This is a genomic window from Microbacterium resistens, assembly GCF_031456305.1.
Taxonomy (GTDB): Bacteria; Actinomycetota; Actinomycetes; order Actinomycetales; family Microbacteriaceae; genus Microbacterium; species Microbacterium resistens_A.
In genome coordinates, this window is record NZ_JAVDUM010000012.1 from 57672 (window position 1) to 115342 (window position 57671).

General features: G+C 71.0%; 52 protein-coding genes and 1 tRNA gene (2 of these 53 cut by a window edge). 29 read left to right on the plus strand and 24 right to left on the minus strand.

Features of this window, described 5'->3' with window-relative positions:
* The 3 genes from nusG to J2Y69_RS13425 form a co-directional block, all read right to left on the minus strand.
* A protein-coding gene (gene nusG, locus J2Y69_RS13415; RefSeq protein ID WP_310021573.1) for a transcription termination/antitermination protein NusG crosses the window boundary here: on the minus strand, positions 1–353 show its beginning. It extends 676 nt beyond the left edge of the window; only the first 353 of its 1029 coding nucleotides appear in the window; it begins with the start codon at positions 351–353; its stop codon lies off the left edge, out of view.
* A 41-nt stretch (positions 354–394) separates the two neighbouring features.
* Positions 395–670, minus strand: a complete 276-nt coding sequence (secE, locus tag J2Y69_RS13420) for a preprotein translocase subunit SecE (protein ID WP_310021576.1) — start codon at positions 668–670, stop codon at positions 395–397.
* Positions 671–710: 40 nt separating this feature from the next.
* Positions 711–783: transfer RNA gene (locus J2Y69_RS13425), tRNA-Trp, on the minus strand.
* 255 nt (positions 784–1038) lie between these two features.
* Between J2Y69_RS13425 and J2Y69_RS13430 the strand changes: the two genes are divergently transcribed.
* A complete protein-coding gene (locus J2Y69_RS13430) occupies positions 1039–2868 on the plus strand; it encodes an HSP90 family protein (protein ID WP_310021577.1) in 1830 nt (609 codons plus the stop codon).
* A gap of 76 nt (positions 2869–2944) precedes the next feature.
* Positions 2945–5740, plus strand: a complete 2796-nt coding sequence (locus tag J2Y69_RS13435; RefSeq protein ID WP_310021579.1) for a hypothetical protein — start codon at positions 2945–2947, stop codon at positions 5738–5740.
* Positions 5741–5910: 170 nt separating this feature from the next.
* Here the strand turns inward: J2Y69_RS13435 and poxB are convergent, their stop codons facing one another.
* The 7 genes from poxB to gabT form a co-directional block, all read right to left on the minus strand.
* On the minus strand, positions 5911–7635 hold the full coding sequence (poxB, locus tag J2Y69_RS13440) for a ubiquinone-dependent pyruvate dehydrogenase (RefSeq protein WP_310021581.1): 1725 nt from the start codon (positions 7633–7635) through the stop codon (positions 5911–5913).
* A 181-nt stretch (positions 7636–7816) separates the two neighbouring features.
* Positions 7817–9178, minus strand: coding sequence for an NAD-dependent succinate-semialdehyde dehydrogenase (locus J2Y69_RS13445; protein ID WP_310021584.1), 1362 nt, complete (start codon positions 9176–9178; stop codon positions 7817–7819).
* A 51-nt stretch (positions 9179–9229) separates the two neighbouring features.
* Positions 9230–10696 (minus strand): NAD-dependent succinate-semialdehyde dehydrogenase, encoded by a 1467-nt coding sequence (locus J2Y69_RS13450; RefSeq protein WP_310021586.1) that lies wholly within the window; start codon positions 10694–10696, stop codon positions 9230–9232.
* Between the two features lie 53 nt (positions 10697–10749).
* Positions 10750–12312, minus strand: a complete 1563-nt coding sequence (locus tag J2Y69_RS13455; protein ID WP_310021588.1) for an APC family permease — start codon at positions 12310–12312, stop codon at positions 10750–10752.
* Positions 12312–13196, minus strand: coding sequence for a universal stress protein (locus J2Y69_RS13460; RefSeq protein WP_310021590.1), 885 nt, complete (start codon positions 13194–13196; stop codon positions 12312–12314). Before J2Y69_RS13460 ends, J2Y69_RS13455 begins: the two co-directional genes overlap by 1 nt.
* Positions 13196–14560, minus strand: a complete 1365-nt coding sequence (locus tag J2Y69_RS13465; protein WP_310021750.1) for a flavin monoamine oxidase family protein — start codon at positions 14558–14560, stop codon at positions 13196–13198. Before J2Y69_RS13465 ends, J2Y69_RS13460 begins: the two co-directional genes overlap by 1 nt.
* Positions 14561–14646: 86 nt before the next feature.
* The gene (gene gabT, locus J2Y69_RS13470) at positions 14647–16005 is read right to left on the minus strand and encodes a 4-aminobutyrate--2-oxoglutarate transaminase (RefSeq protein WP_310021593.1); all 1359 of its coding nucleotides are present in this window, start codon (positions 16003–16005) and stop codon (positions 14647–14649) included.
* Between the two features lie 143 nt (positions 16006–16148).
* On the opposite strand from gabT, the gene J2Y69_RS13475 reads away from it, so the two are divergent.
* A complete protein-coding gene (locus J2Y69_RS13475) occupies positions 16149–17705 on the plus strand; it encodes a PucR family transcriptional regulator (RefSeq protein WP_310021595.1) in 1557 nt (518 codons plus the stop codon).
* Between the two features lie 150 nt (positions 17706–17855).
* Here the strand turns inward: J2Y69_RS13475 and J2Y69_RS13480 are convergent, their stop codons facing one another.
* Positions 17856–18584: an MBL fold metallo-hydrolase gene (locus J2Y69_RS13480; protein WP_310021597.1), complete on the minus strand. Its 729-nt coding sequence runs from the start codon at positions 18582–18584 to the stop codon at positions 17856–17858.
* 23 nt (positions 18585–18607) lie between these two features.
* Here J2Y69_RS13480 and J2Y69_RS13485 point away from each other — a divergent pair, with 23 nt between their 5' ends.
* Both J2Y69_RS13485 and J2Y69_RS13490 read left to right on the plus strand, forming a co-directional pair.
* Positions 18608–19204 carry a TetR-like C-terminal domain-containing protein gene (locus tag J2Y69_RS13485; protein ID WP_310021599.1) on the plus strand — a complete coding sequence of 199 codons (597 nt, stop codon included), beginning with the start codon at positions 18608–18610 and terminating at the stop codon, positions 19202–19204.
* A 133-nt stretch (positions 19205–19337) separates the two neighbouring features.
* The gene (locus J2Y69_RS13490; RefSeq protein WP_310021601.1) at positions 19338–19997 is read left to right on the plus strand and encodes an amino acid deaminase; all 660 of its coding nucleotides are present in this window, start codon (positions 19338–19340) and stop codon (positions 19995–19997) included.
* Positions 19998–20024: 27 nt separating this feature from the next.
* Here J2Y69_RS13490 and J2Y69_RS13495 read toward each other — a convergent pair whose 3' ends face one another.
* Positions 20025–21476, minus strand: coding sequence for a helix-turn-helix domain-containing protein (locus tag J2Y69_RS13495; RefSeq protein WP_310021603.1), 1452 nt, complete (start codon positions 21474–21476; stop codon positions 20025–20027).
* A 133-nt stretch (positions 21477–21609) separates the two neighbouring features.
* Here J2Y69_RS13495 and aceA point away from each other — a divergent pair, with 133 nt between their 5' ends.
* From aceA to J2Y69_RS13515, 4 genes are all read left to right on the plus strand, one after another.
* On the plus strand, positions 21610–22923 hold the full coding sequence (gene aceA / locus J2Y69_RS13500; RefSeq protein ID WP_310021607.1) for an isocitrate lyase: 1314 nt from the start codon (positions 21610–21612) through the stop codon (positions 22921–22923).
* Positions 22924–23150: 227 nt separating this feature from the next.
* Positions 23151–24803 (plus strand): malate synthase A, encoded by a 1653-nt coding sequence (aceB, locus tag J2Y69_RS13505; protein ID WP_310021609.1) that lies wholly within the window; start codon positions 23151–23153, stop codon positions 24801–24803.
* A gap of 233 nt (positions 24804–25036) precedes the next feature.
* Positions 25037–25501, plus strand: coding sequence for a ribonuclease E activity regulator RraA (gene rraA / locus J2Y69_RS13510; RefSeq protein ID WP_310021610.1), 465 nt, complete (start codon positions 25037–25039; stop codon positions 25499–25501).
* Between the two features lie 62 nt (positions 25502–25563).
* Positions 25564–26763, plus strand: a complete 1200-nt coding sequence (locus J2Y69_RS13515) for a pyridoxal phosphate-dependent aminotransferase (protein ID WP_310021613.1) — start codon at positions 25564–25566, stop codon at positions 26761–26763.
* 85 nt (positions 26764–26848) lie between these two features.
* On the opposite strand, the gene J2Y69_RS13520 is transcribed toward J2Y69_RS13515, so the two are convergent.
* On the minus strand, positions 26849–27244 hold the full coding sequence (locus J2Y69_RS13520; protein ID WP_310021615.1) for a VOC family protein: 396 nt from the start codon (positions 27242–27244) through the stop codon (positions 26849–26851).
* Positions 27245–27330: 86 nt separating this feature from the next.
* Between J2Y69_RS13520 and J2Y69_RS13525 the strand changes: the two genes are divergently transcribed.
* The 10 genes from J2Y69_RS13525 (at position 27331) to J2Y69_RS13570 (ending at position 38682) form a co-directional block, all read left to right on the plus strand.
* Positions 27331–28551 carry a CaiB/BaiF CoA transferase family protein gene (locus tag J2Y69_RS13525; RefSeq protein ID WP_310021617.1) on the plus strand — a complete coding sequence of 407 codons (1221 nt, stop codon included), beginning with the start codon at positions 27331–27333 and terminating at the stop codon, positions 28549–28551.
* Entirely contained in the window at positions 28548–29423 is an 876-nt protein-coding gene (locus J2Y69_RS13530; RefSeq protein WP_310021619.1) for an HpcH/HpaI aldolase/citrate lyase family protein, read from the plus strand. The genes J2Y69_RS13525 and J2Y69_RS13530 overlap by 4 nt, the downstream gene beginning before the upstream one ends.
* A 505-nt stretch (positions 29424–29928) precedes the next feature.
* Entirely contained in the window at positions 29929–30951 is a 1023-nt protein-coding gene (locus J2Y69_RS13535; RefSeq protein ID WP_310021621.1) for a LacI family DNA-binding transcriptional regulator, read from the plus strand.
* Positions 30948–31904: a carbohydrate ABC transporter permease gene (locus J2Y69_RS13540; RefSeq protein WP_310021623.1), complete on the plus strand. Its 957-nt coding sequence runs from the start codon at positions 30948–30950 to the stop codon at positions 31902–31904. Before J2Y69_RS13535 ends, J2Y69_RS13540 begins: the two co-directional genes overlap by 4 nt.
* Entirely contained in the window at positions 31901–32731 is an 831-nt protein-coding gene (locus J2Y69_RS13545) for a carbohydrate ABC transporter permease (protein ID WP_310021625.1), read from the plus strand. Before J2Y69_RS13540 ends, J2Y69_RS13545 begins: the two co-directional genes overlap by 4 nt.
* Positions 32732–32789: 58 nt before the next feature.
* Positions 32790–34082, plus strand: coding sequence for an ABC transporter substrate-binding protein (locus tag J2Y69_RS13550; RefSeq protein ID WP_310021627.1), 1293 nt, complete (start codon positions 32790–32792; stop codon positions 34080–34082).
* Positions 34083–34136: 54 nt separating this feature from the next.
* Positions 34137–35288 carry an ADP-ribosylglycohydrolase family protein gene (locus J2Y69_RS13555; protein ID WP_310021629.1) on the plus strand — a complete coding sequence of 384 codons (1152 nt, stop codon included), beginning with the start codon at positions 34137–34139 and terminating at the stop codon, positions 35286–35288.
* Positions 35285–36640: an ADP-ribosylglycohydrolase family protein gene (locus tag J2Y69_RS13560; protein ID WP_310021631.1), complete on the plus strand. Its 1356-nt coding sequence runs from the start codon at positions 35285–35287 to the stop codon at positions 36638–36640. Before J2Y69_RS13555 ends, J2Y69_RS13560 begins: the two co-directional genes overlap by 4 nt.
* Positions 36641–36697: 57 nt before the next feature.
* Positions 36698–37693 carry an ADP-ribosylglycohydrolase family protein gene (locus J2Y69_RS13565; protein WP_310021634.1) on the plus strand — a complete coding sequence of 332 codons (996 nt, stop codon included), beginning with the start codon at positions 36698–36700 and terminating at the stop codon, positions 37691–37693.
* Entirely contained in the window at positions 37690–38682 is a 993-nt protein-coding gene (locus J2Y69_RS13570; RefSeq protein ID WP_310021636.1) for an ADP-ribosylglycohydrolase family protein, read from the plus strand. The genes J2Y69_RS13565 and J2Y69_RS13570 overlap by 4 nt, the downstream gene beginning before the upstream one ends.
* Before the next feature lie 98 nt (positions 38683–38780).
* Here J2Y69_RS13570 and J2Y69_RS13575 read toward each other — a convergent pair whose 3' ends face one another.
* The 5 genes from J2Y69_RS13575 to J2Y69_RS13595 form a co-directional block, all read right to left on the minus strand.
* Positions 38781–39917 carry a UDP-N-acetylmuramate dehydrogenase gene (locus J2Y69_RS13575; protein WP_310021638.1) on the minus strand — a complete coding sequence of 379 codons (1137 nt, stop codon included), beginning with the start codon at positions 39915–39917 and terminating at the stop codon, positions 38781–38783.
* A gap of 1 nt (position 39918) precedes the next feature.
* Positions 39919–40326, minus strand: coding sequence for a MaoC/PaaZ C-terminal domain-containing protein (locus J2Y69_RS13580; RefSeq protein WP_310021639.1), 408 nt, complete (start codon positions 40324–40326; stop codon positions 39919–39921).
* Positions 40326–40772, minus strand: a complete 447-nt coding sequence (locus tag J2Y69_RS13585) for an FAS1-like dehydratase domain-containing protein (RefSeq protein ID WP_310021641.1) — start codon at positions 40770–40772, stop codon at positions 40326–40328. Before J2Y69_RS13585 ends, J2Y69_RS13580 begins: the two co-directional genes overlap by 1 nt.
* A gap of 91 nt (positions 40773–40863) precedes the next feature.
* Positions 40864–41700: a sulfite exporter TauE/SafE family protein gene (locus J2Y69_RS13590; protein WP_396653106.1), complete on the minus strand. Its 837-nt coding sequence runs from the start codon at positions 41698–41700 to the stop codon at positions 40864–40866.
* A 116-nt stretch (positions 41701–41816) separates the two neighbouring features.
* Positions 41817–43001, minus strand: coding sequence for a hypothetical protein (locus tag J2Y69_RS13595; RefSeq protein ID WP_310021644.1), 1185 nt, complete (start codon positions 42999–43001; stop codon positions 41817–41819).
* Positions 43002–43275: 274 nt separating this feature from the next.
* Here J2Y69_RS13595 and J2Y69_RS13600 point away from each other — a divergent pair, with 274 nt between their 5' ends.
* On the plus strand, positions 43276–44163 hold the full coding sequence (locus J2Y69_RS13600; RefSeq protein ID WP_310021646.1) for a helix-turn-helix transcriptional regulator: 888 nt from the start codon (positions 43276–43278) through the stop codon (positions 44161–44163).
* A 93-nt stretch (positions 44164–44256) separates the two neighbouring features.
* Here the strand turns inward: J2Y69_RS13600 and J2Y69_RS13605 are convergent, their stop codons facing one another.
* The 4 genes from J2Y69_RS13605 to J2Y69_RS13620 are packed head-to-tail and all read right to left on the minus strand — an operon-like array spanning position 44257 to position 48837.
* Positions 44257–46035: a glycoside hydrolase family 3 protein gene (locus tag J2Y69_RS13605; RefSeq protein WP_310021647.1), complete on the minus strand. Its 1779-nt coding sequence runs from the start codon at positions 46033–46035 to the stop codon at positions 44257–44259.
* A 26-nt stretch (positions 46036–46061) separates the two neighbouring features.
* Entirely contained in the window at positions 46062–46775 is a 714-nt protein-coding gene (locus J2Y69_RS13610; protein WP_310021649.1) for an MgtC/SapB family protein, read from the minus strand.
* Between the two features lie 14 nt (positions 46776–46789).
* Positions 46790–47527: a tyrosine-protein phosphatase gene (locus J2Y69_RS13615; RefSeq protein ID WP_310021651.1), complete on the minus strand. Its 738-nt coding sequence runs from the start codon at positions 47525–47527 to the stop codon at positions 46790–46792.
* A complete protein-coding gene (locus J2Y69_RS13620; RefSeq protein WP_310021653.1) occupies positions 47524–48837 on the minus strand; it encodes an MFS transporter in 1314 nt (437 codons plus the stop codon). Before J2Y69_RS13620 ends, J2Y69_RS13615 begins: the two co-directional genes overlap by 4 nt.
* A 149-nt stretch (positions 48838–48986) precedes the next feature.
* Between J2Y69_RS13620 and J2Y69_RS13625 the strand changes: the two genes are divergently transcribed.
* On the plus strand, positions 48987–49715 hold the full coding sequence (locus J2Y69_RS13625) for a TetR/AcrR family transcriptional regulator (RefSeq protein WP_310021655.1): 729 nt from the start codon (positions 48987–48989) through the stop codon (positions 49713–49715).
* A 280-nt stretch (positions 49716–49995) separates the two neighbouring features.
* On the opposite strand, the gene J2Y69_RS13630 is transcribed toward J2Y69_RS13625, so the two are convergent.
* Entirely contained in the window at positions 49996–50295 is a 300-nt protein-coding gene (locus J2Y69_RS13630; protein ID WP_310021656.1) for a hypothetical protein, read from the minus strand.
* 207 nt (positions 50296–50502) lie between these two features.
* Here J2Y69_RS13630 and J2Y69_RS13635 point away from each other — a divergent pair, with 207 nt between their 5' ends.
* The 8 genes from J2Y69_RS13635 (at position 50503) to otnC (ending at position 56931) form a co-directional block, all read left to right on the plus strand.
* Positions 50503–50646, plus strand: a complete 144-nt coding sequence (locus J2Y69_RS13635) for a hypothetical protein (protein WP_310021658.1) — start codon at positions 50503–50505, stop codon at positions 50644–50646.
* Between the two features lie 104 nt (positions 50647–50750).
* On the plus strand, positions 50751–51413 hold the full coding sequence (locus tag J2Y69_RS13640) for a GntR family transcriptional regulator (RefSeq protein ID WP_396653103.1): 663 nt from the start codon (positions 50751–50753) through the stop codon (positions 51411–51413).
* A gap of 94 nt (positions 51414–51507) precedes the next feature.
* Positions 51508–52815 (plus strand): MFS transporter, encoded by a 1308-nt coding sequence (locus J2Y69_RS13645; RefSeq protein WP_310021662.1) that lies wholly within the window; start codon positions 51508–51510, stop codon positions 52813–52815.
* A gap of 3 nt (positions 52816–52818) precedes the next feature.
* Positions 52819–53556, plus strand: a complete 738-nt coding sequence (locus J2Y69_RS13650; RefSeq protein ID WP_310021664.1) for an MBL fold metallo-hydrolase — start codon at positions 52819–52821, stop codon at positions 53554–53556.
* 39 nt (positions 53557–53595) lie between these two features.
* Complete coding sequence (locus tag J2Y69_RS13655) at positions 53596–54387, plus strand: hydroxypyruvate isomerase family protein (RefSeq protein WP_310021666.1); 792 nt, start codon at positions 53596–53598, stop codon at positions 54385–54387.
* Positions 54384–55058, plus strand: coding sequence for an aspartate/glutamate racemase family protein (locus J2Y69_RS13660; protein ID WP_310021668.1), 675 nt, complete (start codon positions 54384–54386; stop codon positions 55056–55058). Before J2Y69_RS13655 ends, J2Y69_RS13660 begins: the two co-directional genes overlap by 4 nt.
* The gene (gene otnK / locus J2Y69_RS13665; protein ID WP_310021670.1) at positions 55055–56314 is read left to right on the plus strand and encodes a 3-oxo-tetronate kinase; all 1260 of its coding nucleotides are present in this window, start codon (positions 55055–55057) and stop codon (positions 56312–56314) included. Before J2Y69_RS13660 ends, otnK begins: the two co-directional genes overlap by 4 nt.
* The gene (gene otnC / locus J2Y69_RS13670) at positions 56311–56931 is read left to right on the plus strand and encodes a 3-oxo-tetronate 4-phosphate decarboxylase (protein WP_310021672.1); all 621 of its coding nucleotides are present in this window, start codon (positions 56311–56313) and stop codon (positions 56929–56931) included. The genes otnK and otnC overlap by 4 nt, the downstream gene beginning before the upstream one ends.
* 77 nt (positions 56932–57008) lie before the next feature.
* On the opposite strand, the gene J2Y69_RS13675 is transcribed toward otnC, so the two are convergent.
* On the minus strand, positions 57009–57671 hold the 3' portion of the coding sequence (locus J2Y69_RS13675) for an MFS transporter (RefSeq protein ID WP_310021674.1). Its footprint extends 648 nt past the window's final position; 663 of the gene's 1311 nt are visible here — the last part of the coding sequence; its start codon lies beyond the right edge, outside the window; the stop codon is at positions 57009–57011.

The window sequence follows — 57671 nt, forward strand, 5'->3', positions numbered from 1 at the left end:
TTCACATCGGGGCCGTCGTACGGGGTCACCTCGTCGGCCGTCGCGGCCTCCAGGTCGGCGGCCTCCTCGGCCACCGCGTCGTTCAGGACCTCGGCAGCGGCCTCAGACTCCGCTGCCTCGTCCAGGTTGAGAGCGTCGTTCACGATCGCGTCCGCCTCCGGGTCTTCGATGTCGATGTCTTCGTCCGTGTCCTCGATCTCGCCGTCGCCCTCGATGTGCAGGGCGACGTGCTCGGCGGGGGTGACGGCACGCTCTTCCTCGGAGAGCACGTCGCCCTCCTGCGCTTCGTCTTCCTCGCTCGACTGCTCGGCCGCGGTGGCCCAGTCGACGTCGTCGGAGAATCGTTCAGACACTTGTTCTACTTTCGGTCAGGTTCGGCGCTGCGGCCGCGGGGTCACGCGGATTTCCCAGGAACCCCGAAGACTTGCGTCGTCAGCCACGAGAACACCATGTCGAGCCCGTAGACGAGCCCCATCATCACGACGACGAAGCCCAGCACCACGAGCGTGTACCTGACGAGCTCCTTGCGCGTCGGCGTGACGACCTTGCGGAGCTCGGCGATCACCTGACGGAAGAAGAGCGCGATCCGACCGAAGAAGCCGAGCTTCTTGCCGGGGCTCCCGCCGCCGTTCGCTGCGGAGACCACAGCGCCCGATGCGTCCTGAACCATCCTCAATGTACCTTTCGTGTGCCAGCTCTGAGCTGACGCGCAGGGCGGACAGGAATCGAACCTGCAACCTGCGGTTTTGGAGACCGCTGCTCTGCCAATTGAGCTACCGCCCTAGAGACCCTGGGGTCTCCGTCCGCCTCCCCGCCACACCTGGTCGGCTGACCGGGCACGGCGAAAGAATGCAGACAACTACTGCTCGTCCAGTGTACGGCATGCTCCGCCCCCCGCCGAAACCCCGCCGTGTCCCGACCGGCCGGCATGGCGTGTCGGCGACTGTCCCGATGGGCACGGAGGGGCGGACTTGTTAGGCTCGGCGAGCGGTCTCACGCGGCCCCGCGCCGCAGGCACGGCCGCGGAGAGGAGCGCCGGTGAGCGCGGAGGAGCAGCAGTTCCAGGTCGACCTGCGAGGCGTCGTCGACCTCCTCAGCCGGCACATCTACTCGAGTCCCCGCGTCTATCTGCGCGAGCTCCTGCAGAACGCCAGGGACGCCATCGCCGCCCGCGCCGAGGTCGACGGCGGCGGCGGGCGCATCCGCATCCGTCCCCTCGGAGAGCCGGGCGGGGAGTTCGTGCTCACCGACGACGGCGTGGGGCTCACCGCCGCCGAGGTCGCCGACCTGCTGGCGACGGTCGGCCGCAGCTCCAAGCGGGACATCTTCGACCTCCCCCGCAGCGACTACCTCGGCCAGTTCGGGATCGGCCTGCTCTCCTGCTTCATGGTCGCCGACGAGATCGTCATCCGCTCCCGCAGCGCCCGCGGAGGCGCGCCGGTGGAGTGGATCGGCTCCGCGGCCGGCACGTTCCGGGTCCGCGAGCTCGACGAGGACCTCCCGATCGGGACGAGCGTCCACCTCACGCCCCGCTTCGACCAGGACGATCTGCTGCGCGCCGATGCGGTGCGCGAGCTCGCGCGGACCTTCGGGGAGTTCCTCCCGGTGGACGTGCGCCTGGACGTCGAGCAGGGGACGCCGGCGGCGCTCACCCGCCCGGCGCCCTTCCTCTCGCCGAAGGAGGACCCCGAGGCTGCCCTGCGCTACGGCCGCGACCTGCTGGGCGCGGCGCCCCTGGACATGATCGAGCTGTCCGAGCCCGCGACCGGCACCCGGGGCGTGGCGTACGTCCTCCCCTTCGCCCCGGCGCCCGGCGCGCGACAGGCCACGCGGGTGTACCTCGGCCGGATGCTCCTCTCCGAACGGGCGGACGACGTCCTGCCCGACTGGGCGTTCTTCGTCCGTGCGGTCGTGGACTCCACCGCCCTCTCCCCGACCGCCAGTCGCGAGTCCCTCGTGGAGGACGCGGCGCTGGAGCTCGTCCGCGAGCAGCTCGGCGCGGGGATCCGCCGCTGGGTGCTGGAGCTGGGCCTGCGCGAGCCGCACCGGCTCGCGCAGTTCGTCGCCGTGCACGAGGTGGGGCTGAAGTCCCTCATCCGGCACGATGAGGAGCTCTCCCGCTTCATCACCCGCTGGCTGACGGTCGAGACCACGCGCGGGACGATGAGCGTGGGCGACCTCGTGGAGCGGTTCCCGCACATCCGCTACGCCGAGAGCATCGACGAGTTCCGGCAGGTCGCCGGCATCGGGCACCCCGACCGGATCCTCGTCAACGGCGGATACCTGTACGACGCCGACCTGATCCGCCGGCTGCCCGACCTCTACCCCGATGTCACGGTCGAGAAGGTCGACGTCGTGGGCGAGCTCGACCGGCTCGACCCTCCGCCCCTGGACGACCGCGACGCCGCGATCCGGCTGGAGGAGCGCGCAGGCGCCGTCCTCCGGACGATCGGCTGCGCGGCGGTCGTGCGCACCATCGACCAGCCGGAGCTCCCGGCGCTCTACGTCGCGGATCCCGCGGTGCTCCGCCGGATCGACCGCACGAGGACCAAGGGCATCACCGGCGCGCTGTGGAGCGGCGTCCTGGACCGCATCGACGGCGTCGACGACGACGGACGCGAACACGAGGACCACGCCGCGCGGCTCTGCCTCAACTGGTCCAACCGGGTGGTCCGCGCCCTCCGCGACGTCACCGACGAGGCCGTTTTCGCACGCACCGTCCAGCTGCTCTACATCCAGGCGCTGCTGGCCGGGCACCGCCCGCTCGGCGACGCCGACCGGGCACTGATGACCGGCGCCCTCGCCGACCTCGTCGCGCTGTCCGCGGGGCTCCCCGCCGATCCGCTGCCCCCGTTGCCCGCCGACTGACCCTCGTCCCGCCCGTCACCGCTCGTCCGTCCCGTCACCGCCTGTCTCGACCCGTCACCAGATCAGGGAGACCCCCATGGCCCGTCCGAAGAAGCGCTTCGCCCAGCTGATCGAGGAGATCGACCGCACCCCCTGGGGGCTGCACGAGCAGAACCTCGTCGCCGAGGCCGTCGCCCTCGCCACCGAGATCGGCGACGACCAGCTGGAGTACCAGGCGCGGATGCGCCAGACCGCGTCGGCCAACATGGGCGGGCTCACGGATCTGATGCTGAACTCCTTCGCCTGGTGCCTCGCCCGCCATGACGCCGACCCCTCCCGCTTCCCCGCCGACATCGAGAACGGCGCCGCCGACCTCCTCTGGCAGTTCAAGTGGATGGCGTCGTCGCTGCGCTCCTCCCCCGCCTTCGCGCCGGAGCAGATCGCCGCGGTGCTCGACGACATGGAGACGCACTACCGCACGGCGGGGCTCGGCATGAGCGGCGTGCTGATGGCGCGGTTCGAGGATGCGCATGCCGCCGGCCGTCTGGACGAGGCGGAGGAGCTGCGCGTGCGGATCGAGGCCACGCCGCGCGACTCGCACAGCCACTGCGACGCCTGCGGACGCAGCCAGATCGCCGGGTTCTTCGCCGAGACCGGCCGCGAGACCGACACGATCCGCCTCGTCGAGGAGATGATCGAGGGCGGCTTCTCCTGCGGCGAGGAGCCGGAGCACGCCCTCTCGGTCTCGCTCGTCCCCTACCTGCACCAGGGGCGGGGCGAGGAGGCGAAGTCCGCGCACCTGCGCAGCTACCGCCTCTCCAAGGACAACCCGGACATGCTGGGGACGATCGCCCGGAGCATCGTCTTCTGCGCGATCACCGGCAACGAGGCGAGGGCTCTCAGCCTGGTCGAGCGCCATATCGGCTGGCTCGCCCACGATCGGCTGAACGTGCAGGCGCACTTCTCGATGCTCGCCGCGATCGGCACGACCCTGGACCGGGTGGCGGCGGTCGGGCATGGCGGGACTCCGGTGCGCGGCGCCGACGCCCCCGAGCTCGTCCCGTTCTTCGGCGAGCACGAGGGCGCGTGGACGGCCGCGGAGCTCGCGACCGCCGCCTGGGCCGCAGCCGAGCGGATCGGTCGCAGCTTCGACGTCCGTGACGGCTCGGACAGCCACGCCCGGCGGCTGAAGGACGCCCGCGCCCTGGCCGAGGAGCGGTTCGACGTCCCGATCCGGACCGACGTGCTCCCGGCGCCGGCCCCCGACATGGCGCCGACGGATGTGGACGGCTGGTACCGGCGGATCGTCGACCTCGCGGGCTTCGGCACCGCCCCCGAGACCATGGAGGCGATGCCGCACGCGATCGACGCCGTCGACCCGCAGCGGCGAGCGATCCTCACCGGGCAGCGTCTGGCCGCCCTCGTGAACCTCGATCGCGTGGACGAGGCGACGGCCCTCCTGCCGGACCGCCTGCGCACGCTTCGCGCGGCCGGGCACGATGAGCAGGCGGCCCTGGAGGAGCGCTTCGGCCTGGCGATGTTCGGCGGTGCCGACGATGACGACCTGGAGGCGCTGGCCGAGGCGTACGCCGGATCCGCAGGCGCGACGCCCGTCGTGCGGGGCGACCTGGCCCTGACGCTCGCGAGCCATTGGATCGACGACGATCCGGACGCGGCCCTGGACCTCGCCGAGCACGCCGCGCGCCACTTCGAGGACGCCGGGGACCGGAGGATGAGCTACGGCGCGGTGTTCGCGGCCATCGGCGCGCTGCTGGGCAAGGACGACGACGAGGCCGTGCTCGTGCAGACGGAACGGCTCCTCGCCGACCCGGAGGCGGGCGCCGGCGTCCGGGCACGGGCGCTGGAGATCCGGGCGCGCGTGCACGGCGTCCGCGACGAGTTCGCCGAGGGGGCGGCGGAGGCGGACGAGGCCTGCCGAATCCTCGCCGAGCTCGGCGGGCGGCGCTCGCTCGCCAGAACCCATCTGCTGGCGGGCGCGCTGTGGGAGGAAGCCGGTGAACCCGAGCAGGCCCTCACCCGCTATCGCGTGACCGCGCGCCTGGCCGAGCAGGAGGGCGGCGACCTGGCGGGAGCCAAGTACCGCGTGGGCCGGGTCCTGCTCGCCGCCGACGCCGCGGCGGAGGCCGCCGAGGTCTTCGGCGACGTCCTGAAGCTGGAGGAGGCGGCCGAGGCCTCCGCCGAGACCCGCGCGATGACGGTGTCGATGCTCGCCCGCGCCCTGCGCGCCTCGGAGGAGTACGGGCAGGCCTACGGCGCCTTCGGCTACGCCGCCGAGCTCTTCGGCGAGGCCGAGGACCCGGCCGATCAGTCCATGTCGATGCTCGAGCAGGCGCGTCTGCTCGGTCAGTTCGGCGAGCAGGACGACGCGGTCGAGACGCTCGAGGCCGCTGCGGAGATCGTGCGCACGGCACCGGACGCGCTCGGCGCGATGATCGAGGTGCTGCACAACCTCGGACAGGCCTACGGCGCGAAGCAGGACGAACGGGCGTTCCCGCTGTTCGACGAGGTCGAGCGCCTCGCGACGGAGAACGAGGCGGCCTGGCTGATCGCCGACGTGGCCGACTCGCGGGCACGGGCGTACGCGGCGATGGACCGGGTGGACGAGGCCGTCGCCGCGGCCCTCACCGCCTCCGACGGCTACGCGGCGGCGGGCGACGCGCAATCGGCCGGCAGCGCCGCCCTGCTCGCGGCCCGCTCCCTCGCCGGCAGCGGACGGGACGACGACGCGGTCGCGGCGTACCGCGCGGTGCTCGAGAACGCGACCGAGATCCCGCCGCTGCGACAGATCGCGGCGCTGGAGCTCGGCGACGTCCTGGAGCGCCAGGGGCGGACCGCCGAGGCCGCCGCCGCCCGCGCGATCGCCGAGGACTGATCCGCCCGCGTCTCTCACCGGTTCACCGGTTCACCGGTTCACATGGCGGGAGATCCCCCGCATGGCGGCCGAGAAGGCCGCCTCCGGCCCGCCGGGCGGGGAGACTCCCGCCATGTGAACCGGCGGCGGGGGCCGGAGCGGACGTCAGTTGAGCCGGGCGGGCGGGCGGGTCAGAACAGCTGACGCCAGTTCGCCCGCGCGAGGTCCAGCAGCTCGTCGCCGCGACCGGACAGGACGGTGCGGATCGCGTAGAGCGCGAAGCCCTTCACCTGCTCGGCGGTCACGGTCGGCGGCATCGAGAGCTCCTGCCGCTCGGTCACGACGTCCAGGAGCGCCGGACCGTCGTGCGCGAGGACCTCGCGCAGCGCGTCGGGGAGCTCGTCGGAGCGCTCCACCCGCCGGGCGAAGATCCCCATGGCCTGCGCGACCGCCGCGAAGTCCGGGTTCTCCAGTCCCGTGCCGTAGTTCACGAACCCCGCGGCCTTCATCTCCAGCTCCACGAAGTTGAGCGAGGAGTTGTTCACGACGATCGTCTTCACCGGGAGCCGGTTCTGGGTGAGCGTGATCAGCTCGCCCAGCATCATCGTGAGGCCGCCGTCCCCCGCGAGCGCGACGACCTGCCGCTCCGGCTCGCTCGCCTGTGCGCCGATGCCGTGCAGCAGCGCGTTGGCCATGGAGCCGTGGTTGAACGATCCGATGAGCCGTCGCCGGCCGTTCATCGTCAGGTACCGCGCCGCCCAGACGGTCGGGGATCCGACGTCCGCGGTGAAGACCGCGTCATCGGCGGCCGCCTCGTCCACCAGGCGCGCGAGGTACTGGGGATGGATAGGCGCCGCACCCCGCGACGGCACGGCGAGCTCATCGAGCCTGGCCCTGGTCTTGCGGTAGTGCGCCGTCGCGTCCTCGAGGTGCGTGCGGGAGCGGCCGCCGCGCAGCCGCGGCAGGAGCGCTGCGGCCGTCGCGCCCACATCCCCCACCAGCCCGAGGTCGAGGGGATGGCGACGACCGAGCTGCGATCCCCGGATGTCGACCTGGATCGTGGTCGCCGAAGCGGGGTAGAACTGCGGATACGGGAAGTCGGATCCGAGGACCAGTAGGGCGTCCGCCCCCTCCATCGCCCGATATCCGGAGGCGAAGCCGAGCAGTCCCGTCATCCCGACGTCGAAGGGGTTGTCGTACTCCACGAACTCCTTGCCCCGCAGGGCGTGCACGATCGGCGCCGCGAGCCGGTCGGCCAGCGCGATCAGGTCGTCGTGGGCGCCCTGGGCACCTGCCCCGGCGAGGATCGTCACGCGCTCGGCGGTGTTGAGCAGGGTCGCCGCCCGCTCGAGCTCCTCCCCGCTCGGGACGACGACGGGCCGGGCCCGCTCGATCACGGTCGCACGGTCCTCCCCGACCTCGGCGAGCGCGATGTCGCCCGGGATCACCAGCACCGCGACCCCGCGCTGCTCGATGGCCGCGCGCATCGCGATCTCCAGCAGCCGGGGCATCTGCGCCGGGTCCGAGACGTACTCGACGTAGACGCTGGACTCCCGGAACAGCTCCTGCGGATGCGTCTCCTGGAAGTAGGTCGTGCCGATCTCGCTCGTGGGGATGTGCGCGGCGATCGCGAGCACCGGGACCCGGGAGCGGTTGGCGTCGTAGAGGCCGTTGATCAGATGGAGGTTGCCCGGACCGCAGGAGCCGGCGACGACGGCGAGCTCCCCGGTGAGCGCCGCCTCGGCGGCCGCCGCGAACGCCGCGGACTCCTCGTGCCGCACATGCACCCAGCGGATCGCGCCGTCCTTGCGGAGGGCGTCGGTGAAGCCGTTGAGCGAGTCTCCGGGGATCCCGTAGACGCGCTCCACCCCGTTCGCACGGAGGGACTGGACGATGTTCTCGGCGACGGTGGCCATGGCAACCTCTCGTGAAGGGACCGGACATCACGAGGCTACTCCCGGCCGGAGCGCCCGGCGCCGATCCCCCTCCCCCACGAAACAGCAACTGCGTCTCGAGACTGCGCGATTTCTCTGCAGTCTCGAGACGCAGTTGCAGTCTCGCGGGATGGGCCGGGCCCGGCGGGCCGAGCCGGAGGGGTCAGGCCACGCGGATGAGCTTCTTGTTCACGAACTCGTCGGCCGCGAGCAGGCCCATCTCGCGCGAGGTGCCGCTGCGCTTCACGCCGCCGAAGGGCAGCTCCGGGCTGTCGGCGAGCACGACGTTGATGTAGACCATGCCGGCGTCGATCCGGTCGGCCACTCGCTCGGCCTGCGCCTCGTCGGTGGTGAAGACGTAGGAGCCGAGGCCGAACGGGGTGTCGTTCGCGAGGGCGACGGCCGCGTCCTCGTCCGCCACGCGGTAGACGACCGCGGCCGGGCCGAACAGCTCCTCCCGGTACACGTCCATGTCCCGGGTGACGTCGGCGAGGATCGTCGGCGCGAAGAACGCCCCGTCGCGGGTGCCGCCCGTCAGCAGCGTCGCCCCCTGCGCCACGGCGTCGTCGACCTGCTCCTGCAGCCGCTCGGCCGCCGCGACCGAGGCCAGCGGGCCCAGGATCGTGTCGTCCTTCGTCGGGTCGCTCGCGGTGACGGCGGCGAACGCGGCCACGAACTTCTCCACGAAGGCGTCGTACAAGCCGTCCACGATGATGAAGCGCTTGGCGCCGTTGCAGGACTGTCCGTTGTTGTCCAGGCGCGCGTCGGCCGCCGACTGCACCGCCGCGTCCAGGTCGTCGGTCGAGAGCAGGATGAACGGGTCGGAGCCGCCGAGCTCCAGCGCGACCTTCTTGAGGTTGCGGCCGGCGATCTCGGCGACCGCCGCGCCCGCACGCTCCGAGCCCGTCACCGAGACGCCCTGCACGCGGGTGTCGGCGATGATCGTCGCAGACTGCTCGTTGGTGGCGTAGACGTTGACGTAGGCGCCGTCGGGGAGGCCCGCGTCACGGTGGATCTCCTCCAGCAGCGCCGCGGACTCGGGGCACTGCGGCGCGTGCTTGAGGATGATCGTGTTGCCCAGGATCAGGTTCGGCGCCGAGAAGCGCGCCACCTGATAGGCCGGGAAGTTCCAGGGCATGATGCCCAGGAGCGCCCCGAGCGGGGCGCGGCGGATGACCGCCGTCCCCTCCCCCAGGATCGACAGCGGCTGGTCGGCGTTGATCCGCTCGGCGTTGTCGGCGTAGAACTCCACGATGTCCGCGGCGAAGTCGACCTCGCCCAGGGCCGCGGCGAGCGGCTTGCCCATCTCGCGCACCATGATCGCGGCGAACTCGTCGCGGCGCTCGCGGTGCAGCTCGGCGACGCGGCGGAGCGCGGCGGCGCGCTCGGCGACGGGCGTCCGCCCCCAGACGTCGGCGGCGGCGTGGGCGCGGGCGACCGCGTCATCGATCTGCGCATCGGTGAAGGTGTCGTAGGTGGCCAGGGTCTCGCCCGTGGCCGGATTGACGACGGCGTACTCGGTCATGTCGGAGTCCTTTCTGGTTGTCGGTCTCGTCCCGGGTGCCCCGGGGAGCGATCAGTCGGCGGGGATCAGCGTGTACTTGGTGGAGAGGAACTCGTGGATCCCCTCGAAGCCGCCCTCGCGGCCGACACCGGACTGCTTGACGCCGCCGAACGGGGCGGCGGCGTTCGAGACGACGCCGACGTTCAGGCCCATCATGCCCGTCTCGAGCGCGTCGATCATCCGGTGCCCGCGGGCCAGGTCCTCGGTGAACACGTAGGAGACCAGGCCGTACTCGGTGTCATTGGCCATCCGCACGGCTTCCGCCTCGTCGCTGAAGGTGGCGATCGCGAGCACCGGGCCGAAGATCTCCTCACGGAGGATGGCGCTGCCTGCGACGACGTCGGTGAGGACGGTCGGCTCGTAGAACGTCCCCGTGCCCTCCAGCGCCTTGCCGCCGGCGAGCAGCCGCGCGCCGCGGTCGACGGCGTCGCCCACGAGCTCGCCGGCCTTGGCCACGGCGTCGGAGTCGATGAGCGGGCCGATCGACACGCCCTCCTCCGTGCCGCGGCCGACCTTCATCGCGGTGACGCGGTCGGAGACGCGGCGCGCGAACTCCTCAGCGACGTCCTGGTGCACGATGAACCGGTTGGCGGCCGTGCAGGCCTGGCCGATGTTGCGGAACTTCGCCGCCATCGCGCCGTCGACGGCCTTGTCCAGGTCGGCGTCCTCGAAGACCACGAACGGGGCGTTGCCGCCGAGCTCCATCGACACGCGCAGCACGCCCTCCGCGGCCTGCGCGATCAGGCGGCGGCCCACCTCGGTGGAGCCCGTGAAGGACAGCTTGCGCAGCCGCGGGTCGGCGATGATCGGTCCGGACAGGGCTCCCGATCGCGAGGTCTGCACGACATTCACGACGCCGGCGGGAAGCCCCGCCTCCTCCAGCAGGGAGGCGAAGAACATCGTGGTGAGCGGCGTGAGCGCCGGGGGCTTGATCACGACCGTGCAGCCGGCGGCGAGCGCCGGGGCGATCTTGCGGGTCGCCATCGCGAACGGGAAGTTCCACGGCGTGATGAAGAACGACGGGCCGACCGGCCGCTGGGAGACCACCATGCGGCCTGTGCCCTCCGGGTTCAGCCCATAGCGGCCGGAGATCCGCACCGCCTCCTCGCTGAACCAGCGCAGGAACTCGCCGCCGTAGACGACCTCGCCCCGCGCCTCGGCGATGGGCTTGCCCATCTCCAGCGTCATGAGCAGCGCCAGGTCCTCCTTGTGCGCCTGCACGAGGTCGAACGCGCGGCGCAGGATGTCGCTGCGGGTGCGCGGCGGGGTGGCGGCCCAGGCGTCCTGCGCCGCGGCCGCGGCGTCCAGTGCGCGGAGGCCGTCGGCGGGCGTCGCATCCGCGATCGTGCGGATGACCTTCCCCGTCGACGGATCCTGCACGTCGAAGGTGGCGCCGTTCTCGCCATCGATCCACTCGCCACCGATGTAGAGGCCGGTGGGGATGCTGTCGAGCAGCGCCTGCTCGGTCTGGGTGCTCATGGGGGTCTCTTTCTGTGTGTGCCTGGGGGCGACGGGGCCTGGGGGCGTCGGTGTCAGCGGCGGCGGTTGCTGGGCGGGGCGTCCATGCTCAGCGTCTTGCCGCGGAAGAAGTCGGGATTGACCAGTCTCTGCACGAGCATCAGCACTGCACCGAGGACGAGCAGCCCGACGCCGATGAAGAACACGATGCCGATGCCGCCCTCGCCGTTCGCATCGGCGCCGATGGCGATCGATCCGAAGTCGGGCGCGAGGCTGTCGATCGCGGTGATCACGAAGAGCACCAGCAGGATGATCCCGCCGACCAGGGGGCTCGCGAGCTTGAAGAAGAAGTCCTTGCCCGAGTCGAACCACTGGTGACGGAAGTACCAGACGCACGACAGCGCGGTGATCCCGTAGTAGAAGCAGATCATCATGCCCAGCGCGAGGATCGTGTCCCACAGCGCGTCCTCGCTGAGGAAGCGCATCACGGCGTAGAACCCGCCGGCGACCACCGCGGAGGCGATCGTCGCGAACCCCGGCGTGAAGAACCGCGGGCTGATGCCGGCGAACCGCCGGGGGATCGCCCCGTAGTGCCCCATCGCCAACAGGGTCCTGGCCGGAGAGATGAACGTCGACTGCAGCGAGGACGCCGACGAGGTGAGCACCGCCAGCGAGAGCAGGAAGGCAAGGCCCCCCATCACCGGACCGGACAGGGCGAAGAACACGTTGCCGCCGATGTCCTCGTTCAGGAGCCCGAGACCTTCGTCGCCGATGCCGGAGTACATCAGGCTGCTGACCGTGAGCAGGAGGTAGATCGCGATGATGGACAGCACCGTGAGCATGGCCGCGCGCCCTGGTGTGCGCTCGGGGTCCTTGGCCTCCTCGTTCATGGTGAGGGTGACGTCCCAGCCCCAGAACATGAAGACCGAGGCCGAGAGCCCCATCACGATCACGGACAGACCGCCCTCGATCGCAAAGGGATTGAACCACGAGAACTCGGGCATGTGCGGCTCGAAGGCACCGCCCTGGACGCTCTGGATGATCGCCATCACGGCGAACAGCACGAGGATCACGATCTGGAACGCCACGAGGCCGTACTGCAGCTTCTGCGAGGTCGAGACGTCACGGAAGGACACCCAGGCGGCGAGCGCGACGAAGGCCAGGCACACGGCCACGTTCACGAACGGGTTGCGGGTGATCTCGGCGATGGCCTCGTTGCCGGTGATCTGCGAGATCAGCAGGAACAGGAAGTCGACCGCGATGCCTGCGAGGTTGGACAGCACCAGGATCGTCGCCACGATCAGGCCCCACCCGGCCATCCATCCCACGTACGGGCCGAAGGCCCTCGTCGCCCAGGTGAAGCTGGTGCCGGAGTCGGGCATGGCCTTGTTGAGCTCGCGATATCCGAAGGCGACAAGCAGCATCGGGATGAACCCGAGCAGCAGGATCGCCGGCACCTGGAAGCCGACGGCGCCCACCGCGCCGCCGATGCCGGCGGTGAACGTGTACGCCGGGGCGATGCACGAGATGCCCATCACCAGGGCGCCCAGCACACCGACGGTCCCGACGCTGAGGCCCTTGCGGGAGATGCCGGTGGTGACGGCTTCGGGCTCCGTTGCCCGTTCGGTGCTGCTCATCAGCGGTCTCCTGCTTCGGCGCGGGTGCGCGGGACGACGATCATGGGAACGGGCAGCTCGTGCAGCATCTTCGCCGCGGTGGAGCCCAGGAACAGCCGACGCGGCTGCGCGAGCCGGGAGGACCCGACGAGGACGACTTCGCCGGGCAGCCACGACAGGCCGGCGACCGCGTCCTCGACGCTGTCGCCCTGAGCCTCTTCGACCACTGCCGTGCGCCCCTCGGGCAGCAGTGCGGTGGCCTCCGTCAGGACGTCGTCGGCGTGCGCGTCCCCGACGACGCGGATCGCCCCGGTGTCGAGACCCGGCGGCACGTCGAACGGCACGAGCGAGACGAGGCGCAGATCCGTGCCGCTGTCGGCGGCGAGCGACGCGGCCTCATCGAGGAGCACCTCGGCGCCTGGACGCTTGCCGACCGCGACGGTCACCCGCGGCAGGACGTGATCGTCGGACTGCGAGGAACCGGCCGGAGCCAGCGCGACCGGGATGGTCGAGGAGTGCAGCAGCTCGGACGCGACGCTGCCGAGGCGGTGACGGCCGAACAGCCCCCCGCCCGCCGCGCCGACGACGATGAGCCTGGCGCCGAACTCCTCGCCTGCGGCGATCAGTCCCTCGGCGAACGACTCGGCGAAGCGCACATGGCCCGATCGGGTGAGGTCCTGCGGCAGCGTGGCCAGCGCGTCGGCCAGCCACTTCTTCCCCTGCGCCTTGATGTGGTCCTCGTACGCGCGCTCCGGCGGGACGATGGGACTGCGGGTCCCCTCGTTCGGGAGCACGATCACGAGATGCAGAGCGGCGCCGAGGCTTCGGGCGAGGCGCGCGCCGAGAGCCACGGCATCTGCGCCGGTGTCCGTCGCCGTGTACCCGACGACGATGGCCCCGGGCATCAGACGCCGTCGCGGCTCGAGGCCACGATGTTCGAGGCGGCGAGGCGGCCCATGCGGATCGCGCCGTCGACGTGCTGGTAGCCGGCGCCAGCCATGTCGCTGCACGCGAAGTGGATCGGTCCGACCGGCTCGCGCAGGTCCGCCCCGTAGCGGTGCAGACCGCCCATGTCGAAGCTCGCCGCGTACGCGCCGCGGGTCCACTCCTCGCTGCCCCAGTCGCTCTCGTAGTAGACCACCGGGTTCTTCGCCTCTGGACCGTAGTAGTGCGACAGCGACTCGAGGATCCGGGCCTTGCGCTCCTCGGCGGAGAGCTCGAAGACGCCGTCCGCGTTCTGGTCGCTGACGAAGCCGACCAGGGTCCCGCGCTCGTCACCGTGGTTCGTGTTGTCGTACGCCTCGTGCGACAGCTCGTACGGGCTGAAGGCGGTGCCGGAGAGGCCCTGCTCGCGCCAGAACGGACGGTCGTACACCGCGTGCACCTTGATCACGAAGCCCATCGACAGGTGCTGGTGCAGCTGGTGCTGACGTCGCGGGAGGGGTGGGACGAAGGAGATCCGGTTGTAGAGCACCGGGGCGTGGGCGAGGATCGCGTAGCGCGCGCTCACCGTGAGCGTGTCGGTCGTCGCGGTGACGCCGTTCTCGCCCCACTCGAGCGTGCGCACCGGCTGGTTCAGCAGCACGTCGTCGCCCAGGCGCTCGGCGAGCAGCAGCGGGACCTGCTGGAGGCCGCCGACGACGCGCTTGTCGAGGATGAAGTCGGCGTCGACGAGGTGCGAGTAGGAGCCGGCGGAGGCGGCCATGAGCAGGGACTGCAGGAGCGAGAACGCGTGCGTGGGCTTGGTCAGCATCGCGGAGCCCGTGGCGAAGGCGAGGTTGCGGACGGCCTCGTCGTCGTCGGTCTGCGTGCGCAGCCACGCGTCCCAGGAGACCGAGTCCCACTCGGCGGCCTTCGGGTGCGCCCACGGGCGGTCCGGGTCGATCTCGGCGACCATCGCGTCCAGGCGGTCGGTGATCTCGGCGATGGCCCGCTCGGTCTCGGCCGAGACGGGGAACATCTCCCCCGTGAAGCGCTTCGCCTCGCCGTCCGGGCCGACGTAGACGCTGTCGCCCTCGCGGTAGCGGCTGTACGTCTCGAGACCGAGCTCGGCGACCGTGTCGATCAGCGCGTCCTGGTCCGGCGAGACCCACTGGCCGCCGATCTCGAGCATCGCGCCATCGATCACGTCGGTCCACAGGCGCCCGCCGACACGGTCCCTCGCCTCGAGCACGGCGACGGACAGACCGGCCTTGCGCAGCTCGTTCGCAGCGGTGAGGCCTGCGGCCCCCGCTCCGACGACGAGCACGTCGCGGGTGAGCTCCTGCATGGTCATGGCAACTCCTTCGTTGTGGATGTGATGTTCATAGCCGGCCGCGACCCGGAATCCCCCGATCCGAGCCGCGGCCGGCGGTCTCAGGCCGCCGCGAGCGCGGCGGCGACGATGTCCAGGCCCTCGCCGAGGAGGGCGTCGCCGATCGTGAGCGGCGGGAGGAACCGGATGACGTTCCCGAACGTGCCGCAGGTCAGCACGATCACGCCCTGGGCGATCGCGGCCTTGGCGACAGCGGACGTGAGGGCGGCGTCCGGCTCGCCGGTGGCGGGATCGACGAACTCCGCGGCGATCATCGCACCGTGCCCGCGGACGTCCCCGATACGGGGGTCCGCCGCCTGCAGCGCGGTGAGCCGGGAGGTCAGGATCGCGCCGATCTCCCTGGCGCGCTCGACCAGCCCCTCGTTCTCGAAGGCGTCGATCGCGGCGAGCGCGGCGGCGCAGGCCACGGGGTTCCCGCCGTACGTGCCGCCGAGGCCGCCGGCGTGGGCGGAGTCCATGATCTCGACACGGCCGGTGACGGCGGCGAGCGGGAGCCCCGCGGCGATGCCCTTGGCGGTGGTGACGAGGTCCGGCTCGATCCCGAAGGTCTCGCTCGCGAACATCGCGCCCGTGCGTCCGAAGCCGGTCTGCACCTCGTCGGCGATGAAGACGACGCCGTGCGCACGGCACCAGTCCACGACGGTGGTCAGGAAGCCGTCGGCCGGGACGATGAACCCGCCCTCGCCCTGGATGGGCTCGATGATGACGGCGGCGAGGTTGTCGGCGCCGATCTGCTTCTCGATGAGCGTGATGGCGCGCTTCGCGGCCTCGGGGCCGGTGAGGCCGTCGCGGAACGGGTACGAGCCGGGGACGCGGTAGACCTCGGGGGCGAACGGCCCGAAGCCGCTCTTGTAGGGCATGGACTTCGCCGTGAGGGCCATCGTCAGGTTGGTGCGGCCGTGGTAGCCGTGGTCGAACGCGACGACGGCCTGCCGTCCGGTGTGCTTGCGCGCGATCTTCACCGCGTTCTCCACCGCCTCGGCGCCGGAGTTGAACAGGGCGCTCTTCTTGGCGAAGGAACCGGGGGTGAGGCGGTTCAGCGCCTCGGCCACCTCGATGTACGACTCGTACGGCGAGATCATGAAGCAGGTGTGGGTGAACTGCGCGGCCTGGGCGGCGACGGCGGCGACCACGGCCGGGTGCGCGTTTCCAACGGAGGTGACGGCGATGCCGGAGCCCAGGTCGATCAGCGAGTTGCCGTCGGCGTCGACGACGACTCCACCGCCCGCGGCGACCGCGGCGACCGGGATGCTGTGGCTGACGCCGGCCGCGACGGCTCCCGCCTTGCGGGCGAGGATCGCCGCGGAGCGGGGTCCGGGCAGCGGGGTCACGACGCGTCGCTCCTGCGGGAGCGAGGGACCGCCGGCCGGCTTGGTGGAGACATCGTCGATGAGGGTCATGAGGCCGAGGCTACGGCCGCCGCGCCCACGATGCACTCGCCGGACCGTACAATCATCGAAGATGTTTCGCCGATCCGTACAAGGCTTGAACTGTGCGACCTGGCGGCGGACATCACGACGGACCCTGAGGGACGAGGAGCACAGTGGACCATCCCGCACCGACGCTGCGCACGCTCCTCGGCCGGGACGACCTCGGCCTCCGTCTCGTCCCCGCCGACGCGGCCCCCGGGGACACCATCGACCGGCCCGTCCGCTGGGTGCACAGCTCCGACCTCGCCGACCCGACGCCCTTCCTCGCCGAGGACCTCGTGCTCCTCACCACGGGGACCCAGTTCTCAGAGGACGACCCGGCGCTCGTCTCCGCCTACGTCGCCCGCCTCGCGACCCGCGGGGTCCTTGCCCTCGGGTTCGGAACGGACGTGCATCGGGCCGGTGTCCCGGACGAGCTGATCTCCGCCTGCGCGGCGCAGGGCATCGCCCTGTTCGAGGTGCCCTATGACACCCCCTTCATCGCGATCGCCCGCGCGCACGCGGAGGCGATCGCCGCCCAGGCCTATGCCAGGCGCACCTGGGCGCTGGAGACGCAGCGGGCCCTCGCGATCGCGGCGCTCCGGCCCCGCGGCCTGGAGTCGACGCTCACGGAGCTCGCCCGACGGCTGGACTGCTGGGTCGGCATGTACGACGCCGCTGGCGCGCCGGCGCATGGCGGCCCCGCCGATCCCGAGGACGGGCTTCCCGGCCCCGGCGACCGGGACATCGTCGCCGCGGCTGTGGACCTCCTCGCCCGCGGCGGGTCGGCGAGCCGCGCGATCGAGGCCGCAGGCCGCCCCTACACGCTGTTCACCCTGGGCCGGACCGGGCACCTGCGCGGCGTGATCGCGATCGCCGCGGGAGCACTGGACCCGGAGAGCAGGGCGGTGGTGACCTCGGTGATCGCCATGGCCGGCCTGTCGCTGGAGCAGAGCGACCAGCTCGCCCGGAGCAGGCGTCGGCTGCACAGCCAGCTCCTGGCCTCCCTCCGCGCCGACGAGCCCTCTCTCGCCCGCCGCGTCCTGGGATCCCTTCCCGCAGCCCCCGTCGTCGTGGCGATCGCGGTCGGGCAGCGCGAGAACACCGCGACGGAGTGGTGGGAGCGGCGGAGGGAGGCGGGCGCCGCGGTCTTCCTGGCGGAGTCGCCGGACGGGCTCGTGATCTGCCTGCCCGCCGCGGACACCGGCGCCCTCGACGAGGCGGCGGAGCAGACCGGGGTCCGGATCGGGGTCTCGGAGCCGGAGGACTACAGTGCCTTCTCCCGCGCGCATGCGCAGGCGCTCATCGCGCTCCGCCGCGGGGGCAGAGCCGGCCGCGGCGCCGGCGGCGCGGACGGCGCGGCCGAGGCGCGCGGGGTCATCCGATACGCCGATGCCGCGGAGTCGAGCGTGCTCGGCGCCCTCGCCACGGACGAGGCCCGCCTGGTCGCCGAGTCCCGCCTCGCCCCGCTGCGGCGGCACGACGGCGAGGGGGACGGCGACCTCGAGCGCTCGCTGCGGGTCTGGCTGGAGCACGATGCGCGGCTGGAGCCCGCCGCCGAGGCGCTCGGCATCCATCGGCACACACTGCGCTCGCGCATCGCGCAGGCCGCCGCGCTGCTGCGGACGGACCTCGCCTCCTTCCCCGCGCGCGCCGAGCTCTGGGCCGCACTGCAGACCGTCCGGGACTGAGCTCGGCGAGGGGTCCGCGCTGCCCTTCTCCGCTGTCGCGCTGCTGTTCTCCGCCGTCGCGCTGCTGTTTCCTGCCCCCGCGGCGAATATCTGCACAGCGCACGCAGGGAACAGCAGCGCGAGCAGGAACAACAGCGCCAGCAGGAGAGCTCAGCGGGACGAGCCGGACGAGCGGGGCTTCGAGGCGGAGAGGGCCGCCAGGACATCGGCCATCGTGCCGCGGAACTCCGGCCCGTGGCCGGGGAGGATGCGGGTCTCCGGAAGATCCTTCAGGCGGGAGAGACTCGGGAGGGTGCGCTCCGGCTCGTCGCTGAACGGCCCGATCAGGATCCCCCGCTCACCGGTCAGCACGTTCCGCGTGGTGATCGCGTCACCGAGGAAGAGCGCATCCGCCTCCGCCACCCTGATCGCGACGGACCCCGGCGAGTGCCCAGGGATCGCCAGGATCTCCGGGCGCCCGGGGAGGTCGAGGACATCGCCGTCCGCGACGCTGCGGACCTCGGCGAGATGCCGCGTGCGGAACCCGCCGCGAAGGAGCGCACCGCCCAGGAAGCGCAGCACGGGGCCGATCCGCCACGCCCCGCCCGGGGCGTGCGTGGACTCGTGTCCCTGCGCCCGCTCGGCGTCGGCGGCATGGACGAAGACCGGCACCCCGTGCTCGGCCCGCAACCGCTCGGCGACGCCGATGTGATCGCTGTCGCCGTGGGTCAGCACGATGCCTCGGATGTCGTCGAGCGAGCGCCCGGCATCGGCGAGGGCCGTCCGGAGGCGCTTCAGATCGCCGGGGAGACCCGCATCGATCAGGGTCACGCCCTCGTCGGTCAGGATGGCGTGCATCGCGACGATGTCGTCGCCGATGAGGAGGATCTTCGCGGTCATGAAAGCTACGATACATAGCCATCATGGCTATGGTCAATAGCCATATGATCGAGGACGAGGAGGTGGCCATGCCCGCCCAGCAGCGCGTGACCCCGGAGGCGCTCGTCGCGGCCGTTCGCGAGATCGCCGAGCGCGACGGCGTCGACGGCGTGACCATGAGCGCCGTCGCCGCGGCCGTCGGCGTGCGTGCGCCGAGCCTCTACAAGCGCGCGGCGGGGCGGCACGACCTGCTCCGCCTCGCCGCCGACGACGCGACCGCCGAGATGCTCGCGGCGATGCGGGCGGCCGCGGTCGGCCCCCCTCGCGAGGCCCTCGCGGGAGCCGCCAGGGCGCTCCGCGCCTTCGCCGCCCGCGCGCCGCGCGCCACCACGCTCATCTTCTCCGCCCCCGGGCCCGCCGCCGGCCCGTCGCCGGCCGCGATGGCGCCGGCCATGGACTTCCTGCTGTCCGCGATCCGCCCCCTCGCCCCCGAGGATCCGCTCTCCGCCGCACGCACGCTCACCGCCTGGGCATACGGCTTCTGCACCATGGAGCAGAACGGCGCCTTCCGTCAGGGCGGGGACGTGGACGAGGCCTTCGAGCGCGGGCTCGACGCGGTGCTGCGCGGGCTCGGGGCCTGAGCCGGCATCGTCGCCGCGCCCGCCTGCCCCGCCGACATGAACGCCCGGTGAGCACCCGGTGAGCACTTGGTGAGCATCCGGGGAACGGCGACGGAACCCCGGTCCTCCGGGAGGGTCACGTAGGGTGGGCCTCGTGGCCCCGATCGATGATCTCGTCCGTGCCGCCGAACGCGCCTCCGCCGACACCCCCGACGCAGCGCTCGCGGCCCTCGACTCCCTGCCCTGGCTCCTCGCCGCGATCGATGACGATCGTCGCGCCGGACGGTTCGCCCGCTGGGGCCTGTCCTCGGCGATCGACGGGGACACCGACCTCCCCGTCATCGGCCCTGCGCTGTTCGACGCCCTGCACGAGCGTGCGGGGCTGGACGCGACGTGGCCGGCGGGCAATGCGGGCCTCCTGCACTGCTACGGATTTCTGCTCTCGACGACCCCGACCCCGTACGGGCTCGGGCGCGACCGCTGGCTGGACGGCCGGCTCGCCACCGCGCTCGGACTCGACGCCGCGCTCCTCCTCCCCTGGACGGGGCCGGGCACCCTCCTGGAACGCGCCACTGGCGCCGCCGCGAACCTCCTCGACGGCGGCGAGCTCGCCTGGTACGCGCCCGCGGCGGGCCGCGCGACCCGCACGTCGCTGAGCGCCGAGCGCTCCGGCGTCCGCGCCATCGCCTACGCGGTCGCCCCGGCTCCCGGGGCCGTGCCGCTCCTGGTCACGATGTTCCCGGTCGCCGATGCCGCCGCCCTCCGTCGCGAGCTGGACGAGGCCCCGGCGCGTCTCCGCTGGAACGCGCTCTGACGCGACCCCGCCATCCGAGGGAGCCGGTCACCGAGGGGCGTGCGCCTCGAGGAACTCGTAGACGTCGGTGGTGTCGACACCGGGGAACGCTCCGGTCGGCAGGGTCGCCAGCAGGGTCCGGGGGGTCCGGACGTTCGGCCAGGACCGCTCCCGCCAGCGCTCCTCCAGCTCGGCGGGCGCACGACGGCAGCACACCTCGACGGAGTGCTTGGAGACCCCGCGGTTGGGGGTGTCCCGCCCCACGAACCAGCGCGTGTCGTCGAAGCGCACGCCGACGCTCACCGAGTGCAGCCCCTCGCTCGACGGCTCGACGCGCGCGGTGCACCAGTAGGTGCCGTTGCCCGTGTCGGTGTACTGGTAGTACGGGTTGAACCTGTCCTCCTCGTCGAACACCACCCGGCTCGTCCAGCGCCGGCAGCACATCTGTCCCTCGATCGAGCCCAGCCGGTCGGTCGGGAAGTTCACGTCGTCGTTCTCGTACGCCTTCGTGATGGTCCCGGACTCGTGGACCTTGAGGAAGTGCACCGGGATGCCGAGGTGGCGCGTGGCGAGGTTCGTGAACCGGTGCGCCGCCGTCTCATAGGAGACGGAATAGGCGTCGCGCAGATCCTCGATCGAGATCGCCCGCCGGGACTTCGCCTCCTGCAGGACCGGCACGACATGTTCCTCCGGGACGAGGAGGGCGCCGGTGAGATAGTTCGTCTCCACCCGCTGGCGGAGGAACTCCGCGTAGCTGCGCGGCTCGGCGTGCCCGAGGATCCGACTGGAGAGGGCCTGGAGCACGGCCGTGCGCGGATCGCCCTTCGCCGTGACGGCGCTCGACAGGTACAGCCGGCCGTTCGCGAGATCGGCGACGCTGCGGGTCGTCTGCGGGAGATCGGCGGCGTAGTGCAGCGTGAACCCGAGATGCGCCGCGATCTCCGAGGCCGTCCGCTGCGTGAGCGGTCCGCCCGGGTGCCGGACGGCAGTGAGGATCTTCGCCGCCTCCGCCTCCAGATCGGCGAAGTAGTTGTCCTGGCGCCGCATGAGGTCGCGAAGCTCCACGTTCGCCCGCCGCGCCTCCTCCGGGGTCGCCGCCCGCTCGTCGCGCAGGCGCTCGATCTCGCCGTGCAGGGCGAGCATGGCCGACAGCACCTCCGACGGCAGCGCCTTCCCGATCCGGAAGGACGGGATGCTCAGCGCCTGGAACGTCTGACCCTTCATCGCCCGCTCCAGGGCGATCTCCATCGTGCTGCGCTCGTCCAGCGGCTCGCCCTCCAGCAGCGCGTCCATGCTCGTGCCGAGCGCGCGGGCGATCGCCTGCAGCAGGGTCAGCTTCGGCTCGCGCTTGCCGGTCTCGATCATCGACAGCTGACTGGGTGCCCGGTCCACCGCCGCGGCGAGCCCCTCCAGCGTCAGGCCCCGCTCGCCGCGGAGCCGGCGGATACGGCGGCCGATCGTGAGGGCGTCGGCGTCTTCGGTGACAGGAAGGGCGCTCATGAGAGCGATTCTGTCACAAAAACAGAATTACGCCAGAAATTCTCTTCACGAATGGTCGGATCCGTTCGCGAACTTCACTCAGAGTGGGAACACGCCACCCGGCACCGCCGCCGGAACACACCGAGGAGAGAACATGACGAACAGCACCCCCCGCCCCGCGGGCCTCCGCTCGGGCGACCAGACGCAGACCGCCGCCGAGCTCCAGGAGATCTGGGACAACGACCCCCGCTGGGACGGCGTCGAGCGCACCTACACCGCCGAGGACGTCATCCGGATCCGCGGCTCCGTCCGGGAGGAGAGCACCCTCGCCCATCGGGGGGCCGAGAACCTCTGGAACCTCCTGCACACCGAGGACTACGTCCGCGCGCTCGGCGCCTACACCGGCGGCCAGGCGGTGCAGCAGGTGCGCGCAGGCCTCAAGGCCATCTACCTCTCCGGCTGGCAGGTCGCCGCCGACGGCAACCTCGCCGGCCAGACCTACCCCGATCAGTCCCTGTACCCGGCCAACTCGGTCCCCGCGGTCGTCCGCCGGATCAACAACGCGCTCCTGCGCCAAGACCAGCTCGAGCACGCCGAGGGCGAGATCTCGCAGGACTGGCTGGCCCCGATCGTGGCCGACGCCGAGGCCGGCTTCGGCGGCCCGCTGAACGCCTACGAGCTCGCGCAGTCGCTCATCCAGTCCGGTGCGGCCGGCATCCACTGGGAGGACCAGCTGGCGAGCGAGAAGAAGTGCGGGCACCTGGGCGGCAAGGTGCTCGTGCCCACCCAGCAGCACATCCGCACGCTGAACGCCGCACGCCTGGCGGCCGACGTCGCCGGGGTCCCCACCGTCATCATCGCCCGCACCGACGCGCTGGCCGCCGACCTGCTCACCAGCGACGTCGACGAGCGCGACCAGGCGTTCACGACCGGCGAGCGCACGTCCGAGGGCTTCTACCGCATCCGCCCCGGGATCGAGTCGGTCATCAGCCGCGGTCTCGCCTTCGCCCCGTACGCCGACCTGATCTGGGTCGAGACCGGGGAGCCGGACATCGAGCTCGCCCGCGAGTTCGCCGCCGCGATCCACGCGGAGCACCCGGGCAAGCTCCTGGCGTACAACTGCTCCCCCAGCTTCAACTGGAAGCGTCACCTGTCGGACGCCGAGATCGCGACGTTCCAGCAGGAGCTGGCGGACCTCGGCTACAAGTTCCAGTTCATCACCCTGGCCGGCTTCCACGCCCTGAACTACTCGATGTTCGACCTCGCCCGCGGGTACGCCGATCGCGCCATGAGCGCCTACGTCGAGCTGCAGGAGGCCGAGTTCGCTGCCGAGGCCGACGGCTACACTGCCACCAAGCACCAGCGCGAGGCGGGCACCGGCTACTTCGACGTCATCTCGACCGCCCTCAACCCCGAGAGCGCCACCCTCGCCCTCGCCGGTTCCACGGAGGCGGCCCAGTTCCACTGATCCGCCCCTCCCCCGGGGTGGCCGGACCACCCGGCTCGGCCGCCCCGGCCACCGAGACCGCGTCCCCTTTTCCGGGGCCCGTGTCCCACTTCTCGCAGACCGTGTCCCGTTTTCCGTTGTCAGACCGCTCAGGAACAACAGAAGACGGGACACGGTCCACCGGATTCGCATCACCGGAAACCGCACCGGATTCGCACCACCACCAGACTTCGCAAAGGACCACTCCCATGAACACTCCCACCGCTCCGCCGACCACTCCCATCGAGACCACCCGCCAGGGACCGAGGATCGAGGTGACCGGCCCCGTGCGCGACCGCTTCGACGAGATCCTCACCCCCGAGGCGATGGCCTTCCTCACCGAGCTGCACCACCGGTTCGCCGGCCGCCGCCACGACCGCCTCGCCGACCGCATGCGCCGTCGCTTCGAGATCGGCAACGGGCACGACCCCCGCTTCCGGGACGACACGGCCCACATCCGCGACGACGCCGACTGGCGAGTGGCGGGGGCGGGCCCGGGTCTCGAGGACCGCCGCGTCGAGATCACGGGGCCGACCGATCCCAAGATGACCATCAACGCGCTGAACTCCGGCGCCCGCGTCTGGCTCGCCGACCAGGAGGACGCGACCAGCCCCACCTGGCAGAACGTGATCGGCGGACAGCTCTCGCTCCGCGACGCGATCCGGGGCGACCTCTCCTTCACGTCGGACTCGGGCAAGGAGTACCGCGTCACCGCCGAGCGGACGCCGACGATCGTGATGCGCCCCCGCGGCTGGCACCTGGTGGAGAAGCACGTCGAGTTCACCGACCGCACCGGGCGGAGCATGGCCGCCTCCGGCTCCCTCGTGGACTTCGGCCTGTACTTCTTCCACAACGCCCAGGCGCTCATCGACGCGGGCCGCGGACCCTACTTCTACATCGCCAAGCTGGAGTCGAGCGAGGAGGCGAAGCTGTGGGACGACGTGTTCTCCTTCAGCGAGGAGTACCTCGGGATCCCGCACGGCACGATCCGCGCGACGGTCCTGATCGAGACCCTCCCCGCCGCCTTCGAGATGGAGGAGATCCTGTTCGAGCTCCGCGACCACTGCGCGGGCCTGAACGCCGGGCGCTGGGACTACATCTTCTCGATCATCAAGAACTACCGGGGCCGCGGGGCGCGCTTCGTGCTCCCCGATCGCAGCGAGGTCACGATGACGGTGCCGTTCATGCGGGCCTACACCGACCTGCTCGTGAAGACCTGCCACAAGCGGGGCGCCTTCGCGATCGGCGGGATGAGCGCGTTCATCCCCAACCGCCGGGACCCCGAGGTGACCGCGCGGGCGATCGAGAAGGTGGCCGCGGACAAGAAGCGCGAGGCGGGCGACGGCTTCGACGGCACCTGGGTCGCGCACCCGGACCTGATCCCCACTGCGCAGGCGGAGTTCGACGCGGTCCTCGGCGACCGTCCGAACCAGATCGACCGGCAGCGCGACGACGTGCAGGTGCGCGCACAGGATCTGCTCGACGTGCACATCGGCCGCCCGATCACCGCCGACGGCGTGCACGACAACGTGTCGGTGGCGATCCGGTACATCGAGGCCTGGCTGCGCAGCCTCGGCGCCGTGGCGATCGACAACCTGATGGAGGACGCCGCGACCGCCGAGATCAGCCGATCGCAGGTGTGGCAGTGGATCCATCAGGACCGCACCACCGAGGACGGCACGGCGATCACCGCCGAGTACGTGGAGGGTCTGATCGGCGAGGTGCTCGCGTCCGTCCCGCGCGGTGAGGGCGACCGCTTCGACGACGCCGCCGACGTCTTCCGCGAGGTGGCGCTGCGCGAGGAGTTCCCCGCCTTCCTCACCCTCGGCGCGTACGCGAAGCACCTGGTCGAGACGGACTGACCCGACTCGACGCCCACCGATGGGGGTGGGGCCGCCCGCTCCCGGCGCCCCGCCCCCATCCCCCTGCCCCCATCCCCCTGCCCGCCATCCGCCTCCCGTCGCGAAATCGGCCGCCTCCTCTCCGTTCCCGTCGCGAGTTCGGCCGCTTCTGACCGCTTGTCGCGGCCGATTTCGCGACGGGAACGGAGAAGATGGCGACGATGGGCCGGACGGGCCATCGAAAGGAAGAACGCATGACCTCCACCGCCGATCTCTACGACCTGCACGGCGACGCCCTTCAATCGCTGCCGCTGCAGCTGCGCTCCTTCGGCGCCCGCCCGGCCTTCGAGGGGCCGATCCGCACGGTGCGCTGCTTCCAGGACAATGCGCTGGTCAAGCAGATCCTCGCGACGCCGGGAGACGGCGCGGTGCTCGTGATCGACGGGGCCGGCTCCCTCGAGACCGCGCTTCTGGGCGACATGATCGCGCAGAGCGCGGTCGACAACGGCTGGGCCGGCGTGATCGTCCACGGTGCGATCCGCGACAGCGTCGCGATCGGGGAGCTGCCGATCGGGGTGAAGGCGCTCGGCACCAATCCGCGTAAGAGCGCGAAACGGGGGATCGGCAAGACCGAGGCGGTACTCGCCTTCGGCGGCGTGACCTTCCGCCCCGGCGCCCGCCTGTACGCCGACGAGGACGGCGTGCTCGTCGAGCGCTGAACCTGTCCACAGAAGGCGGACGAGGCTCCCGTCGAAGCACGCCCCCGAGTAGCATCGAGGGTGTGACCGACCGCGCACCCCTCTCCCGCAAGCTCTCCGCCATCGCCGAGTCCGCGACCCTCAAGGTCGATGCCAAGGCCAAGGCGCTCAAGGCCGAGGGGAAGCCCGTCATCTCCTACGCCGCGGGCGAGCCCGACTTCGCCACGCCGCAGTTCATCGTGGACGCCGCGGCCGAGGCGCTCGCCGACCCCGCCAACTACCGCTACACCCCGGCGGCCGGTCTCCCCGCGCTCCGTGAGGCGATCGCGGCGAAGACCCTCCGCGACTCGGGACTCGCGGTCCCCCCCTCGCAGATCATCGTCACCAACGGCGGCAAGCAGTCGGTGTACCAGGCGTTCCAGGCGGTCGTGAACCCCGGCGACGAGGTGCTGCTGCCGGCGCCCTACTGGACCACCTACCCCGAGGCGATCCGTCTCGCCGACGGCGTCCCCGTGGCGGTGTTCGCCGGCGCCGACCAGGACTACAAGGTCACCGTCGAGCAGCTCGAGGCCGCTCGGACCGCCCGCACCACGGTGCTCGTCTTCGTCTCGCCGTCCAACCCCACCGGATCCGTCTACACGGCCGAGGAGACCGCCGCGATCGGCGAGTGGGCGCTGGAACACGGCATCTGGATCGTGTCCGACGAGATCTACCAGAACCTCACGTACGAGGGCGTCAAGGCCACCTCGATCGTCGAGGCCGTCCCGGCGGTCGCCGACCAGACGATCCTCGTGAACGGCGTGGCCAAGACCTACGCGATGACCGGATGGCGGGTGGGCTGGATGGTCGGGCCCGCCGACGCCATCAAGGTCGCGGGGAACCTTCAGTCGCACCTCACCAGCAACGTGAACAACGTCGCCCAGCGAGCGGCGATCGCGGCTCTCAACGGCCCGCAGACCGAGGCGGAGGGGATGCGCGAGGCGTTCGACCGGAGGCGCAGGCTCATCGTCTCGGAGCTGTCCAAGATCGACGGTCTGCACGTGCCCAACCCGCTCGGCGCGTTCTACGTGTACCCCGACGTCCAGGGACTCCTCGGACGCACGTGGGGCGGTGTGACCCCGACCACCTCGCTGGAGCTCGCAGACCTGATCCTCGACCAGGCCGAGGTCGCGGTCGTCCCCGGCGAGGCCTTCGGCCCCTCCGGCTACCTCCGTCTGTCGTACGCCCTCGGCGACGACGCCCTCCTCGAAGGCGTCCAGCGGCTCCAGCGCCTCTTCTCCTGAGAGACGCCGCGCCGGCCCTGCCTCGCTGGGGCTCTGCCCGGTGAAGGGTCTGCCCAGTGAGCGCTTCGCTCGGTGAAACCTTCGCTCAGCCTCGGTAGCCGATGAGCCAGCGCACGCCGTAGCGGTCCATGACCGTGCCGTCGTGATCGCCCCATGGGCGCCGCTGCAGGGGATCGACCACGCGCCCTCCTTCGGCGAGCGCGGCGAACCAGGTCTTGAGGACGTCGGCGTCGGCCGCACCCAGGAGCGAGAAGGAGACCCCGATCATCTGCACCGCGTCCTCGTCGGCGCCGGCATCCGCGCCGAAGAGCGTCACCGCGCCGCTCAGCTCGCCGTGAGCGATCGCGTCACCGGGCCCGTCATGGCGTCCGAGCTCCTCATAGGTGTGCAGGGAGAGCTCACCGCCGAAGACGGACCGGTAGTGCTCCAAGGCCTCGGTCGCGGTGCCGGGGAACAGCAGATAAGGGGCCGGAGCGCTCATGCCGAGCATCCTAGACCGCGCACCGGTGCACTCCGCCGCATGAGAGGTCCTGGACGATGCGGGCGCGGAGGTGACTATCATGCCCCGTGTCCGACAGCCCCCGTTTGGAAGACGTTCCACCGACCCCGCCCCTCGACGGCGTGCGGGTGCTCGACGTCTCGACGCTGTTCGCCGGCCCGCTCGCCGCGACGTTCCTCGGCGACTTCGGCGCCGATGTGATCAAAGTCGAGCATCCGTCTAGGCCCGACGCCTCCCGAGGCCACGGGCCGCAGAAGGACGGGGTCAACCTCTGGTGGAAGACGCTGGGCCGGAACAAGCGCACCGTGACGATCGATCTGAGTCGGCCCGCCGGCGCCGACCTCCTTCTGCGGCTCGTCGCGGATGCGGACGTGATGATCGAGAACTTCCGCCCGGGGACGCTGGAGCGCTGGGGCCTCACGCCGGAGCGTCTGTTCGCCGCGAACCCTCGGCTCATCCTCGCTCGGGTGACCGCGTTCGGCCAGTTCGGCCCCTACTCCTCCCGCCCCGGCTTCGGGAGTCTCGCCGAGGCGATGAGCGGCTTCGCCGCGCTCACGGGCGCACCGGACGGCCCGCCGACGCTTCCGCCCTTCGGGCTCGCTGACGGGGTCGCCGCCCTGGCCACGGCCTTCGCCGTGATGACGGCTCTGCGCGGCGCCGAGCGTGACGGTCGCGGCCAGGTCGTGGACATGGCGATCATCGAGCCGATCCTGATGCTCCTCGGCGGGCAGATCACCGCCTGGGACCAGCTCGGCCTCGTCCAGCCGCGCACCGGCAACCGTTCCGTGAACAACGCGCCCCGCAACGTCTACCGCTCGCGCGATGGTGTCTGGCTCGCGGTGTCGACGAGCTCGCAGTCCATCGCCGAGCGCGTCATGACGCTCGTCGGCCGGGCCGACCTCATCGCCAAGCCGTGGTTCGCCTCCGGCCACGACAGGGCTGTGCACGCCGACGAGCTCGACGACGCGGTGCAGGGCTGGATCGGCGCCCATGACGCGGAAGAGGTGGTCGCCCGGTTCGAGGACGCGTCCGCCGCCGTCGCCCCGGTGCACGACGTCCGCGGCGTGGTGGCGGATCCGCAGTACCGGGCTCTCGGCACCGTCATCCGCGTGGAGGACGAGGAGCTCGGCCCCGTCGCGATGCAGAACGTCCTCTTCCGCCTGTCCCGGACCCCCGGCGGGATCCGTTGGACGGGCAGGTCACATGGCGCGGACACCGACGAGGTCCTGCGGGAGGCCGGCCTCGATGAGGACGGGATCGCCGCGCTCCGCGCCGAGGGCGCGATATGAGCGATCCGTCTCTCCACCCCGCATCGCCGTCGCGGTCCGGGCCTCGGCCTCGCCCCGCCCCGTCGACCGCTCCCGATCTGTTCCGTACGGGCCTGTACGTCCCGGGGGACCGTCCGGACCGTTTCGCGAAGGCGGCGGCCAGCGGGGCGGAGCTGGTGGTGCTCGACCTCGAGGACGCGGTCGCGCCCGAGCGCAAGGCGCAGGCGCGCGAGGAGGTGATCGCCTGGCTCGCCACGCGAACGGGCGATGGCGACCCGGCGTTCCAGGTCCGAGTCAACGCGGGCGACGATGACGACCTCCGCGCGGTCGCGACGCTGCCGACGAGGATCGGCGTGCGCCTGCCCAAGGTCGATGCGGTCTCCACGGTCGCCGCAGCGGCGCTGCTCGCGCCGGGCAGGTCGCTCGTCGCGCTGCTGGAGAACGCTCGCGGCGTGCTCCGCGCCGCAGAGATCGCCGCGCATCCCGCGGTCTCGGCCCTCGCGCTCGGCGAGAGCGACCTGCGGAGCGAGCTGGGCGGCGGCGACCCCGTCCTGGACCACGCCCGGCTGAGCGCCCTCTTCGCGGCCCGCGCCGCAGGCCTCCCCGCGCCGATGGCGTCCGTGTACCCGGCGTTCCGCGACATCGACGGCCTCCTCGCCGACACGCGTCGCGCGGCGTCGCTGGGTCTGTACGGGCGCATGGCCGCGCATCCGACGCAGCTCGCCCCGATCGCCGCGGTGTTCCGTCCCTCGGTGGCCGAGGTGGCCTGGGCCCACGCCGTCGAGGCGGCCCTCGCCTCCGGAGGCGTGCAGACGTTGCCCGACGGCGAGATGGTCGACCCCGCCATGGCCGGCCGGGCCCGGGCGATCCTGCGCCACGCGTCCGCGACCTGAGCGCAGCCGGCAGGGCGGGCGGGGCGCCGTGGTCTCACCTTCTGCCCCGCCGTGGGCTCACTTTCTACCCCGCCGTGGCAGATCTTGTGGGTTGAACCCCCGCTGAACCCACAACTACTGCCACGCCGGGGCAGAAAAGGGGCCTCGACTCGGCGCAGGCGTCGCAGGGCCTGACCCGATGTCACGTGTGGCCCTGAGTTGCCCCGCCGTGGCAGGTCTTGTGGGTTGAGACCCCACTGAACCCACAACTACTGCCACGGCGGGGCATCAAGGACGCGAAGGTCCAAGATCCGAGACCCAAAGCCCCCACCCCAGACCCAAGCCCAAGCCCCAGCCCAAGCCAAGCCCTCCAGCCCCAAAGCCCCACACCCCAAAGCCCCGCATTCGGGTCCGGCCTTGACAGAGGGACCCGAAGGCCCCTAGCTTCACTGCACCCGCCGAACGCCGAGAATGGAAACGTTTCCATGAATCGGCGTGGAAACGTATCCACTCAATGAGGAGAATCATGGGAACGAAGCCGACGCTGCACGAGGTCGCAGCGGCCGCAGGCGTCTCGCTCGCCTCCGCCTCCCGGGCGCTCACCGGGCGCTCGGCGAGTCCCGAGATGGTGCGCAAGGTCAGGGCGGCGGCGAAGCGGATCGGATATCTGCCGGACGCGACCGCCCGGTCGCTGCGCCTCGGCGGTCACCGTCAGGTCGTCTTCGCCGTCGACGACATCGGCAACCCGAACTACGTCCAGATGCTGCGCGCGATCGAGGAGGAGCTCGGCGACGCGATCCGCCTGAGCGTCTCGGCGACCGGGCGGCGTCCCGATCAGACGGTCGAGCTCATCCGCTCGCTGAGCATGGGTGCCGGCGACGGGCTCATCATCTCCCCGCTCCGGGTGACGCCCGCCCTCCGCCAGGCGCTGGCCGAGACCGTCGTGCCCGTGGTCGTGATCGGCACGCTCCACTCGGACCTCGGGATCGACAACGTCTACGTCGACTCCTCCGTCGCGGTCGGGATGGTCGTGGACCACCTCGTCGCGATCGGGCGGCGGAACATCGGCGTCATCAACGGCCCGGGCAACACCAATCCGGGGGCCGCCCGCCGCGCCGGCTTCGCGGCGGCCGTGCGTCGCCACGACCTCCACCCCTCGGAATCCCTCCAGATCACCGCGACCGACTTCACGGTCAGCGCCGGCATCGAGGCGGCGACCCTGCTCTTCACCCGCGCTCGCGAGGACGGGGAGGCGCTGGACGCCGTGGTCTGCGTCAACGACCTCATCGCGATCGGCGCGATCAACGCCGCGATGCGCCTCGGGCTGCGCGTCCCCGAGGAGATCGCGATCACCGGCATCGACGACACGGAGATGGCCGCCCTGTACAACCCGCCGCTCACCTCCGTCTCCCTGCAGTCCGCCCGGCGAGGCCGGCTTGCGGCCCGGATGCTCCGCGAGCGCTTCGCGGACCCCGCCCGGCCGCCCCAGCGCGAATCCGTGGAGGCGACCCTCGTCGTCCGCGGCTCGACCATGGCGGAGGCATCATGAGCGCCACGACCACGACATCACGACGAGGAACGCCGCCACAGCGGGGCACGACGCCGCCGCGACGGGGCGGGCTCGCCCGCTCGAAGCGCAACGAGGCGATCGCCCTCGTCGTCCCGACGCTGATCCCGGTCGTCCTGCTGAGCGTCGTCCCGCTCGTCATCGGCGTCGCGACGGCGTTCACCGACTCCCGCCTCGCCCGCAACCACGAGGCGCAGTTCGTCGGCTTCGCCAACTTCATCAAGCTCGGCTCCGACGCGCAGTTCTGGCAGTCCTTCGGGATCGGGATGATCTGGGCGATCACGGTGACCGCGCTGCAGGTCCTGGGCGGGCTGTCCCTGGCGCTCCTGCTGAACACCGATCTGCGGTTCCGCGGGATCACGCGGGTCCTCGCGCTCATCCCGTGGGCGATGCCCCCGGTCGTGGTGGCGATCATGTGGCAGATGATCTACTCCCCCACGAACGGCCCGCTGAACTGGCTCATCGAGACCCTGGGCGGACCGCAGAACATCAACTGGCTCGGCGACTTCGGCCTGGCGCTCCCCGCCGTCATCCTCGTCGGGGTGTGGGTGGGCATGCCGCAGAACACCGTGGTGCTGCTCGCGGGCCTCCAGCAGGTTCCCGGCGAGCTGCTGGAGGCGGCGGCGGTCGACGGCGCCTCCACCTGGCGCCGCTTCGTGCACGTCACCCTCCCCGCCCTCCGACCGGTGATCTTCTCGATCGCCAGCCTGAGCTTCATCTGGAACTTCAACTCCTTCGGCATCGTCTACGTGATGACCGAGGGCGGCCCCGGCGGACGCACGATGCTGCCGATGCTGTTCACCTACCTCGAGGCGTTCAAGTCCCGCAACACCGGCGGCGCCGCCGCGATGGGCGACGTCATCGTCATCTTCCTGATCGCGATCCTGCTGTTCGCCCTGTGGCGGCAGCTGCGCTCGGAGAGGAGCGCCTCATGAGCGCCCGCGTCGTCCGCATCCTGCAGTACCTCGCCCTCGCGGGGTTCCTCGTCTTCCTCGGCTTCCCGCTCGTGTGGCTGATCTCCACGGCCTTCAAGTCGTCGGCCGAGATCAACTCCCTCGTCGTGAACCTCTTCCCGCTGCAGCCGACGCTGGACAACTTCGCCGCGGCGCTGGAGCGCCAGGGACTCCTCCGCGCGGCAGGGAACAGCCTGATCGTCGCCGTCGCGACGACGATCATCGTCACCGTCATCTCCATCCCCGGCGCCTACGTGATGGCGCGGTACCAGGGCAAGCTCCGCACGATCGGCGTCGGCTACATCCTGATCAGCCAGATCTTCCCGGTGATCCTCGTGGTCATCCCGCTGTTCTTCATCCTCCGCGGGATCGGGCTCGTCGACTCGCTGATCGGCCTCATCGCCGTCTACACGGTCTACACGCTGCCGTTCTCGCTGTGGATGCTGCAGGGCTACGTCGCCGCGATCCCCTACGACATCGAGGAGGCCGCGGCGATCGACGGCGCGACCAAGCTGCGCACCCTGCAGCGGGTCGTCTTCCCGCTCCTCATGCCGGGGCTCGCCGCCACCGCGATGTTCAGCTTCGTCTCGGCGTACAACGAGTTCTTCTTCGCGCTGGTGCTCCTGCAGTCCCCCGACAGCTACACGCTGCCGATCGCGCTCAGCACGTTCGTCGGCGGCGAGGGCAAGGTCGCCGTCGGCCCGCTGGCGGCCGGCGCCCTGCTCTCCAGCATCCCGAGCATCGTGTTCTTCACGCTGCTGCAGAAGCGCCTCGCCACGGGGCTCCTCTCCGGCGCGGTGAAGGGCTGAGCCCTCCCGACCCGTCCGACGCCCCCTCCCCGACCACCCGAACAGAAAGAGGCATGAAGTGAAGAGGCTTCACCGCACCACGATCGCGCTGGCCGCCGCTGCGGCGGCCGCGCTCACTCTGTCGTCCTGCACGCAGGGCGGCGGATCCGCCGAGCCGTCCGCCGACGGCAAGCCGGTCACCGTCACGTTCCAGTCGTTCTCCGATCAGCCGGCCGCCATCCAGGCGACCAAGGAGATCGTGGACGCCTGGAACAAGGACCACCCCGACGTCACCGTCGAGATCGTCCAGGCCCCCACCGACAGCCTGGACGACAAGCTGACGACGCAGTTCGCCGGCGGCGTCGCCCCGGACATCATCCACTACGAGGTCCTGGGCATCGTGCCCTTCGCCAGGGACGGCTACCTCGCCGATCTCACCGGCCTCCTCGACAAGAAGACCATGGACGACATCGATCCCGGCGTCCTCGAGTCCGTCACGGTCGACGGGCAGATCATCGGAGCGCCCACGGAGCTGCAGACCTACGTCGTCTTCGCGAACAAGAAGCTGCTCGACGCGGCCGGGGTCGCCGTCCCGACCGGCGACTCGATGAGCTGGGACGAGTTGGCGACCATCGCCAAGGCGACAACCACGGGCGACGTGCACGGGATCACCTGGGGCCTGAAGAGCCCGACCGCCGCCTTCATGAGCCTGGGCATGGGCTTCGGCTCGACCTACTTCACGGGCGAGGGCGACGCCATGAAGGTCGCCGTCAAGGACGCCGACCTGGAGGTCCCGAACCGCGTGAAGGCGATGATCCAGGAGGGCTCGGTCGACCCGATCGGCGTGACGCAGTCGGGCTCCGACGTGCTGGCCACCTTCTACGCGGGCAAGGCCGCGATGACGGTGCAGGGCTCCTACCAGGTGGCCAACATCGCCACCGACGCTCCCGCCGACATGGACTGGGTCGTGCTCCCGCCGCTCGCCGGATCCAAGGGCGCCGTCCAGGCGGCCAACCCCCAGACGCTGTCGATCAACGTCGACTCCCCGCACCAGAAGCAGGCGGCGGCGTTCCTGGACTACTTCATGCAGACCGACAACCTCGTGAAGATGAACATCGCCGACGGGCTGATCCCCACCACGGTCTCGGCGCGCGAGGCGCTGGCGAAGCAGACGGCGGACAAGAAGGGCTGGCCCGCCATCGTCACCTCGGCGGAGGGGCTCCGCGGTCCGGCGTTCCTGCAGGCGAACGGCTTCGTCCGCTGGAAGGACACCGTCGCGACCCCGGCGTTCCAGAAGTTCCTGGGCGGCGAGACCGACGACAAGGCGCTGACGTCCGAGCTCGACGACGGCTGGGCACAGGTCAACGGCTGACACCCGGGTGGGGCGGGCGATCCCGTCCGCCCCACCCGCTGAGAGAGGAATGGCATGAACTGGATTCAGGACCGCACGGCGGCCGTGCTCGCGGGGTCGGCCATCGGCGACGCCCTGGGAGGCGCCGCAGAGGGCTTCAGCCCGGAGAAGATCCAGGCGCGCTACGGCGGCCGGATCACGGGGATCGTCCCGCCGTACCACCTGGACTGGCGCACCGCGCGGCCGGTGAGCCCGTACCACAAGGGCGACGGCCACATCACGGATGACACCCTGATGACGCAGGCGCTGATCCGGGTGTACGCGCAGCACCGGGACCACATCGACGCCTTCGCGATCGCCGAGCTCCTCGTGCCGCTGCTGCAGACGGAGATCCGCTGGATCCCCGAGCTCGAACGGGAGTCGATCCTGCTGCAGCGCATCTTCCTCGCCGAGAAGTGGCTCGTCGCCCGGCTGCAGTACGGGCATGCGGACCCCCGCGAGGCGGGCGTCGGCAACGTCGTCAACTGCGGTGCGGCGATGTACATGGCCCCGGTCGGCGTCGTGAACGCCGGCAACCCCCGCGCGGCGTACGCCGAGGCGATCGATGCAGCGGGCGCCCATCAGTCCAGCTACGGGCGGGAGGCCGCCGGAGTCTTCGCCGCCGCGGTCGCCGCGTCCGTCGCCCCGGACGCCACGGTCGACTCCGTGATCGCCGCCGTGCAGGATGTCGCTCGCGACGGCACGGCCGCGGCGATCGAGGCGGTCGTGTCGGCTGCCCGCTCGCTCCCCGCCGATGCCGACGACGGAGCGATCGGCGCGGCGCTCCGCGATGCGATCCGCCCCTTCGACACGGTCGGCGAGGCCTATCGCGAACCCCTCATGGACGCGAGGCTCCCTTCCCGGACCAAGGCGATCGAGGAGCTGCCCGTGGCGCTCGGGTTCCTCGTGGCCTACCGAGGGGATGTCCGGGCCACGGTGCTCGGCGCGGTGAACTACGGTCGCGACTCCGACTCGATCGCATCGATGGCGGGCAGCATCGCCGGAGGGATCGGCGGCATGGCCGTGATCCCGCGGGACTGGCTGGACGAGATCGCCCGCGCGAGCCGCGTCGACTTCGACGAGTACGCGGCCCTCCTCGCGGAGGTCGCGGACGAGATCATGGAGAAGGACACCGCGCGCGCCCAGGCGGATCTCGCCCGGGTCGCGGCCGTCCGGAGCGCACGATGAGACTCACCTGGGCACAGCCGGAGGACCTCGTCCCGCACGAGCTGCGGCAGGCCGAGTCCGAGGGCAAGGACGTCGCGGCCGTGGCCGCCGTGGCGGAGCGGTGGCGCGCGGCGGGCGGCCAGTCCTCCCCGCCGCGCGGCGGCGCATCCCCGGAGCCCGCGCCGTCCGCCGTCCGCGCCCTCGCCCGTGAGCTGCTGGCGGAGCTGGACCGTATCCCGGCCCTCGATCCCGAGCCGACCGTCTGGACGGAGGTCCGCGCGCTCCTGCCGGACCTCCCACCCCGCATGACGGCACACGCGGGGGCCGCGGACCTTCCGGACCGACTGCTCGGCGCCTGGACCGGGCGCTCGGCGGGATGCCTCCTCGGCAAGCCCGTCGAGAAGATCCCGCGCGAGGGGATCGAGGAGATCCTCCGCGCGACCGGCCGCTGGCCGCTGACCGGCTACTTCACCGCCCGGGGCCTGCCCGATGACGTCGCGGCGCGGTGGCCGTGGAACCGCCGTTCCGCCGTCAACTCCCTGGAGGAGAACATCTCGGGGATGCCCGAGGACGACGACCTCAACTACCCGCTGCTGAACCTCCGCCTCCTGGAGACCGCGGGGCGGGGCTTCCGCACGGACGACGTCGCGGAAGCCTGGCTGCTCGACCTCCCCGCCGGGCGCACCTTCACCGCCGAGCGCATCGCGTACCGGAATCTGCTCGACGGCTACTCCCCGGATGAGGCGGCGCGGATCGGCAATCCGTTCCGCGAGTGGATCGGCGCCCTCATCCGCACCGACGTGTACGGCTGGGTGAACCCGGGCGACCTCGGCGAGGCGGCGCGGATGGCCTGGACGGACGCCCGCCTCAGCCACACCCGCGACGGCGTCTGGGGCGCGATGTGGGCGGCGGCGCTCACCTCGGCCTCCCTCGTGGCGGACTCCGTCGACGAGGTCTTGGATCTCGCAGCGGCCGCGGTCCCCGCGGAGAGCCGCCTCGCCCGTGCGATCGCGATCGGCGCCGAGATCGGCCGGGGATCGGACGACGATGCGACCGCGCTCGACCGGCTGTACGCCGCATACGGCGACCTGCACTGGGTCCACACGATCAACAACGCCGCCCTCATCGCGTTCGCCCTCGCCCGCAGCGGCGGGGACTTCGCGACCGGGGTCCCGCTCGCGGTGCTCGCCGGCTGGGACACCGATTCCGCGGCGGCGACCGTCGGATCGGTCCTCGGCGGCCTGACCGGCGCCTCGCGTCTGCCCGCCGGATACGTCGAGCCGCTGCGCAACCGCATCGCCACGAGCCTCCCGGGGCTCGACGGGGTCGCGATCGACGACCTCGCCCGCCGCACCGCGGCGCTCATCCCCTGATCCGCCCCGACCCTCACGAACGACAAGCCCAGACCCTCACGAACGACAAGGAGCCCCATGACCTCCCCCACGCCGAGCCTGCAGGACCGCGCCCGCGGATCCCTCGCCGGCCTCGCGATCGGCGACGCGATCGGACGGCCCGTGGAGGGCTTCTCCGCCGCCGAGATCCAGGCCGCGCACGGCCGCGTCACCGGATACCTCGACCCGGAGCCCGCCGGCAGCGACGACACCGAGTACGCGCTGCTCACCGCCAAGACGGTCCGTCGCGCGGGGGTTGGCGCCACCGCCGAGGACTTCGCCCAGACCTGGATCGAGGACGTCCTCCCGCAGGCGGACGACTTCAAGGGCGGCGGCTTCAGCGAGATGGCCGCTATCGACAACCTCCGCCGCGGGATCAGGCCGCCGCTGAGCGGCGACAACCTGCACGGCTGGAGCGACGGGCTCGCGATGCGGGTGAGTCCGCTGGGCATCGTCGCCGACGGCGACGCCGGGATCGCTCGCCGCCTCGCCGAGGCCGACGGCGCGGTGAGCCACACCACCGAGGGGATCTGGGCCGGGGTCGTCGTCGCGGTCGCCGTGACCACGGCCCTCACCGGTGCGGACGCGGACGGCTGCTACGAGGCAGGCCTCGCAGCGATCCCCGAGGACAGCTGGACAGCGCGGAACCTCCGCGACGCCAGGGACCTCGTCCGCTCCGGTCTCGACGACGACGCGCTCGCGCTCGCCCTGCACGACAGGCTGGCCGTCGTCGACTACTTCTGGGCGGACCTCGCCCCCGAGGCCGTCGGGCTCGCGATGTCCTCCGTGCTGCGCGCCGAGGGCCGCGCCGCCGAGAGCATCCTCTTCGCGGTCAACATGGGGCGCGACGCCGACACCACCGCGGCGATCGCGGGATGCGTGGCCGGCGCCATCTCCGGCGTCGACGCGCTCCCCGCCGACTGGGTCGCGGGGCTCCGCCCCGTGGTCGGCTCGTGCATCCGCTCGATGCGCGGCATCCATCCGCTGGACGCCGCGGACGACCTCGTCCGCCTCGTGGAAGAGGGACGCCGATGACCGCGCTGCTGGACACCCTGACCCGCGGGATCGTCGCGGGCGAGTCCGCCTCGTCCATGAACGCCGACTTCCGGGTCTACGCGCTGCCGCCCAAGCGGGTGAACCGCGTGCGCATCCTCTCGAAGCTCGCCGACGACACCCGCACCACGAACGTGCCGCGCCCCTTCACCCACGCCGCTCCCCCGGCGACGCTGCATCCGGGCCCGGGCGACAACCTCGAGTGGTTCGCCTTCTCCGCCCGCCAGCACACCCGCGGCGGCGACCTCGGCGCCTGGCTCGAGCTCGCCGAGGCGGAGGCGGATCCCGACGTGCTGTTCCGCTGCCGGATCGGCACCAAGCTCGCGCTGCAGAATCTGCGCGCCGGGGCGACCCCGCCCCGATCGGGACACGACAACGCCCACTACTTCGACGACATCGCGACCGTGCGCGCGCTGGCCGCCGTCGCGCTGATCCCGGGCGAGGAGGCCGTGGCCGCGGCGGAGGCCGACGCCTCGGTGACGCACTCCCTGGACGGCGTCTGGTGCGCCCGCGCCACGGCGGCGCTGTTCTCGGCCCTCGTCGCGGGGGCACCGGCCGCCGAGGCGGTCCGGCTCGCGGTGGAGGCGCTGCCCGCCGAGACCTGGAGCCGGCGGATGGCGGAGTCCTCACTCACCGCGGCGGTCGATGCCGCAGGGCCCCTCGACCGCGCACGCCGGCTCAGCACCGGAGTGGGCGACTGGATCTACAGCTATCCGATCGCCGCGCCGGAGACGCTCGGCTTCCTGCTCGCGCACGTGGCCCGCGCCACCAGCGCGGACGACCTCCTCCTCGGCGCACTCGCTCAGCCTCGGAACGCGGCCTCGCTGCCGGCGCTCGCGGGCGCCGCAGCCGCCGTGCTGTTCGGTGAGGAGTGGATCCCCACCGGGCTGGAGGCGGATGGGCTCCGGCTCACCGGGCTCGCGATCCCGGCGTTCGCCGGGCTCACGGTCGGCGAGGCCGTCCGGTCCTGAACGGACGGCCTCGCCTGAACGGACGGAGTGGCCTGAACGGACGGAGTGGCCGTGCGCTACGGCGTGCGGCCACTCCGACGCTGGGCAGCTCCGAGACGTTACAGCTCGACGTCGACGAGCACAGGCTCCGGCTGCAGCAGCAGACCGAACTCCGCGTGGACCCGGCTCTGGATGAACCGCGCGAGCTCGGCGATCTCGCCCGCCGTCGCACCGCCGCGGTTGGTGAGGGCCAGGGCGTGCTTGGTCGAGATGCCTGCTCGCGATCGCGGGAGCTTGAAGCCCTTCCGGATCCCGGAGTGCTCGATCAGCCAGGCGGCGCTCACCTTCACATCCGACGACTTCCGACGGGAGACGGGGATGTAGCCGTCGTAGGACTCCAGCGGGATGACGGTCACGGTGTCGAGGTCGGGGGCCACCGGCCAGCGGGGGCACTCCGGCGGGAGAGTGCGGGCGAAGGCTTCCGAGACGATGGCGTTCTGGAAGAACGATCCGGCCCCGTGCGTGTCCGGATCCGCGGGGTCGAAGATCATACCCTTCGCAGCACGGGTCTCCCGGATCCGCTCCCGCACCCAGGCGAGCGGCACCGGCGCGTCGTCCACCAGCCCCAGCGCACGGCGCAGCTGCTCGCCCCGCACCACGCGCCCGCCCTCGCCGACCTCGGCGAGATCCAGGGTCACCGACAGGATCACCGCGCGGCGCTGCGGGACGGAGCCGTAGTGGTGCTTGAGCACGGAGGTGCGGAAACCAAGGCCGAGATCCGCCGCGGAGACCGTGGAGACCTCGGCGGTGTCCTCGTCGATCAGGTCGACCTCGACGAGGGTCTCCTGGATCTCCTGTCCGTAGGCGCCGACGTTCTGCACCGGGGCTGCGCCCACGGTGCCGGGGATCCCCGACATGCCCTCGATCCCGGCGAGCCCGTGCTCCACCGCGTAGGCCACCAGCGCGTCCCAGTCGTGGCCCGCCTGCACCCGCAGACGCACGCGTCCCGGGTGCGGCGAGGGCAGGCGCTCGATGCCCGAGGTGCGGATGCGCACCACCGTCCCGTCGAACGGGAGGTCTCCGGCGAAGAGGTTGGACCCGCCGCCGAGCACGAACCAGTCGTCGCCGCGGCCCCACGTCTCGCGAAGGGTCGCGATGAGCTCCTCCGTCGTCTCGGCATCGACCATCCGCTCGGGGGCGGCGCCCGTCTGCAGCGTGGTCAGCTCGGCGAGCCGGATCGGATCGATCGCGGCCATGTCAGACCGACCCGGCCGCGATGCGCAGCTGGGCCTTGACGAGGACCGTGGTCTCCGCGTGCCGCACCGTCAGATCGATGCGCACCGCCTCTTCGTCGACCGCGCCGACCTTCGCCGAGACCTGCACGTCCGCGCCCGCGATCGGATCGACGACGACCGGCTTGGTGAAGCGGACGCCGTAGTCGAGCAGACGGGCGGTGCCGGGAAGCGCGGCCACGACCACGGACGAGGCGAGGCCCATGGTGAGCATCCCGTGCGCGAGGACGCCGTGGAGCCCGACCTCGGCCGCCACGTCGTCGCGGTAGTGGATCGGGTTGAAGTCCCCCGATGCCCCGGCGTAGCGGACCAGCGACTCGCGGGTGAGATGGATCGTGCGCTCCGCGACGACGTCTCCGACGGTGAACGACATCACTCCCCCTCTCCGACCAGCAGCACCGAGGTGGCGGTCACGACGTGCTCCCCTGCGGCATCGACGATCTCCGCCTCGCTCGTGATCAGCGCGTTCGCGCCGAGCGTGCGGATCGCGGTGACCCGGAGCCGGGCGCGCAGCTCGTCGCCGGCGACGATCGGCCGCGTGTAGTCGAAGCGCTGCTCGGCGTGGATGGTCCGTGCGAGGACGATCCCGGAGTCCGGCTCCCCGAGCAGCTGCTGCAGCGTGAGGTCCTGCACGACCATCGCGAACGTGGGCGGCGCCACGACGTCGGCATGGCCGAGAGCACGCGCGGCCTCCACATCGGTGTGCTGCGGGGCATCGGCGAAGACGGCGCGCGCGAACTCGCGCACCTTCTCGCGCCCGACGAGATAGGGCTGCGTCTCCGGGAACGCGCGTCCGAGGAGTTCGGGGTTCACTGGCACCCTTCGATCCTACCGACGACGCCCGACACGCCCGATCCCGGATCCGCGAGACGCTATCAGGAGCGGAGCGGTGGGCAGAGCAGACGGAGCGCTAGTCGCGGCGCTTCCGCCCGCGGACGGCCTTGATCGCCATCTGCAGGCCGATGACGACGAGATATGCGGCGAAGAGAATATTTCCGACGAACGGGTCGATGAGCGTCGCGAGCCAGGCGCCGAGCGCCGTCGTCGTGCACGCGGCGACGCCGATGATCCCCGCCGCGAGCAGGTCGACGTTGCGGTTCCGGATGTTGCCGAACGTGCCGGAGACGGCGGTCGGGATCATCATGAGGAGCGATGTGCCCTTGGCGACCAGGTCGCTGGTGCCGAAGGCGAGCATCAGGATCGGGACGACGACCACTCCGCCGCCCACGCCGATCAGCCCGGCCATGACGCCGGTGAACAGCCCCACGATGCCGAGCAGCGGGCCCGTGGTCCAGGTGAGGTGCAGCACGGCGTCGCGGGACGGGATCACCAGGAACAGCGTCACGATCACGATGACGATGAAGCCGACGAAGAACCAGCGCAGGGCGGTCTGGGAGATCCGCGGAAGGAGGCGCGTGCCGATCTGCGCGCCGATGACGGCGCCCGCCGCGAGGATCAGCGCCGGGATCCAGGCCACCGAGCCGGACACCGCGTAGGAGATGACCCCGACGCTGGCCGTCGGCACGATCGCGGCCAGGGACGTCCCCGCCGCCAGACGCTGATCGAAGCTGAGCAGCAGCACCAGCAGGGGCACGATGACGGTTCCGCCTCCGACGCCGAAGAGGCCGGAGAGGAGGCCCGCGATGAGGCCGATCCCGACGAAGGCCGCGTAGGCGCGTGGTCCGCGCATCCGTTCGACGACGCCCTCGCCCACGTTCGCTCCCATCCGCTGCGCGGCCGAGCACAGCGCGATCCAGCCTACTCCGACGTCACCCTGCGCCCACCCGGAGCCCCTGGCCTCCCCGAAAGGAAACCAGGGGCTCTGCGTCGAGGCCGGCTACAGATCAGCCATCGATGTGACGGTCACACACAGAGCTGGTAGCTCAGCGTGATCCATCCCGCGGGACGTACGGTGTTCTGCTCGCCACCATTCGCGGCGAGCCCTTGCGTCGACTCGAGAACCGTGACGCCTCCGAACCCGGCAGCGACGTAGTTCGACCCACCTCCGCCCGGACCTCCGACGACCCCGATGACCTCCGCAGGCGGCGCGCCCGTCCAGTGCGCTGAGGCGACCGCGCCACCGCTTCCACCACCGGCGTAACCGCCGCCACCGCCGCCGGACGATGCAGAGAAGTTCAGGAAGACCTGCCCTCCCGCTTCCCCGAGCGCCTGAACGGGGTTGCCGTTCGCGCCATTCCTGCCGGACCCCGCAGATCCTCCCCTAAGCGGGAAACCAGGCTGATATGGCGATGGGGTTGGCGGCACTGCACCACCCGCGCCCGGTGTCGCGCCGACCGCCCCTCCGCCCCCGGTGCCCGTCGCGCTGAAGTTGGGCGGAAACGTCAGCGTGTAATCCTCGCTATCGCTGTTCGCGGCCCCTCCGGCTCCGCCCGTCGCGGTCCAGGGAACGGGATCCTGCCGCCTAACGATCTTCGACCCGGCACCCCCGCCTCCGCCAGAGACGATGAGCGGCACGTTCCCCACCAGGATCGCGGATCCACCACCGCCGGAACCGCCGGTGATGGTGCCGGTCAGAGTGGTCGCAGGCGGATTCGTCGCGACGCGCAACGCGTCACCGCCGTTGCCATAGCCTCGCCCACCCAGTTTCGTACCCTCGTCCGTCGTGATCGGAAGCTCGCCGCCCTGGCCGACGATCAGGGTGAGCGCCTGCCCGGGCGTGACACTCATCTCACCGGTGACCAGACCGCCGCTGCCTCCCTCCCGGAACGGGTTGATGTTGTCGCCTGTGCCGTTGACGAGAGGGTCGCTTCCGCCACCGCCACCACCGCCCGCAACGGCAAAGCCGAGCTTCGTCACCCCCGCGGGAACGATGAAGGTGGTCGTCACGCCCTCGGGCGAGGTGGGATCGAGTGCGGGCGCCTCGAACGTCACGGTCTGACAGCCCGAGGATGCACTCGCGCCCGGAAGCGCCACAGCGGTCGCGATGATCGGGATAGACCACGCGGCCCCCTTCACGATCGTGCGCCTGGGCACACCGAAGGCATCCCATCCCCCCTCGCGCGCTTTCATGCCGTCGTCGATATCCACGTCCTATTTCCTCTCGTTGGCAATCACGTGATCGCGCCATCGACTCTCGAGCCGAGGCACGTCTACTAGTGAGACCGCGAAAGGCACCCTTCATCCCCTCGGAATGGCGAATCGGCCAGATTCCGGTTCGATCCGGTTGATATTCCCGTCGAGTCTGTAACAGAGGCTTCCTGGACGGCATCTTCCTGGCGAGAGACTTAGCCTCCCGCCCCAAGACCGAATCCGTCATCGGCGTCTCCTCTCCCACGACGCGCGACTGAATCCAGGAGCCGAGTTGCCCCCTGACATCTCCCCCGCCTCAGACGCGCCAAGTCTGAGCACGCTCGGATGGACGCCGTCGATGTCTCCTCCGACGCGAGAGCTCGTCGAGCTCGTTCGAGCACCCGCCTGGACGGTCGCTCGCCTCTGGACCACCCCCACCGTCTTGGACTCCAGGGCGCTCCGCTCGGGAAGCGTTCGGGTCATCCTCGGCGTCGACGGCGATGCGGCTCTCCGATTCGGACCGACGAAGAGCTTGTTGAAAGCACAGCATCTGATCGTCCTCGAGGGCGAGACCCCCATCACCACCGAGAACCGGGATTTCTGGGCGCGCTGCGAGTGGCATCTTCGGGCGCCTCTGTTCCGGGAGAAGCGATTCTCGAGATACCTCGGAACGCCGATTCGCCCGAGCCCAGGGTTTCATCATCTCCTGGCGACGACCACCAATGTGATCGCCACCAACCAAGGGTTTTCACGTAGCGCGGGCAGCACTCTGATGCTCGAGGCGCTGGCCGACCTCGTTCTCGCCGCGGTCGCCGATGACACAGACGCTCCAACGGTGCTCACCACCGCACAGAAGAGCCTTTTCGAGAATGCCGTGAGGGAGATCGATGAAAGGTATCGCGATGCTTCCCTCACCGTGTCCAGAATTGCCGAGCGAATGGCAGTCTCCACGGCGTATCTGCATCGGGTCTTCACTCGCGCGGGAACCACCCCCCGAGAGGAGATCGAGAGCAGGAGAGTTGCCGCGGCGTCCATCCTCCTGGACGCTGCACCCGCTCAGGACAGGCACGTCCTCGAATCCATCGCCTTCCAGACCGGGTTCTCCTCCCCACGTCGCATGCAGGTCGCGATCCATCGCCGGCGGACGGTTCGGCCGTCCCCGACCATCAACGTCGAGTGATCCTGGGGTCGACCCTCGTTTGAGAGGATCGGCATCATTCCGCCGACGGAGCGACAAGACGCCTGTACTGCACCGCCTGCTGTCACTTCCCTTCTACTCCTCCGCGCTCCCGCCCCAGCTCAGGCCGTGACCGAACCGGAAGAGCGGGTCCGCGGTGTCGAAGGGGACGTCCTCGCGCGCGGCGATCACAGCGGCGTCCGAGCGCGGGAGATCGAACGGGAGCCGTCCGGTCGTCTCCGCGCGCCCGGTCATGGCGTCCAGCAGAAGGTCGTCGTCCACGCCGAAGGTGCCGGTGAGCGCGACGATCCCGCTCTCGCGGAAGGGGGTGAGAACCGCGGCGCGATCCAGGAACACGTCGACGAGCGTCGGGATGCGTCCGGCGATCCCCACGATCCGATCGACCTCGTCGGCAGGGAACTCCAGGCTCCCTTCATGGAACCCGGATTCGAGGGACTGCGCCGGACGCTTCTCGTACGGGGCGTCGATGCGCAGAACGGCGATCTCGGCCTCCTCCACCGTCTCCACCGGGGTGGCATAGCGGGCGAGCACGTCCCGGTCGACGCCCTCGCTGTACACCCGCGTCTGCGGAGCGACCGTGACGGGCGTCCCGTGCACCGCGACGATCGACGCCCGCTGCGCGCGGCGGGCGAGGGAGACGTGCTCCGCCGTGTGGACCCGTTCGTGGATGCGCGCAGGCTCCACGGTCCCGGCGGCGGGGTCGTCCAGGAGGCCGAGCCGTGCCTTGTCGCCGAGCACCCGGCGAACCGACTCGTCCAGACGCTGCTCGGTCACGAGACCCCGGTCCACCGCGTCGAGGATCAGCTGCGGGTCGGACTCGCCGCCGAGCTGGTCCACGCCCGCGGCGAAGAGCATCCCGACGCGCTCGACGGGCTCGACGTCGAGGAGCCCCCAGGCGCGCACGGGCAGCTCGACGCCCAGCCGCGGCAGCGCCATCCCGGTGACGATGTTGAAGTCCGTGACCACCACGCCGTCGAAGCCGAGGCGCTCGCGCAGCAGGCCGGTGATGACCGAGCGCTGGAAGGCGAAGCCGACCTCCTCGTGCGGGGCGCCGACGGGAGCCGCGTATCCGGGCATCATCATGGCGACGCCCTCGTCGATCGCCGCGGCGAACGGGGCGAGGTGGTCCTCGAACCGGCCCCCGGGGTACACGGTGTTCGCGCCCCGCTCGAAGTGCGCGTCGAAGCCGTCGCGCTGCGGCCCGCCGCCGGGGAAGTGCTTCGCCGTGGCGAGGACGCGCTCCTCCGCACCGCCGCTCTGGAGCCCCCGGACGAAGGCGCGGATCGTCTCGGCGGCGTGCTGCGGGTCCTCGCCGAACGTACCGGCGACCCGCGCCCAGCGCGGCTCGGTGGCGAGGTCCGCCATCGGGTGGACCGCGATGTGGATCCCGGCTGCCCGCAGCTCGCGCGCCATCATCGTCGCGACCTCCTCGACGAGCGACGCGTCCCAGGTCGCGGCCAGTCCGATCGGCTCGGTGATCCGGCTGAACCCGGCGCCCGCCTGGCCGACCTGCACGTTGCGGTCGCGGCCGTGCGTGGGGTCGGCGCCGACGGAGACGGGGACGCGCAGGCGCGTGCGGGCGGTCAGCTCCCTGATCCGCTCCCCCCACCCCGCCAGGGCCTCGACGCTGGGGATGTTCATCAGCCCGAGATGGCCGATGTGCCGTTCGAGGATCATCTCCGTCGTCGGGACGAATCCGAACGGGGACTGCTCGGGGGTTCCCTCCCACAGCGTCCCGTCGGGGTTCATGGTGACGCGGGCGGCCAGCAGGGCGCCCGCCTTCTCGGCGAGCGTCATCCCCCCGATCAGCGCGTCGACGCGGGCACGGGTCTCGTCGGGGATCTGATGCGACATGTCTCTTTGCTCCTGTGAGATAGGGGTCAGTCTTCGGGGTCGGTGCCGGTGATCTTCACCGAGAGGACACCGGGGATGTCGCCGAGCGGGGCGATGAGCGGCCCGACCTCGGTCGACGAGTCGCGCAGCCGCAGCGTGGTCACGGCGCGCGGCGGCGCTCCGGTCTTCACGATGTGCCTGGTGCCGACCATGTGCACCTGGAAGCCGAGGTCGGCCGCGACGCCGAGCACGGTGCTGAGGGCGCCGTTCCCTTCGAGGTACTTCACCACCACGGTGGTCTCCTCCCCTTCCGGCCGCAGCCGCCTGCCGAGGCGGCCGAGGAAGGTCACGGTGCACAGGTGCAGCGCGGTCGCGGTGATGGCGATGAGGGGCATGCCCGCGCCGCTCGCCATGCCGATCGCCGCGGTCACCCAGATCGAGGCCGCGGTGGTGAGCCCGGACACCGCGTTCTGGCGGACGAAAATGACCCCGGCGCCGAGGAACCCGATGCCGGAGACCACCTGCGCTGCGATACGGGACGGATCCAGCAGGGCATCCGGCGACGTCACGGTGGCGAACCCGTAGGCCGAGACCAGGGTGAACACCGCCGAGCCGACGCCGACCAGCGTGTGGGTGCGGAGCCCCGCGCTCTTGAGCCGCCGCTGCCGTTCCAGCCCGATGATCGCCGACAGCACGAACGCGATCAGCAGCAGGAACAGCTCGGTCAGGGTCGTCGACCCCACCCAGGCGACGTCGGCCACGGCGCCCCCGATGCTCAGCGCTGCACCAGCCGGTCGCGCAGACGCGTCAGCTGCTCGTCGGAGAGGCCGTGATCGGTGAGATAGCCGGTGACGGATCCGTGCTGTGCGCGCACCCACTCGAAAGCCGCGTCGAAGCCCGTCTCCGAGGTGCTGTACATCAGCCTCCGCACCTCGGGGGTGTCCGGGATGTCGAGTCCCATCGCGGCGATCATCGCGAAGATCCGGTCCGTCCACGCGCCCGAGAGGTTCTCGCTCGACGCGGAGTAGTCCGTCCGGACGGCGTCCCATTCGGCGCCGACGGCGAGCAGCACCAGGGCGATCGCAAGACCCGTGCGGTCCTTTCCGGCGGTGCAGTGGACGAGCACGCCCGCGTCGGCGTCGGCGATCACGCCGGCGATTCGTGCGAAGTCCTCGCCGTGCTCGCGGATGAGCGCCGCATAGGACTCCTCGAGCGGGCGGGCGTCATCGATCGAGGTCGGGAGGGCGCCGTCGAGCATCGGGATCGCGACCAGGCGCGGGGCGGCCGAGTCCGCCGTCACCCCGGGCGACTTCTCCGCCTCCATCGTGCTGCGCAGGTCGATCACGACCCCGATGCCGCTCGACGCGAGGGCCTCGCGTCCTGCGTCGGTCAGGTCCGAGAGCGACTCCGCCCGGTAGAGCACGCCGGGGCGGATCACGGCATCTTCCGTGGGGACGCCGCCGAGGTCGCGGAAGTTGACGAGGCCGTCGAGCGTGGTGAGCGGGGTGGTCATGGGATCAGTTCCTCCTTGGTCTCGGCGACCGGTGCCGCCGAGGGGTTGAGCTTGGCGCGGAAGCCCGCGATCGTGAGCAGCGAGAGCAGGACGGCGGCCGTCGCGCACAGGTACAGCGCGGTGTAGTTCTTGTCGCCGCCGGCGATCGGGTCGCCGGCGCCGAGCATGAGCAGGAAGGGCGCGGCGGCCGGGGCGATGGTCTGCGGCAGGGTCTTGGCCATGTTGAAGATGCCGAGGAACTTGCCCTCCCGACCGGCGGGGAGGGTGCGCATGACCAGCGCGAGGTCGACCGAGGAGTAGATGCCCAGCGCGACTCCGGACATCAGCACGCCGACGAGGTACAGCAGGAACTGATCGGTGAACGCGCTGATCAGCAGGCTCGCGGCCATGAGCCCGATCGAGCCGAGGAGATAGCCGCCGTAGCGACCGCGGCGGGAGGCCAGGAACCCGACTCCCCAGGAGACCGCGCTCAGCAGGACCAGGGTGATGAGCCCGATCAGGAGGGTCACCTGGGTCGCCTCGACCGTGGACATCTTCATCCGCAGCATCAGGAAGTAGAGGCCGAACGCCTGCACCAGCGTGTATCCGGTCTGCATGATGAAGCGCTGCAGCGCGACGTAGGCGAAGGAGGGGGTCTCCTTCGGGTTGAAGACGAAGGAGGTCAGCATGCTGCGGATCGTGACGCGCGGGATCTCACCCTCTGGCACGGGGTCCTTCACCACGACGCACACGGCGATCACGATCGCCACGGCGACCGCCGGCATCGCGAGGAACAGCACGGTCATGCTCTTCGCGAACACGGCGGCAAGCGCGTAGGCCGAGAGCATGCCGAGCCCCGATGCCGCGCCGAAGATGCCCGAGGCCTTGCCGCGGTCGGCGTCCGGGACCTGCTCTGCCAGCATCGCGTTCAGCGCCGCGAACGTGGCGTTGTAGCCGGCCTGGGCGATGACCCAGCCGATGGCCAGCATCGCGATGCTCGGCGCTGCGAGCATGATCCCGGCGCCCAGGAGCCCCACGACGATGCCCGCGGCGATCCACGGCCTGCGGCGACCGAACCTGCTGCGCGTCCGATCGGACATGCCGCCGAACAGCGGGTTGGTGATCAGCGCCGTCGCCCCGCCGATCGCGGTGACGATCGCGAGCGCGCCCTCCTTCTGCGTCGTGGGCACGAGCTCCAGCACTTTGAGGGACAGAGCGACCGCCGACGGGGCCGCAAGCGCGCCGTAGGTCGCGAACTCGATGAGCGCGAACAGGTAGATCTTCCGCAATGAAGACCGCTGCCGTGGTGCAGCCGAAGTCCTGAGAGACATGTCGGGTTTCCTTTCGATGGACGCGTCGTCGAGTCCGATTCGATCAGGGCGAGGCAACGCCCGGGAAAAACACTAGTGACAACTAGGTTAATTTACAATCCGTTCCTCCCGCCCGGCGGGAACGTGGCCCTCGTGGAAGAATCAGGCTGATGGACGAGCAGAGATCGACCGACGGACGCGTGCTCCGGGGGAACGCGCGGCGGGAGCGGATCATCGAGGCCGCCGTCCGCCGCTTCGCCCACAACGGCTACGACAAGACCCGCATCGCCGACATCGCGCGCGACGCGGGGATGACCGACGCGGGGCTCATCCATCACTTCCCCACCAAGAACGACCTCTTCATGGCCGTGATCCGGCGGCGCGAGGCGGTCTTCACCCCCGTCATGGCAGACGAGGTCCGCACGGTCGCCGACATGATCGTGGCGTTCAACGTGGGCGTCCGCTCCGCCACATCGGAGCCGGACTACGTCCTCTTCCGCGCCATGCTCAGCGGCGCCAGCGTCCTGGACGACCACCCGGCGACCGCCCACCTCGCCATGAGGCTCACCGAGTCGCTCGAGGTCCTCGTGCCGTTCGTCGCGCGGGGCATCGTCAGCGGCGAGCTCCTCCCCGATCAGGACCCGAGGGCCATCGTGCTCCAGCTGCTCGCCCTCAACGACGGCATCCGCGCCCAGTGGGCGCTCCTGCCCGACGAGGTCGACTACGCCGACACCCTGGAAGCGGCGACGCACGGCTACTACCGACAGATCTCCGGTCGCGACATCACGGATCCCGCCAACAAGACGTTCGCCTGGTCCGAGCCCTTCCCGGGGCAGGGGCAGGGACAGGGACCGGGGGCGAAGCACAAGGATCGGGGCGACGGCGAGTCGCGCCGATGATCGGCAGCTGCGCGATGCGCGCCTGCTGATCGAACCGTACTTGGCGGCGGCGGCGACCGCGCGCGCCACCGACGCGTTCGTGGACTCACTGGAGGAGACCGTTCGTGACTTCGAGTCCACGGTCGACCACGCCGACCGGGAGACCGAGGGCTTCCGCATCAAAGCGCGTCAGCACGAGCCGCAAAGGCCTCCGTGGAATCCGACGTGAGGGTGAGACCCGTATCGCCCCTCCCCCGAGGCCTTCCCCTCCTCGCACGTTCACAACATGCCAGAAGATCACCTAGCCCACAGACTGAATCACCGCCAGAATCAACACGACGGCGAGGAAGACCACCGGCAGCCCGCCCATCACGACAGCAGCGATCCCCCTCCAGCGAGGCCGCGAGAAGCAGATCGCCAGCACACCGAGGATCAGGGCGACGAGAAGGGGAAGCACGACGTACAGACCACCGGCGACGAAGGCTATGCCGGTGACACCCAGCACGACCACGCAGAAGAGCACCAGCCCTGACACCACGAAGGCCAGAATGCCCAGCCACTCCCGTTGAGGATGAGCTCGTTCCGAGTCGGATGCCGTCATATGGTCATGATAGAAGCGGGGCGTCCCCAACCCCATCGGCGTCAGGGACATCCCTTAGGGACACGCCCCGCCTGCTTCACGAGTAGGTGAATCAGCACAGGCAATGACCCCGATGAAGAGGCAACTCGCTCCAACTCCCGGGGCGCCTCGCGTTCCACTCGTCGATAGTCTCCGGCAGCCACCCCCGATCAAGACCCGAAGGCGATCGTGCTCCAGCTGCTCGCCCTCAACGACGGCATCCGCGCCCAGCGGGCGCTCCTGCCCGACGAGGTCGACTACGCCGACACCCTGGAAGCGGCGACGCACGGCTCGCCGGGGGCGAAGCACAGGGACAGGGGCGACGGCGCGTAGGCTTCGGGGCTCCGCGGCCCACACGCGCCCGCGCCGCTTGCGGACGCTTCGCCGGGTTACCAGTAAGAATGGGGCGAGACCGTTCGCGGTCGGAGGAGGCAATGGTGACAGAGAGCGGATCCCGCACACCCGTCGCAGACCAGATGTACGAAGTGCTGCTCAGCCAGTTCATGGACGGCATCCGCGGCGCCGGCGAGCCCTTGAACATCGGGGCACTCTCTCGGGAGCTCAATGTCAGCCCCACCCCGCTGCGCGAGGCACTGGCCCGCCTGGAGCACACCGGGCTCGTGCATCGCGAGGCCCTGCGCGGCTACCGCGTCGCGCCGATGATGAGCCTCACCGAGGTGCGACAGCTGCGCGATGCGCGCCTGCTGATCGAACCGTACTTGGCGGCGGCGGCGACCGCGCGCGCCACCGACGCGTTCGTGGACTCTCTGGAGGAGACCGTTCGCGATTTCGAGTCCACGATCGACCACGCCGACCGCGAGACCGAGGGCTTCCGCATCTACTGGCGCTCGGATGATCGTTTCCACCGCCTGATCGCCGCCCACGCGGGCAACCCCTTCCTCGAGAACGCTTACACGACCCTGGCCGGACAGATCCAGCGCTTCCGCCTCTTCTCGAAGCTCGGACGCACCGGCGCCAAGTGGGCCGCCCCCGAGCATCGCGCGATCCTCGACGCGATCCGCTCGCGAGATGCGGGGCTCGCGACCGAACGGATGCGCGAGCACATCGAGGCTTCGGCGGGGCGGCTGCTCGACCCTTGACCCCGAGCCCGGCCTCGGGCCTTGCGAGACTCGATGCGACCCCGCTACAGTCGCAATACTATTGTCGATAGTATTTCTTCGTGAAGGGTCAACGATGACTAGACAACTCGCCTCGCCCCCGCGCACAGCCGTAGGCAGTCGCCGGTACATCATCGGCATCGGGCTGCTGCTCCTGGTGACACTCGGCTACATGGACCGCATCAACTGGTCCATCGCCGGCAGCCACATCATCGAGGAGTTCGGCCTCACCACGGGGCAGTACGGAATCCTCACCTCGGTCTTCAGCTGGGCCTACCTCGCCCTGATGATCCCGGTGGGCCTGATGGCCGACCGCTGGGGCGCACGCCTCCTCCTGCCCATCAGCATCATCGTCTGGTCGATCGGCGCCGGGATGACCGGGGCGGCCACCGGCCTCGCCGCGCTCGTCATTGCCCGCCTGCTCCTCGGCGCCGGCGAATCGCCCATGTATCCCGTCGGCAACTCCGTGATCTCCGAATGGGCTCCCCGTCAGGAGCGCGCGCGATTCACCGGCCTGCTCAACGCCGGGGCCCTCTTCGGTCCGGCCATCGGCGCGGTCGTTGCCGCGTACCTCATCGCCACGCTGAGCTGGCATGCGTCCTTCTTCATCCTCGGCGGCATCGGCATCGTGTTCGGCGTGATCTGGATGCTCGTCTACAACACCCCGGCGAAGGCGGCGTGGCTCAAGCCCGCGGAGCGCGACTTCATCATCCGCGAACGGGTCGACCCGCAGGTCGCAGCGCAGGGATACTCCAGCAAGCCCCTCACACTCCCGGTCCTCCTGCGCACGGGAACGATGTGGAGCCTGCTGATCGCCCACGGCTGCGCCGCGTACACGAACTACCTCTTCCTCTCCTTCATGCCGCTCTACCTCGAGAAGGAGCGCGGGCTCGAGGGCCTCGGCTCCGGCTGGGTCACCGGCATCACCTACGCGGTCGCCGCCGTCGGCAGCATCGTCGTCGCCTACGTCAGCGACCGCCTCGTCCCGACCGACAAGCTGCATTCCGGCGGTCGGCGCAAGCTCGTGGTCACGGCGATGGTCGCCGCGCTCCCCCTGCTCGTGCTGCCGTTCGTGGACAACGTGGTGGCGATCGTCGTCCTGATCGCCTGGGTGCTCATCATGATCACCTCGGCGATGACGCTGAACTTCGCCCTCGCCGGCGATCTCATCCAGGGCAACCCGTCGAAGGGCCGCGTGTTCGCGCTCGTCCAGGTGGGCGGCAACGTCTTCGGCCTGCTCGCCCCGATCGTGACGGGATTCCTCGTCGACGGAACCGGCTCGTACACGATCCCGTTCATCCTCGCCGGTCTCCTGCTCGCGGTCGGCGCGACCCTCACCGCGAGGTTCTCCCGAGGCTCCCTGGCCGCGAAAGCGCAGGATTGACACATGTACGAACTCCGCTCGCTCGTCGACGGCTTCCCCGGGAAGTCCTCATCGCACGGCGCCTTCGGGTGGAGCAGCCTCTGGCTGCTCCACCACGGGGACCGTCGCGTGCTCATCGACGCGGGCCCACCGGCCTACATCCCGCTCATCCACGAGGGCCTTGCCGCGCACGGTCTCGACACCGGCGACATCACCGACGTCGTCGTCACCCATCTGCACTGGGACCACGTGGGGAACTTCACGATGTATCCGAACGCCACGACCTGGGTCGGCGAGGAGGAGCTCGCATGGGCCGCCACGCAGCCGGCCGGGACGAAGTTCATCCCCGACCTCCACATCCAGGAGCTGCTGCAGCGGCGCGCGGGCGTCGAGCGCATGCGCGACGGCCAGGAGATCCTGCCCGGCATCACGGCGATCGCGAGCCCCGGGCACACGCCGGGACACCTCGCCTTCCACGTGGAGGCGGCGGAGCGGTCCCACGTCTTCGCCGGGGATGCCGTGAAGAACGTGTTCGAGCTCCAGACGCTCGAGGTGGACTCGACGATGGACGCCGACGCCAGTCGCGCAAGCGTCGACCGACTCCGCTCGCTGGTGCGGGACACCGGCGGAGTCCTGGTGCCGGGGCACGACGTCGCTCTGGCACTCGACGGCGGCGATGCCGTGCGTCTGGCCCCGCAGTCCTCCCGCATCGGGTTCTTCGTGGACGGCGTCCAGGGAGAAGTCGATCGCAGCATCGGATGATGCGCCCCTGACCGCCATCCCCTCGCCCAGGAGAAACCCATGACACCGTCCCTGCGCTTCGACGCCAATCTCAAGTGGCTCTTCACCGAGCATCCCTTCGAGGAGCGGTTCGACGCCGCGGCGCGCGCCGGCTTCCAGGCCGTCGAGTACCCCGCGCCCTACGAATACGAGCCCCAGCGCCTCGTGGAGCTGCTCGCGCAGGCGGGGCTGTCGCAGGTGCTGATCAACACCCCAATGGGTCCGGCCGGCTCGCCGACGCGGCAGGGGATGGCGTGCGTGCCGGGAGCGGAGCCCGACTTCCGCGACGGGGTACGTAAGGGCCTCGAGTACGCGACGGCCCTCGGAGCGCCGTTCCTGCACGTCGTCGGCGGCATCGTCCCCGACGACGTGCCCCGCGATCGCGCCTTCGCCCTCTACGTGGCGAACATCGCCTGGGCGGCCGAGCAGGCACGGGGCACGGGCGTCCGGCTACTGCTCGAGCCGCAGAACAAGCGCGACGCCCCGGGCTTCATCCTCGAGTCCCAGGCGCAGGCCGCGGCGGTGGCCGACGCCGCGGGCCGCGAGCAGGTCGGGGTGCTGATGGACTTCTACCACGCGCAGATCGATGAGGGCGACCTGATCCCGACGTTCCTCGCGCATCGCGAGCACATCGCGCACGTCCAGATCGCCGACCCGCCCAGCCGTCATGAACCGGGCACGGGAGAGATCGCGTACGACCGCGTCTTCACCGCGATCCGCGACTCGGGATACCGCGGATGGATCGGCTGCGAGTACCAGCCCTTGACCGAGACCGTGGCCGGTCTCGGATGGATGAAGGAGCTCACCGCATGACCACTCCCCCGAAGATCGCCCTGATCAGCGCGGTCACCGCAGCGATGGCGCCTGCCCGATCCGCGCTGGGAGAGCTGTATCCCGAGGCCGAGGTCTGGAACATCCTCGACGATCGACTGCTCAGCGACGCCGACGCGCGCGGCGGGCTCGACGACGCCCTCCGCGCGCGGATGACGCGGCTGATCGACCACGCGCTGGCCGAAGGCGCCGACGGCGTGCTGCTCACGTGCTCGCTGTACGGGCCGGTCGCGACGGACGCCCAGCGCGATGTCCCTGTGCTGGCACCGGACGAGGCCGCGTTCCGCGAGATCGCCGACGCCCGCTATGACTCGGTGCTCGTGGTGGCCTCGTTCGACGGCGCCAAGGACGACTCGGTGGAGCGTTTGAAGGCGACTCTGCGCGAGGCCGGCGTGAACACCGTCGTCACCGCCATCGCCGTTCCCGCGGCGATGGCGGCCACCAAGGCGCAGGATCCGCAGGCGTTGCTGACCGCGCTGGCCGAGGCGGTCACGCCCTTCGCTGCACAGGTCGACGCCGTCTTCCTCGCCCAGTACTCCCTCGCCCCCGCGGCGCGAGGCCTGGCGGAGGCGGTCGGCGTCCCCGTGCTGTCGGGCCCCGCCAGCTCCGCCATCGCACTGCGCGAGCGGCTGGCCGCGGGGTCGGGCCGATGATCGGGATCATTGCCGACGACGTCACCGGCGGCACCGACGCGGCGGTGGCCTGCCACCGGCAGGGGCTGCGCACCGGCATCGTGTTCGGAGACCCCAGGGATGGATCGATCGACTCGATGTGGGACGTGGGCGTCGTGGCCCTCAAGACCCGGACCATCCCAGCCGCGGAGGCCGTCGCCCGGTCGATCGTCGCCGCGGAGGCGCTGCGGGCCCATGGCGCGGATCGGCTCTTCCTCAAGTACTGCTCGACGTTCGACTCGACTCCCTCGGGCAACATCGGCCCCGTGCTCGACGCGCTCGTCGGCCTCGTCGGGGCCGGGCGGGTCGTCACCACGCCCAGCTCCCCGGAGCACGGCCGCACGGTGTACGGCGGACAGCTGTTCGTGAACGGCGTGCCGCTCGCGGAATCGCCCATGCGCGACCATCCACTCACGCCGATGCGAGACTCCGATCTGGTGCGTCTGCTCGACGGGCAGCTCCCGAGGCCATCGAGCCGCGTGCTCCCGCACGACGTCGTCCGCGCCGGTGCGGAAGCGCTCCGTTCGGCGATGAGCGATCCGCGACACGACTCCCGCTACCTCTTCCCCGATGCGATCACCGACGACGACCTGCTGACGATCGCGCGCGCCGCCGTCGATGAGCCGCTGCTCGCCGGCGCCGCGGGGCTGGCCGGTGCGCTCGCGCATGCCGTCGCCGAGAGCCGTCCCGCACGACCGCGGCCGGCACCCGGGGCCGCTGGCGCCGGCCGCTCGATCGTGCTGGCCGGCAGCTGCTCCCGGCGCACTCTGGAGCAGATCGACGCGATGGACCGTGCAGGGCGCCCCCTGTACCGTCTCGACGCCCTCGTCGACCAGGATCCGGAGACTCTCGCGACCCGGGCCCTCAGGTGGTACGACTCTCTCCTGGACGATTCGCCCGCTCCGCTGATCTACGCCTCCCTCCCGCCCGAGCAGCTGCACGCCGTGCAGGAGCGACTCGGCGTGGAGCGGTCCGCCGCCGTCCTCGAGGCGGCGATCTCCCGCGTGGCGCAGGGGGTCCGCGAACGGGGTGTCACCCGATTCGTCACCGCCGGCGGCGAGACGTCCGGCGCCGTGATCGCCGCGCTCGGCGTGCGCGGCGGCGAGATCGGGGCCGAGGCCGCGCGCGGTGTGCCGTGGATCCACAGCGATGACGGCATGCGGCTGCTCCTGAAGTCCGGCAACTTCGGCGAGCCCGACCTCCTGGTCCGCGCATCCGAGGAGGAGGAGGCCGCATGAGCACGCAGCGCGATGACGTCATCCGCGCCGCCCGATCCCTGTTCGATCGCGGGCTCACCCACGGGAGCACGGGCAACATCTCCGTGCGCGGAGAGGGCGGCATCCTCGTCACGCCGACCGGGTCGAGCCTGGGCACCGTGACCGTCGACGAGCTGTCGCTCATCGACGAGACGGGGCGCCATCTGTCCGGCCCCGCCCCGTCGAAGGAGGCCTTCCTGCACGCCGCCGTGCTTCGCGCTCGCCCGGACTCCCAGGCCGTCGTGCACACGCACTCGACGCACGCCGCGGCCGTGTCGTGTCTGGCGGACCTCGACCCGAGCGATGCGCTGCCACCGCTCACGGCCTACTTCGCGATGCGGATCGGCAGGCTGCCCCTCCTCCCCTACCACGCGCCGGGGGACGACGCCCTCGAGACGCTCGCCGAACGCACCGCCCGCGACAACGTGGCCCTGCTGCTGAGCAACCACGGCCCCGTCGTCGCGGGAGCGACGCTCTCGTCCGCCATGGACGCGCTGGAAGAGCTCGAGGAGACCGCGAAGCTCTTCCTCCTGCTCCGCGGCACCGCGACCCGCCCGCTGACTCCCGCGCAGGTCGACGCGCTGCGTCCCCCCACCTGACGCACACGCAGGCCGACGCGGAAGGGCGTGCGGGAATCCGATCCGGATCCCGCACGCCCTTCCGCGAGAGAGGGGGTTCACGAGCCCACGAACACCCCGTTGCGCCGCTTCGCCAGCACGTAGAGCACCACGCTGATCGCGCACAGCACGGCGATGTAGATCGGGAAGATCCCTCCCGCTCCGATGCTCTGCAGCCAGACGAACAGGTACGACGCGGTACCGCCGAAGAGGGCCACGCCGACGCCGTAGCCGAGGCCCATGGCCGTGCCGCGGATGTGCTGCGGGAACAGCGAGTTCGCGACGGCGTTGTAGATCGTCAGGTTCAGCAGCAGCACGAGCGATCCGCCCAGCATGACGCCGGCGAGTGGACCGATGCCGCCGTCGGTGTAGAGCAGCACCAGGAAGATCGTCGGGATCGCCAGGATCCGGCCCACCACGAACCATCGCGAAAGCGCCCACTTGTCGAGGATCCGGCTGAGCACGAGCGCCCCGAGCGTCAGCACGACGCTCATCGTCGTCGACACCGCGAACACCGCCGTGGGGTCCTCACCGAACGCGCCCGTCGCCAACGACGGCAGGCCGGAGAGCCACGTGTAGTTGTAGGCCATGATGGCGCCGATCACGAAGACGACGGCCACGACGCTGAGCCAGTAGTGCCGGACACCGCGCCAGACCTCGATCGCCTCGGTGCGGGTCGGCACCTCGCCGTCCTCACCGGCGACGCCCGTCGGCAGCGTCTC

Bases quoted from the DNA above. Each gene is read 5' to 3' on its own strand.
- aceA (WP_310021607.1), top strand. From the start codon at position 21,610: ATGACGAACAGCACCCCCCGCCCCGCGGGCCTCCGCTCGGGCGACCAG.
- J2Y69_RS13435 (WP_310021579.1), top strand. From the start codon at position 2,945: ATGGCCCGTCCGAAGAAGCGCTTCGCCCAGCTGATCGAGGAGATCGAC.
- aceB (WP_310021609.1), top strand. From the start codon at position 23,151: ATGAACACTCCCACCGCTCCGCCGACCACTCCCATCGAGACCACCCGC.
- J2Y69_RS13465 (WP_310021750.1), bottom strand. From the start codon at position 14,560: ATGCAGGAGCTCACCCGCGACGTGCTCGTCGTCGGAGCGGGGGCCGCA.
- J2Y69_RS13575 (WP_310021638.1), bottom strand. From the start codon at position 39,917: ATGGCCGCGATCGATCCGATCCGGCTCGCCGAGCTGACCACGCTGCAG.
- J2Y69_RS13445 (WP_310021584.1), bottom strand. From the start codon at position 9,178: ATGACCGAGTACGCCGTCGTCAATCCGGCCACGGGCGAGACCCTGGCC.
- J2Y69_RS13620 (WP_310021653.1), bottom strand. From the start codon at position 48,837: ATGTCTCTCAGGACTTCGGCTGCACCACGGCAGCGGTCTTCATTGCGG.
- otnK (WP_310021670.1), top strand. From the start codon at position 55,055: ATGATCGGGATCATTGCCGACGACGTCACCGGCGGCACCGACGCGGCG.
- rraA (WP_310021610.1), top strand. From the start codon at position 25,037: ATGACCTCCACCGCCGATCTCTACGACCTGCACGGCGACGCCCTTCAA.
- J2Y69_RS13495 (WP_310021603.1), bottom strand. From the start codon at position 21,476: ATGAGCGCCCTTCCTGTCACCGAAGACGCCGACGCCCTCACGATCGGC.
- J2Y69_RS13535 (WP_310021621.1), top strand. From the start codon at position 29,929: ATGGGAACGAAGCCGACGCTGCACGAGGTCGCAGCGGCCGCAGGCGTC.
- poxB (WP_310021581.1), bottom strand. From the start codon at position 7,635: ATGGCCACCGTCGCCGAGAACATCGTCCAGTCCCTCCGTGCGAACGGG.
- J2Y69_RS13645 (WP_310021662.1), top strand. From the start codon at position 51,508: ATGACTAGACAACTCGCCTCGCCCCCGCGCACAGCCGTAGGCAGTCGC.
- J2Y69_RS13660 (WP_310021668.1), top strand. From the start codon at position 54,384: ATGACCACTCCCCCGAAGATCGCCCTGATCAGCGCGGTCACCGCAGCG.
- J2Y69_RS13555 (WP_310021629.1), top strand. From the start codon at position 34,137: ATGAACTGGATTCAGGACCGCACGGCGGCCGTGCTCGCGGGGTCGGCC.
- J2Y69_RS13570 (WP_310021636.1), top strand. From the start codon at position 37,690: ATGACCGCGCTGCTGGACACCCTGACCCGCGGGATCGTCGCGGGCGAG.
- secE (WP_310021576.1), bottom strand. From the start codon at position 670: ATGGTTCAGGACGCATCGGGCGCTGTGGTCTCCGCAGCGAACGGCGGC.
- otnC (WP_310021672.1), top strand. From the start codon at position 56,311: ATGAGCACGCAGCGCGATGACGTCATCCGCGCCGCCCGATCCCTGTTC.
- gabT (WP_310021593.1), bottom strand. From the start codon at position 16,005: ATGACCCTCATCGACGATGTCTCCACCAAGCCGGCCGGCGGTCCCTCG.
- J2Y69_RS13580 (WP_310021639.1), bottom strand. From the start codon at position 40,326: ATGTCGTTCACCGTCGGAGACGTCGTCGCGGAGCGCACGATCCATCTC.
- J2Y69_RS13655 (WP_310021666.1), top strand. From the start codon at position 53,596: ATGACACCGTCCCTGCGCTTCGACGCCAATCTCAAGTGGCTCTTCACC.
- J2Y69_RS13530 (WP_310021619.1), top strand. From the start codon at position 28,548: ATGAGCGATCCGTCTCTCCACCCCGCATCGCCGTCGCGGTCCGGGCCT.
- J2Y69_RS13455 (WP_310021588.1), bottom strand. From the start codon at position 12,312: ATGAGCAGCACCGAACGGGCAACGGAGCCCGAAGCCGTCACCACCGGC.
- J2Y69_RS13605 (WP_310021647.1), bottom strand. From the start codon at position 46,035: ATGTCGCATCAGATCCCCGACGAGACCCGTGCCCGCGTCGACGCGCTG.
- J2Y69_RS13615 (WP_310021651.1), bottom strand. From the start codon at position 47,527: ATGACCACCCCGCTCACCACGCTCGACGGCCTCGTCAACTTCCGCGAC.
- J2Y69_RS13565 (WP_310021634.1), top strand. From the start codon at position 36,698: ATGACCTCCCCCACGCCGAGCCTGCAGGACCGCGCCCGCGGATCCCTC.
- J2Y69_RS13545 (WP_310021625.1), top strand. From the start codon at position 31,901: ATGAGCGCCCGCGTCGTCCGCATCCTGCAGTACCTCGCCCTCGCGGGG.
- J2Y69_RS13650 (WP_310021664.1), top strand. From the start codon at position 52,819: ATGTACGAACTCCGCTCGCTCGTCGACGGCTTCCCCGGGAAGTCCTCA.
- J2Y69_RS13560 (WP_310021631.1), top strand. From the start codon at position 35,285: ATGAGACTCACCTGGGCACAGCCGGAGGACCTCGTCCCGCACGAGCTG.
- J2Y69_RS13540 (WP_310021623.1), top strand. From the start codon at position 30,948: ATGAGCGCCACGACCACGACATCACGACGAGGAACGCCGCCACAGCGG.
- J2Y69_RS13485 (WP_310021599.1), top strand. From the start codon at position 18,608: ATGGCTATGGTCAATAGCCATATGATCGAGGACGAGGAGGTGGCCATG.
- J2Y69_RS13625 (WP_310021655.1), top strand. From the start codon at position 48,987: ATGGACGAGCAGAGATCGACCGACGGACGCGTGCTCCGGGGGAACGCG.
- J2Y69_RS13460 (WP_310021590.1), bottom strand. From the start codon at position 13,196: ATGCCCGGGGCCATCGTCGTCGGGTACACGGCGACGGACACCGGCGCA.
- J2Y69_RS13520 (WP_310021615.1), bottom strand. From the start codon at position 27,244: ATGAGCGCTCCGGCCCCTTATCTGCTGTTCCCCGGCACCGCGACCGAG.
- J2Y69_RS13480 (WP_310021597.1), bottom strand. From the start codon at position 18,584: ATGACCGCGAAGATCCTCCTCATCGGCGACGACATCGTCGCGATGCAC.
- J2Y69_RS13630 (WP_310021656.1), bottom strand. From the start codon at position 50,295: ATGACGGCATCCGACTCGGAACGAGCTCATCCTCAACGGGAGTGGCTG.
- J2Y69_RS13450 (WP_310021586.1), bottom strand. From the start codon at position 10,696: ATGAGCACCCAGACCGAGCAGGCGCTGCTCGACAGCATCCCCACCGGC.